Origin of the sequence: Klebsiella sp. JB_Kp004, from assembly GCF_040065795.1 — a bacterium.
GTDB classification, from domain to species: Bacteria; Pseudomonadota; Gammaproteobacteria; order Enterobacterales; family Enterobacteriaceae; genus Klebsiella; species Klebsiella quasipneumoniae.
This window is the reverse complement of record NZ_JBEAKW010000003.1, coordinates 170,367-215,682: the sequence shown is the minus strand read 5'-3', so window position 1 is coordinate 215,682 and position 45,316 is coordinate 170,367. Positions and strand designations below refer to the sequence as shown.

Below are 45,316 nucleotides of genomic sequence, written 5' to 3'. Positions count from 1 at the left end.
GGGGGTACAGGGGGCGGCGGCGACTGGCCGCCCCCTGTGCGCTCCCTGCGCCATGGCAGGCATAACGCAGACGATTAACCGGGAGCGCAATGTACGCTGAAATCACACGCGACAGACGCTTTTTGCCGGAGTGAGAAAATGGCAATCCAATAACCGTATCTGCAATACACGCATCCCTGTTACGCCGCCATTTTGCCGGGTGGCGGCTGCACCTTACCCGGCCTACGGATGTAGCCCGTAAGCCCAGATACGGTAGGCCCGCGCAAGCGCAGCGCCGCCGGGCACGCGTTCATTACCTCCCAGGCAACCCTGTTGCACCGCCATTTTGCCGGGTGGCGGCTGCGCCTTACCCGGCCTGCGGATGCCGCCCGTAAGCTCATAATGGCTAAATAATTAACCTGAAGCGTAGGTTCGATTAACACTTAATACGTTGTTTCTGTCTGAGCCGACTCCTGCAGCGCCTGCAGAATATTGGCCGCGGCAGCGGTCCCCATTTTCACGTAAGAGGCATCGCTTACGCCGCCCACATGCGGAGACAGAATCACATTATCGATCGCCTGCCAGATGTGGGGCGTGGTTAATGGTTCACTGTTAAAGCTGTCGAGCGCCGCCCAGCGCAAGGTCCCCGCTTTTAATGCCGCGGCCAGCGCCGCATCGTCAATCAACCCGCCGCGCGCGGTATTGACCAGGATGGCGCCCGGCTTACACTGCGCCAGCGTGGCGGCATTGATCATTCCCCTGTTTTGTTGCGTCAAGGGGCAATGAAGGGACAGCACATCGGCCTGCCTGAGCAGATCGTTAAGTTCAGCAACACGTTCACATCCCGGCGGGACCGCTTTCGCATAGGGATCGTAAGCCAGAACCTTCATACCAAAGGCACAGGCAATCTTCGCCACCCGGCTGCCAATGGCGCCCAGGCCGATGAGTCCCAGCGTTCTGCCCTCAAGCTCAAGCGATTTATGCGTGGATTTATCCCAGTGCCCTTCACGCAGGCGGCGGTCGAGCGGAATGACCGACTTAGCACAGGCCAAAATTAACGCCCAGGTATGTTCGGACACCGCGGCAGCATTCGCCCCGATCGCTGCGCGAACCAGAATGCCGCGCGCGGTAGCCGCCTCGACGTCAATAACATCAATGCCGCTGCCATGTTTGGCAATCACCTTCAATGCCGGAGCGGCATCCATGACGGCGGCAGTAATGTGGCCATAGCGCACCAGGATCGCGACGGGATTGTGCTGCTGGCACAGAGCGATCAGCTGGGCCTCTGTAGGCTGGCGGCCGGCAAAGACAAGTTCGTAATCTTCCAGCATCCCCAGCGCCGCGTCAGCCAAATCGCTGCCGGTAATCAGTACCACGTTTTTAGCACTCATGGCAGCGTCTCCCCTTCGCTCAGCATCCCCGCCTGACGCAGGGCGCTCTCCAGCCAGTGCGGACGTAGATCGCCATCGCGGATAGCAACCAGACGTTTTGCTTCCATCTCCAGTTTGCCTTTCGCCAGTTCGATGATGGTGCGGACTTCCTCGCGTGGGATAACGACCACGCCATCAATATCTCCGACCACTAAGTCCCCCGCCTGCACCGCGGCGCCGCCGACCGAAATGGCATGATTGACCCGACCAGGAATGAACTTGGTCGGGCCGCACGGGTTCAGGCCGGCAGCAAACACCGGGAAGCGTTGTTTGCTTAAGGTCTCCGCATCGCGAACGGCGCCATCGATAACGATCCCGGCGATACCGCTGGCCTGCGCCTGCGTGGCCATGATCTCCCCCAGCAGCGCGCAGGAGAGATCGCCTTTCCCGTCGATCACTAATACATCGCCAGGTTTAGCGACGGCCATGGCGGCGTGAATAGCCAGGTTATCCCCCGGGCGGACCTCGACGGTAATCGCCGGCCCGGCAACCGCCATATGCGGCGCCAGCGGCTTGATGCGGCCATGTAATGTGCCACGGCGTCCGGCCACGTCAGCCAGTATGGCGGCCTGAAATTCGGCGGCCTGACGGACTTCTTCCGCGGTAACACGCGCAATAGCAAAATTGATGAGTTTCTGTTGCGAAGCAGGCATGGTGACTCTCCATTTGTTTTACTAGATACAACTCGTGTGTACTATATAAAACAACTATACGTGCATTGCTTCGCTTTTCGCCAGTGTTGCGAAGTTGTTTGTGATGTAAACACGAAGTTACTCACAAAATTCAGGTACAATTTTGTTCGGCAAAAAGGAGAACATGATGGGGAATGAAGGCGTAATTGCCGTTGAAAAGGCGCTGGCTTTACTTGATTGCTTCCGTCCCGGTAATGACAGTCTGACGTTAACGGAGCTGGCCCAGCTTTCGGGATATCACAAAACAACCGTTTATCGCCTGATGAATTCGCTTGAGCGAATGAACTACATCATCCGGCACGACGATGGCACCTATACGCTCGGCCACCGTCTGCTCTATCTTGGCAAGCTCTATGAGCAATCATTTGAACTTGCCAGAGTGGTACAGCCGGAATTGCAGGCGCTGTCACAGGCCTCCAGCGAAAGCGCAAGCTGGTATGTGATTGAGGGGGGGCAACGCCTGTGTCTGTTCCGCGCCGAAGCCTCCCAGGGATTGCGCCACAGCAACCTGCCTGGCAGCCAGTTCCCGCTGGATGGTTCCGCTATCAGTAAGGTTTTACGCCGCTGGGGATTGGGTGAATCGTTGCCGGAAGACGAACCGACGCTGCCGTTCTATACCTCCGGCGCGCGCGACCCGCACACCGCGGCCTTCGCCATGCCAGTGTTTGGCGTCCACGATAAACTGATCGCGGCGCTGGCCCTGACCGGGCCGGCATCGCGTCTGACGGAAGATCGTAAAGCGAGCGGCATCAGCCAGCTCATGCAGGAGACAGCCAACCGCCTGTCGCTCAAGCTAGGCGCCAGCAAGACATTCTGCGAAACGTTTTACGGTGTGAAAGAGTAAGCTTTGCTGAGAAGGCGGGAAAAATCCCGCCTTTGCTTATTAATGGGTCATCTGTTTTTCCTGCCTGGCCGTCTGCGAGTAACGGCGCCCCATGGCCAGCACCGCAATGCCGCCTGCCAGACACAAGCCTGCCAGCGGGAGCATCGCCAGCGTATGGCTTCCTGTCCGTTCGCTAATCATGCCGTAGGCATTCACCATCACCGCGCCGCCAATCAGGTTGGCGATCGCCCCGATGGCCGCCAGCCCGGCGGCGGCTGAGGTGCTGCTCATCCAGCCCGACGCCAGCGCCCAGAAAGGCCCCTTCATCGCATAAGCGCCAATCAGAATGGTGCTGAGGATCGCAATGGTGGCCGGCAGCGACAGATTGATAAACGCCGCAAACACGCCGCCCGCGATCATAAAGAGGGTGAGCGCCGTGTGCCAGCGGCGTTCATTACTTCGATCCGAACTGCGCCCCCAGACAATCATCAGCACCGAGGCCAGACCATAGGGGATGGCATTAAGCAGCCCGGTGGTCAGGTTATCCAGATGGAACGACTTCAGCAGCTGGGGAGACCAGACGCTAAGGGTCGTGCCGGCAGAAGAGGCGCCGGCGTAAATCAGCGCCATGAGCCAGATTTGACGGTGCTTCAACAGTTGCCAGGTGGAGGTGTGGCCGATCTGTTTCTGCTGTTGGCGCTCCGCCTGAAGCGTGTTTTCCAGCCATGCTTTCTGACGATCGTTTAACCAGCCAGCCTGGTGTGGACGGTCCCGCAAGATGAAAAACGCGGCTATCCCCAGCAGGACCGCCGGCAGCCCTTCAATAATGAATAACAGATGCCAGCCGCGCAGGCCTAACCACCCATCCATCATCAGTATCAACCCGGAAAGCGGGGAGCCGATAAAGTTAGCCAGCGGAATGGCCACCATAAACGAGGCGATGATCCGCGCCCGGTAGCGCGACGGGATCCACCAGGTCAGATAGAGCACCACGCCCGGGAAAAAGCCCGCTTCGGCAGCCCCCAGCAAAAAGCGTACGATGTAAAGGGAGGTGGAATTTTGCACCAGCGCCATACACATCGATACCACTCCCCAGCTGATCATAATGCGCGGGATCCACAATCGTGCCCCCACCTTCTGCATCGCCAGGTTGCTGGGTACTTCAAAGATAAAGTAGGCCACAAAATACAAGCTGCTGGCGAAGCCGAAAGCCGCCTTACTCAGGCCCAAATCCTGATTCATCTGCAGCGCCGCCATGCCTATGTTGCCGCGGTCAATAATCGATACCAGGTAGCTCACCACCAGGAAAGGCAGGATGCGCCAGATAACCCGTCGCATGGTTTCTTTTTCCAGCGCGTCGTTATCGCTCGCGCGGTGCGGTAATTGATCGGTCATGGTTTCCTCGCAGGGTTTCATTATGTTTATCAGGAAAACGATGTAGAGAAGAAATAAGTTACTTCAGCTTGATGCCTCTGGTTTCCGGCGCTCGCCACACCACCAGCATCGCCGCAAGGAAAGCAACCACGGTCGTCGCCAGTCCCGCGGTGAAACCGCCAGCGTTGGCGACAGCGCCAATCAGTAGCGGCGCAATAAATCCGCCCAGACGGCCTCCGTTATAGGCGAGCCCCATCAGGAAGCCCCGGGATGAGGTGTCCCCGATGATTTCCGCCAGGAAGGGTCCCGAGCCCGCAAAAATACCGTTAACCCCGAAACCGGCCATGAAAATCGCCACCATCAGAATGAAGGGTTGCGTGGTCACAAGGTACAGCGCGACGGCAATGGCGCCGGTTAACAGATAAATCAGGAACATCGGACGGCGTCCCCACTTATCCGCCAGCACCGAAAACACCAGAAAACCCGCGATGGCCCCAGCCTGCAGCGCAAGTACAAACTTCAGGCTGTGCAAAAAATCCAGATGTTTGACTTCCCGCAGATAGGTGGGTGTCCAGGTAAATACGCCCCAGAACAGATACTGAATAAAAAAGATAAAGACAAAGGCCAACAGCAGACCTCGCAGATTCTGTTTACCCAGCTTGACGGCAGGTTGACGACTCGTCGCCTTCGCCTGTTGACGAGCAAGCCAAACCTGCGATTCCGGTGTGAACCAGGCGACCACACTCATAATGAATACCGGTAGCGCGCCGATCATAAACAGATAGCGCCATGCACCCTGCTCCAGGCCGCCGTTGACCGAGCTGACGATTGCCGTCAGGCTGATAGCCAGAATAGCGCCAACAGGTAAGCCCATTTGCATCAACGCGCCGCCGCGCGCGCGCCGTTCAGGTCGCCAGGTTTCAGCAATCAGCGCCGCGCCCGAGGTCCACATTCCGCCCATACCCAGCGCGCCGCAAAAACGTAAAAGCGCGAAATGTTGTTGATCGTGCGTAAAGGCTAACAGGCCGGAAAAGAGTGAATAGATGGCGATACAGATCAGCGCCGTTTTCACACGCCCAATTTTGTCGGCGATAAAACCAAACAGGATCCCGCCAATAATCTGCCCCCCGGCCGTGACGCTGATAAACAGCCCAAGCTCGGCTTTATTAATACCGAACACCACGCCCAGCACTGGTAACAGCAATGAAAGGAGAAAGGAGTCGTAGCTTTCAAATGTCCAGCCAAGGCCGCCCAGCGCCAGCGTCCGCCTCTCAGCGACGCGTTGTGGCAATGCGTCAGGCGTCGCTTTAGTCGCAGTAAATTGATTTAGCTCGCTTTTACTGGTCATTGATATTCTCCACAGAGGTTAACCGATAACAGGTTGCGGCGGTACGCCAGAACAACTGCGCCTGTTCGTCAGGGGACGCCTGTTGCGCCAGGCGTTTGCAGGCGTTCCAGAAAACGCCGTAGCTGAACATGCCTTTATCGACGGGAAAGTTGCTGGCGAACATGCAGCGTTCGGCACCGAAAAGAGAAACGATGGTCTCAAACCACGGCATCCATGCCTGTGCCAGCATTTGCGAATCCGGCGGCGTCTCTGCCGCTGCGAAGTGAAACCCCCTGACCGTCATCCCAAAGCCGCTAATTTTTACGCATACGTTCGGCAGTTCCGCCAGACGTCGCATACCGTTTCGCCACTGCTGAAACATGTCCGGATCCCGTTCTGAACAGGGTCCAACGCCGACCGGCCCGCCGCAGTGATCGATCACAATCTGTAACGTTGGTATTTCCCGCGCCAGATCGGCAATCTCCTCCAGCTGCGTGTGGTAAACCCATACATCGAGCGACAATGCATGCCTCGCGAGACAGGCAGCGCCCCGGCGGAACGGAGCGGTCTGCGCCAGGCCTGCCGGTGGCGTAACCGGGCTGGAGGTTACCCGCGGATCGGGATGCCAGGCCAACGGATTGCGCATCCCACGCAGCCGCCCGCCGGATAACGCTATCGCGCGCTCAATGGCAGGCTGCATCGCGTCCCCCGCCAGTAAACTGAGCCCGCCGATGATGGCTTCGCATCCGAGCGCGTTTGCATAATGTCCGCTGGCGAACATCGCGGCGATACCGCTGGCAAACTCGATTTCACCAAGCGGTTTAAGCGTCTCCGGCCCGTCGCGACGCAACATAGAGCGGCATTGCACATAGACCGATGAGACAACGCGATGCCCTGAGGTCTGGATATCGTCGCTGAACTCATGGGTGAGATAGCGGCCGGTTTGCCGATCCCAAAGATGATGATGCGCATCAATGATGGGCAGCTCGGGTTGTAATGGCGCTTCACGATGTAACGCAAGCCACTCGTTTCTGACCGCAAGGTGCGGCGCGGTAACGATCTCCATGAACACCTCGTTTTGTTTTACCATGTACAACAGTGTTTTATTTTACAAAACTACTATAACGAGGCTGCCGTGTTTTTATCCAGTTAACGATTGGTTTAAATGATGTAAATAAGAGGTGAATCACAGATGTATAAGGTCGTTAAAAGCGGGGGAAGGGAGGGTCTAACAGAAATTAATATGTTTTCAAGAAGTTAAAAATCAGCCTGAGCGACACCGATACAATGCCTCACCACGAGCAGCAGGCTCCTGCGTAAAACAGTGCGGGCAGCATACGCGACGCAGGCCCACGTAGCGCCGCCGGACAGTTGTTGTCGCCCGGCTTAGCGCAGCGCAAGCCGGAAAATGCTGAACCTAACGCGCCAGATTATCGTAGCCGCGCCAGCGATAGTTGAGCACCGACAGCGCCCAACAGGCGACAAACAACCCGACCACCACAAACCCGGCGTCGCCGAGGTTGTCGTTTAACACCCCGACCCAGCGCCATATTCCGCCGCTGAGCGCAAACTTATCCATCAGCAGACCCAGCGCTTCCAGGCCGCCGATAAACAGCGCCACCACCACCGAAGTGCCGGTGATGGTCATGTTGTAGTAAAGCTTGCGCTGCGGCTTGCTGAACGCCCAGCCGTAGGCGCCGACCATCAGCACGTTATCGAGGGTGTCCACCAGCGCCATGCCGCTGGCGAACAGCGCCGGGAAGACCATAATCGACCAGACGGAAATCCCGCTCGACGCGCCGGCGGCGGAGATGCCCAGCACGCCGATTTCGGTGGCGGTATCAAACCCGAGGCCGAACAGGAAACCGACCAGGTACATCTGCCAGCTGCGGCTGACCAGACGAAAGGTTTTGCCAAACAGCCAGCTCATCACCCCGCCGCCGCTGACGATCTCGTCGCTCACCGGCTCACCGCGCTTCCACGCCCGAAAGCTGCGCCAGACGCTGCGCAATATCACCAGGTTGATAAAGGCCATCGCCAGCAGAAACAGCGCCGACACCGCGGTGCCGATGACGCTGCCGGTGTCGTGCAGCCAGCTCATCTGCGCGCTGAAGGCCGTGGCGGTCGCGGCAATCGCCGCCGAGGCCAGCACCACAATCGACGAGTGGCCCAGCGAGAACCAGGCCCCGACGGCGAAAGGCCGCCGCCCCTGCTGCATCATCTTGCGGGTGACGTTATCAATCGCCGCGATATGGTCGGCATCCACCGCGTGGCGCAGGCCGTAGCCCCAGGCCAGCAGGCTGGCGGCCATCAGCGCGCCGCTGTCACCAAAGGCCTGCAGCGCCCAGCACCAGGCCAGTAAGTTCGCCGCGATCAACCCCAGCACCAGTCCCGCAGCGCGCGGCTGCTGGCGTAAAACTGTCATTATCATTGTTGTGTTCCTTGAGCCTGTCCGCGGGCGGCGGCGATCACCGCCTGACCATAGGCGATTGCGCCGTCGCCGGCCGGCAACTGCTGCGCAAACAGCAGAGTAAAATCCGCCAGATAAAAGGTCAATCGCGCCGCCAGCAGGCGGTTATGCAGCACTCCACCGCTGCAGACCATCGTGTCGATGCTGCGGGCGGTGGCGCAGTCGCGGGCCATCGCCGCCAGTCCGCTGGCCAGGGCGTCATGGAATGCCCAGGCTTTTTGCGCCGGGGTCGCCTGCCAGCGCAGCCACTGTCGCCAGAAGGTGGCTAAGTCCAGCGCATTGCCGCGCCACGGCAGCGTGACCGGATGGCAGACGCCGGAGCAGCTGGCGGCCAGCGCCTCCAGCCGACAGGCCGTCTCGCCCTCATAGCTCAGGCTCTCCGGGGCGCAGTCCAGCGCGCAGGCGACGGCATCAAACAGCCGTCCGCAGGACGAGGCGCGCGGCGCGTTAATGCCGCGATCGATGGCCTGCGCCAGCAGCGGCCAGTTGCGCTGGCGCAGCGTACCGGTCTGCGGGTAATCCTGCCAGTCAGGGATAAAGGCCAGGCACTGAGCCAGCAGATTACGCCACGGCTGACGCGCCGCCAGGTCGCCGCCCGGCAGCGCGACGGCCGGCAGCCCGCCGAGATGTTCGCACTGGCGATAGTTAACCCGCAGGCACTCCCCGCCCCATAGCGCGCCGTTCTCCCCCATGCCGATTCCGTCGAGGATCAGGGCGATGACGTCTCCGCCGTCGAGCGGCCAGCGGTGCTCCGCCAGGCACGCCGCGGCGTGAGCATGGTGATGCAGCACTGTCTCTATCGGCAGCGGCAGAGTCGCCGCCCACTGCGTCGAGCGATAGCCGGGATGGGCGTCAACCACCACCCGCTGCGGCATAAAGGCGTAGATGTTCTGCATCAGCTGTAGCGCGCTGCGCCACTGCTGCTCGACGCCCTCCTCGCCAAGATCGCCAAAGTGCTGGCTGAGAACCGCTTCGCCCCCGCGCGCCAGGCAGAAGGTGTTTTTCATGTCCGCGCCCAGCGCCAGCAGCGGCGGAACCTTCTCCAGACCCGGCGGCAGCGACAGCGCATCCGGGACATAGCCCCGGGCGCGGCGCAGCATTTCTCCGCTCGAACGCACCAGCGAATCATCCATCCGCTGCACGATGTCGCGGTTATGGAGCAAAAAGCCGTCGGCGATGTCGGCTAAGTCGTTGAGCGCCTGAGTATTACTTAACGCCGGCGGGCGGCCGCTAAGGTTGCCGGAGGTCATCACGATAGGGCGCGCCAGCGCCTGCAGAAGCAAATGCTGCAGCGGATTAGACGGCAGCATCACCCCAACTTCCGCAAGCCCTGGCGCAATCTCGTCGCACAGGCCGGAGACCTGCGCTTTGCTAATCAGTACGATGGGCGCCGCCGGGGAGCCCATCAGCGCCGCGGCGTCGGCAGGTAACCCCGCCGCAGAGGGCAGCATCACCGCCAGCGGTTTCGCCGGACGGTGTTTCCTCGCCCGCAGCGTGGCAACGGCAGCGGGGTTGCCGGCGTCGCAGGCCAGATGAAAGCCGCCGACGCCTTTTATCGCCACGATGTCGCCCGCCGCCAGCCGGGCGATAGCCGACTGCAGCGCCGCCTCGCCGTCCAGCGTTTCCCCTTGCGCCCGCCATTCCAGTCGCGGCCCGCAGTCGGGGCAGGCCACCGGCTGGGCGTGAAACCGGCGATCGGCAGGATCGCGGTATTCCGCCTCGCAGGGCGGACAGAACGGAAACGGCGCCATCGCGGTAAATGGCCGGTCGTAAGGCATCGCGCGAATAATGGTTAACCGCGGCCCGCAGTGGGTGCAGTTGATAAAGGGGTAGCGGTAGCGGCGCGCCCGGGGATCATTCATCTCCGCGAGGCACGCCGGGCAGGTCGCGGCATCGGGCACGATCTGGGTGCGCATCCGTCCCGCCCCGCTCTCGCGGATGGTGAAATCCTGCGGCGGAGCCGCCCAGCGATAAGGGGCGCAGACGACGCTGTCGATCCGCGCCAGCGGCGGGCAGTGGGCAGCGAGGGCGGCAGTAAAACCATCATCGTCCCCGGCCAACCGCACCAGCACGCCGTCGCCGTCGTTACAGACATCGCCGCAGCGCGCCTGCCCCTGAGCCAGCTGCCAGACAAAGGGGCGGAACCCCACCCCCTGCACTTTACCGCGAATGCGGATTTGCACCCCGTTCATGCCTGAGCTTACCAGGCCAGCGCCGTGCGGCGACGTTTTTCCTGGTTCATCTGCTCCAGCTTGTTGCGGTCTACGCAGACCAGGGCGTGCGTCGGGCAGACCTCCATGCAGGCCGGGCCGCTGTCGCGGTGGAAGCAGAGATCGCACTTGTTGGCTTCGGCTTTTTCCGCCACGACGTTCAGTCCGGCGCCGCTATGGCGGATCACCGGCCGCACCACTACCTCCATCGCCCCGTACGGGCAGGCGACGACGCAGGTTTTGCAGCCGATGCAGCGCTCCTGCATCACATGAACAAAGCCTTTATCGCGGCTGATGGCGCCGTTCGGGCAGACGTTAGCGCACGGGGCGTCCTCACACTGACGGCAGGCGGTGGCCGTGGAGACATTGACCCCTTTGATGACGTGAATACGCGGCTGAAAGGTGTGCGGCGTCAGGGAGGCGCAGTCCTGATGTTCCTGATGGGAGACCACGCAGGCTACTTCGCAAGTGCGACAGCCGATGCATTTGCTCGCATCGGCAATAATGAAACGGTTCATCCATTTCTCCAGCAGTAAGAGGGTTAGGCGCCGGAGTATGCATAATACGTTCCAGTTTTTATCTTATTGATAATAAGTAAAATTTAATGGTTAGCGCGCTGTCATCGTCAGTAGTGACGATGACAGCTGACGACGTCAGGCGCAGGGACCTGACACCAGCGACTCACGCTCGATCAGCGCCCCGGGGAAACTCTGCTGAACATTGAATTCCCCGCCATCGAGCATAAATATCAGGCGATTAATGCTCTCTTTAATCATCTCCGTCACCGGCACCCGGACGCTGGCGAGCGACGGCACCATGTACGGCGCCAGCACAATATCGTCAAACCCCACCACCGAGACCTGCTCCGGCACCTTAACGCCCAGCTGGTGAAGCTGCTTCATCGCCCCGATGGCCATATCGTCATTGCTCGCCACCAGCGCGCTGTAGGTCACCTCGCGCTGACGCAGGCTCTCCACCGCCGCCGCGCCGGTTTCCGGCGTCCAGCGCCCTTCGGCGATGAGCGCCTCGTTGAGGGTAATGCCGTGGCCAGCCAGCGCGTCTTTGTAGCCGGCAAGGCGCTCGACGCCGGTGGGCGAGTCAAGGGAGCCGGTAATAAAGGCGATATCGCGGTGACCCAGGGCAATCAGCCGCTCCACCACCCGCATCGCCGACGCTTTTTGATCGGACCAGACGCAATGGCTGGCGTGGCGGCGCAGCCGGCGGTTCAGCACCATGATCGGCTGCGAGTGGTTCTCAACGATCTCGTCCATCTCGTCGACGGTGAGAAAGCGCGGGTAGATGATGATCGCATCGCAGCGCAGATCCAGCAGATACTGGATCGCTTCCCGCTCCTCTTGCGCGCTGTGCTTGCCGTCGGCGAGGATCAGCTGTCGCCCTTTATCCTCCGTCATCCGCGCCACGTGGTACAGCAGCTCGCTGAAATAGACGCCGTGGTAGAGGGTGTTGGTCACCACCAGGCCAAGGGTTTGCGTGGTTTTGGTCGCCAGGTTGCGCGCCAGCAGATTCGGTCGGTAGCCGCTCTCCGCCACCGCCTTAAACACCCGGTCTTTGGTCTCCTGGCTGACATAGCCGTTGCCCGACAGCACCCGCGACACGGTCGCCTTCGATACCCCCGCGCGCTTTGCGACCTCCAGCATCGTTGCCATGTGATTCTTCCTGTTGCAAAAGTTGCAGGCAGTGTACTGCACGTTTCTGGCTTTTACAGCACCCCCTGCTCACCACCGCGATCCTGCTCGCCGCGACGCTTCGCGATCAAAATCACAAAAATGAGATCATCTTTTTTTATTTCTTGTGCAATAAAATGAAACTCACCATGATTTTGTGGAACCGGTTTCCTATAAAGCATGGTATCGCCCGACGATGCGGCGCGGTAACAGATCAGTACCCTATTGATAAACAGGATAAAATCCGATGTCGAAAAATTATGCAGCCCTGGCGCAACAGATAGTCGCGGCATTAGGCGGAGTCGATAACGTCGTCGCCGTAACCCACTGCATGACGCGTCTGCGCTTCGTGGTCAAAGACAACGAACAGGTCGATAGCCCTACCCTGAAAGGCCTGACCGGGGTGCTCGGCGTCGTGCGCAGCGATAACCAGTGCCAGGTGATCATCGGCAACACGGTCTCTCAGGCCTATCGCGAGGTAGTGAATCTGCTGCCTGGCGACCTGCGCCCGGTCGAGCCGCAGGGCAAAGCGCCGATCACCCTGAAACGCATCGGCGCCGGGATCCTCGACGCGCTGATCGGCACCATGTCGCCGCTGATCCCGGCGATTATCGGCGGATCGATGGTCAAACTACTGGCGATGATCCTTGAGATGAGCGGCGCGTTGCCGAAAGGCTCGCCGACGCTGACCCTCCTGACGCTTATCGGCGACGGCGCGTTTTTCTTCCTGCCGCTGATGGTGGCCGCCTCCGCGGCGGTGAAATTCAAAACCAATATGTCGCTGGCCATCGCTATCGCCGGGGTGCTGGTGCATCCCGGGTTTATCGAATTAATGGCCAAAGCCGCCCAGGGCGAACACGTCGAATTTGCCCTTATTCCGGTGACCGCGGTGAAATACACCTACACGGTGATCCCGGCGCTGGTGATGACCTGGTGCCTGTCGTATATCGAACGCTGGGTGGATCGCATTACCCCGGCGGTAACGAAAAACTTCCTTAAGCCGATGCTGATCGTGCTGATCGCCGCCCCGCTGGCGATCCTGCTGATTGGCCCGCTCGGCATCTGGATCGGCAGCGCCATTTCCGCGCTGGTCTATACGATCCACAGCTATCTCGGCTGGCTGTCGGTGGCGATCATGGGCGGGCTGTGGCCGCTGCTGGTGATGACCGGCATGCACCGGGTCTTTACGCCGACAATCATTCAGACCATCGCCGAAACCGGCAAAGAGGGCATGGTAATGCCGTCGGAGATCGGCGCCAACCTGTCGCTCGGCGGCTCGTCGCTGGCGGTGGCGTGGAAAACGAAAAACCCGGAATTGCGCCAGACGGCGCTGGCCGCCGCGGCATCGGCGATTCTGGCCGGGATTTCCGAACCGGCGCTGTACGGCGTGGCGGTGCGCCTGAAACGCCCGCTGATCGCCAGCTTAATCAGCGGCTTTATCTGCGGCGCGGTGGCGGGAATCGCCGGTCTGGCCAGCCATTCAATGGCGGCGCCAGGGCTGTTTACCAGCGTGCAGTTTTTCGATCCAGCCAATCCAATGACCATCGTCTGGGTGTTTGGCGTGATGGCGCTGTCGGTAGTGCTGTCGTTTGCCCTGACGCTGATCCTCGGCTTTGAAGATATTCCCGTTGAACAGGCCGCCGCCGACGCCCGAGCGCGCCAGGCCCAGGCCCAGGCCCAGGCAACCCACGCCTGAACACACCATTAATAACGAGGTAACGCATGGCGAGTTTCCCACAGGGATTTTTATGGGGCGGCGCACTGGCCGCCAACCAGTCAGAAGGCGCATGGCGCGAAGGGGGGAAAGGGATGGCCACCGTGGATACCCTCCCCCACGGCGCCCACCGTCTGCCGGTAAAATTAGGCCTGGAGAAGCGCTTCACGCTTCGCGAAGACGAATTCTACCCCAGCCACGAGGCGATCGATTTCTACCACCGCTACAAGGAAGATATCGCCCTGATGGCGGAGATGGGGTTCAGCGTCTTTCGCACCTCCATCGCCTGGAGCCGCCTGTTCCCGCGCGGCGACGAGCAGCAGCCGAATCCGCAGGGCATCGCCTTCTATCGTTCGCTGTTCGAGGAGTGCAAAAAGCACGGTATCGAGCCGCTGGTGACGTTGTGCCATTTTGACGTGCCGATGCACCTGGTGATGGAGTACGGCTCCTGGCGCAACCGCAAAATGGTCGATTTCTTCAGCCACTACGCCCGCACCTGCTTTGAAGCTTTTGACGGTCTGGTGAAATACTGGCTCACCTTCAATGAAATCAACATTATGCTGCACAGCCCCTACTCCGGCGCCGGGCTGGTGTTTGAAGAGGGAGAAAATCAGGAGCAGGTGAAGTACCAGGCGGCGCATCACGAGCTGGTGGCCAGCGCGCTGGCGACAAAAATCGCCCACGAGATAAACCCGCAGAATCAGGTCGGCTGCATGCTGGCGGGCGGTAATTTCTACCCATACTCCTGCAAGCCGGAAGATGTATGGATGGCGCTGGAGAAGGACCGCGAAAACCTGTTCTTTATTGACGTCCAGGCGCGCGGCGCCTACCCGGTATGGGCCGCGCGGGTATTCCGGGAAAAGGGGGTCACCATTGTGAAGCAGCCGGGCGATGATGAGATCCTCAAAAACACCGTCGATTTCGTCTCCTTTAGCTACTACGCCTCGCGCTGCGCCTCGGCGGAGATGAACGCCAGCAACACCAATGCCGCCAACATCGTCAAGTCGCTGAAGAACCCGCACATTCCGGCCAGCGAATGGGGCTGGGGCATCGACCCGCTGGGCCTGCGCATCACCATGAACATGATGTACGACCGCTATCAGAAACCGCTGTTCCTGGTGGAAAACGGGCTCGGCGCCCGGGACGAGATTGACGCCAGGGGGGAGATCAATGACGACTATCGCATCAGCTACCTGCGCGAGCACATCAAGGCGATGCGCGACGCCATCGGCGACGGTATTCCGGTGCTGGGCTATACCAGCTGGGGCTGCATCGATCTGGTCTCGGCGTCAACCGGCGAGATGAGCAAGCGCTACGGCTTTGTCTATGTCGATCGCGACGACGCCGGCAACGGCACGCTGGCGCGCAAGCGTAAAAAGTCGTTCTTCTGGTACCAGAAGGTGATAGCCAGCAACGGCGCCGACCTCGACTAAGCGCGTCTCCCGCGCTCGCCCGTCTCTCCGCGCTAACCGGGGGACGGGCGCTGCTTTCTGTTGCATCTATTACATGTTTTTTTCTCGAGCCTGATTCCAGTTTCTGGTTTGCCTCCCGTTCACAACAACTGGTATTTTATCCAGTATATTTTCAGGGGTATCTTCAGCAAGGAGCACATCATGAACGCACAGCACACCACCGCAGCCGGAGGGATCGCCAGGGCCATTCGCCAGTTAACCGTGGGATATGTCAGAAAACGCCATGAGAACCGCAAAACGCGGGAGACGCGGCGCTACACCCGCCATGCGGCGCTGAGCCTGAACGGCGACTGGCTGGAGCAGGCGGGATTCCCGGTCGGCACGCAGGTCAGAGTCTCGGTGTCGCCCGGTAAATTAGTAATAGAGAATCTTGAGCTGGCGCCGCCGGTAACGGGGCTCCCGGCCGGTCAGTCGCCCGCCGTCGGGGAGCCCTGAGCACCGCAGGGTTAATCGTCTGCGGCTTCCAGCCGGGCAAAGCCGCCGTGGCCCTGCCAGCCTGCCAGCTGCTGGTACACCCGGGCAACGGCGGCTTTCACCGGCTGGGTCATCGGATAATAAAAACCGACAATATCCGGCTGAATGCCAAGGAAGATCACTTCGCCGACGTCCTCTTTCAGCTGATCGACCAGATAGTTGAGCGGCATGTTATGGGTGGTCATCATAAACATCTCGGCGATGTCGTCGGGGTCGATGACGCGAATGTCGCCGGGGTTTAGGCCCATATCGGTGGCATCGACGATCAGCAGGCGTTCGGGGCGTAATTCGCGGATCGCCACGATGTCGTTTTCCGGCGCGCTGCCGCCGTCGATGACCACCCACTGGCCGGCCGGGTTCGCCGCACACATCTCCGCCAGCAGCGGGCCGGCGCCGTCGTCGCCCATCATACTGTTGCCGACACAGAGTAAAACGTCAGTCACGTAATCTCCTCACCATCAGGTAGATGGCGCTTTCCTGGTGAATATCATGCAGCATGCTGAGCATTGTTTTGCTCCACGCCTGCTGCTGCGGGGTCTGCGCGGACTGCGCTTTATCAAAGGCGTTGGCCAGCATTGCCACATGGCTGCTGTCGATGACGATTTCGCCATACTTCGGCACGCCCTCCATTTTGCGCCGCGCGACGCTGCCGGCCTCAAGGGTGGCGATCCATGCCAGATACGCGTCCCACGGGCAGCTCAGCGCCGCCTCAAGACAGTCGATAACGCCGAGGTGGTGGCCAATCGCCAGGCTGTAATAGACCACCTGCTGCGCCTGATCCGGCGTGGCGTCGTTCTCATCAATAAATTTACGGCTCAGCTGACTGAACACCACCGTCTCGCTCATCGGATACGCGCCCCCTCGACCACCTGGTTGAGATGGGTGACGATCTCGGTCAGACGCGGATCTTTCTCCGCCTCCAGCCAGCGCAGCACCTGGCTGTCGCCCTGGCCGAGCAGACGCATATAGTCGTCGGCAATCTGCCGACCATAGCGATAGCCCGCCAGACGGCGCGCTTCACGATCGATGCGCACCCGCAGGGGTTGCACCATATCGGCGTGCAGCAGCTCGGTCGGCTGTTCGTCAAGCTCGCCCGGCAGGCGGGCGTGAATTTTCTGCTCCAGCAGGCCGAGGGCCATGGCGAAGCCGTACAGGGTGGCGGCGGGCGTCGGCGGGCAGCCGGGAATATAGACATCCACCGGCACGATTTTATCGGTTCCGCCCCAGACGCAGTACAGGTCGTGGAAGATGCCGCCGCTGTTGCCGCAGGCGCCGTAGGAGATACAAATCTTTGGATCCGGCGCCGACTGCCAGGCGCGCAGCGCCGGGGAGCGCATCGCGCGGGTCACCGCCCCGGTAAACAGCAGGATATCGGCATGGCGCGGCGAAGGCACCACCTTAATCCCGAAGCGTTCCGCGTCGAACAGCGGTGAAAGGGTAGCGAAAATTTCGATTTCACAGCCGTTACAGCCGCCGCAGTCGACGCGATAAACGTAGGCGGAGCGTTTGATTTTCTTCAGCAGCGAGGCCTTCATGCTGGCGATGGATTCATCCACCGTCATCGGCACCGGAATGCCGTTTTCATCGCGTGGGCCAAGTAAAGTGCTCATCAGCTGGCCTCCCTCATGTGGCGGGTCAGTTCAATACGATCGGACGGCACCAGGCATTTCTGGCGCTTGCATTCCGGGCAGGTTTCGAAGCTTTCGCGGTGCAGCTCGGCGCGGGTGTCGCCGTTATGCTTGAGCAGCGCGATGGCGTAGTCGATCTCCTTCTGCACCGCGAACGGCCGCTGGCACTCCCGGCAGTGGCAGATAGCGAAGCGCGACTGCTGGAGGAAATCCTCTTTCTTCCACACCGCCAGCTCATACTCCGGCGACAGCTTAATCGCCGCCGTCGGGCAGACCTCTTCACAGCGGCCGCAGAAGATGCAGCGCCCGAGGTTGAACTGCCACGCCAGCTGGTTAGTGGCCAGATCGGTCTCTACCGTCAGGGCGTTCGACGGGCAGGCGTTCACGCAGGCCGCGCAGCCGATACACTGCTGCGGGTTATGCTCCGGCTTGCCGCGGAAGTTTTTATCTACCGGCATCGGCTCCAGCGGATAGGCGTGCGTCGCGGTGCCGGTCTTAATCACTTTTTTAATAAAGGTAAACATGGCGATTCCTTATTTCAGCGGCGAGTTTTTACGCTCGATGCTATAGCGCTCCAGCTCTTTGTACGGCACCACTTTGCTCTTCTTCTTGCGGACATCGACCACGGTCATGCGGTCGGTACAGGAGTAGCACGGGTCAAGGCTGCCGATGATCAGCGGCGCATCGGAAACGGTATTGCCGCGCAGCATATAGCGCAGAGTCGGCCAGTTGGCGTAGGTCGCCGCCCGGCAGCGCCAGCGGTACAGCTTCTGGTTGTCGCCGGTCATGCTCCAGTGGATATCATCCCCGCGCGGCGCTTCTGAGAAGCCCAGCGCGAAGCGGTGCGGAATATAGGTGAAGCCCTCCACCATCAGCGGACCGCCCGGCAGGTTATCGAGACCGTAATCAATCATGTTCAGCGCGGTATAAACCTCGTTGATCCGCACCTTGAGGCGGGAGATCACGTCGCAGCCCTGTTCGCTGTGGACTTCCATCGGCAGCAGGCCGTAGCCGACGAACGGGTGGTCGGCGCGGGTGTCGCGGGCGTGGCCGCTGGCGCGCACCATCGGGCCGACGTTGCTGAAGTCGCGGGCGATTTCCGGGTCCAGACGGCCAATGCCGACAGTACGCTGCTCCATGTTCGGGGTGCTGAGCAGCATATCCACCAGCTCCTGCACGTCGCGACGCATCTGCTGCGCCAGCTGGCGGGTCTGGATCATGTCCTCTTTCAGCAGGTCGCGGCGGATCCCGCCGATCAGGTTCAGACCGTAGGTTTTCCGCGCGCCGGTGAGGATCTCGGCCATCTTCATCGAGGTTTCGCGCACGCGGAAGAACTGCATAAAGCCGGAGTCGAAGCCGGTGAAGTGGCAGGCCAGACCGAGGTTCAGGAGGTGCGAATGCAGGCGCTCCACCTCCAGCAGAATGGCGCGGATCATCTGCGCCCGCTCCGGCACCACGATGCCCATCGCATTCTCCACCGAGGTGGTATAAGCGGTGCTGTGGGCGAAGCCGCAGATGCCGCACACCCGGTCCGACAGGAAGGTGACTTCGTTATAACCCATGCGGGTTTCCGCCAGCTTTTCCATCCCGCGATGGACATAGAACAGACGGTAATCGGCATCGATAATATTCTCGCCGTCAACGAACAGGCGGAAGTGGCCGGGCTCATCGGAAGTGACGTGCAGCGGGCCGATCGGCACCACGTTGTTTTTCTTGCTGCCCAGCTCGTTGATGAACTCGTAGGTTTCGGCGTCGGTGGTCGGCGCCGGACGCTGGCGATAGTCCATGCTGTCTTTACGCAGCGGATAGAGTTCGTCCGGCCAGTCGTCCGGCAGCACCAGACGGCGTTCGTCCGGCAGGCCAACCGGCACGAGGCCGTACATATCGCGCACTTCGCGCTCGCCCCACACCGCCGCCGGCACGCGCGGCGTCACCGATGGGTATTCCGGTTTGTTGGCATCCACTTCCACACGCACGGTGATCCAGCATTTGGTGCCCTGCTCCATCGACAGCACGTAATAGACCGCGTAGTGGCCGTTCAGCTTACGTTCATCGTTGCCGAACAGCACCGACAGCCAGCCGCCCTGCTTGTAGTACAGGAACTCGACCACTTCCGGCAGATAGTTGACCTTTACCGTGACCGTCAACTGGTCTTTGGTCTGCCAGGCTTCGTCCAGCACCACGCCCGGAAAGGCCTGGTGCAGCGCCGCAAGATAGTGTTGACCGATTTTTTCTTCAGACATGCTCAAACTCTCTTAATCACGCCACCAGCAAGGAGACGAAAGCTAAAAAGGCGAAACCAAACCCGGCCCAGGTGACGCGGGAGGTGGCACAGAAGCGCAGACGCGCCATGCTGTTTTCAAACAGCGCGATGATCAGCACGCCAACCACCAGCTTGACGACGGCCACCACCAGCGCCAGCAGCAGGCCGCCGACGCTGAAGCTGGTCATCTGGCCCCACGGGAAAAAGACCCCGACAAACATCTGCAGCACCACCAGCTGTTTGAGGCTGATGCCCCACTTCAGGATGCCAAAGCCGCTGCCGCTGTACTCGGAAAGCGGCCCCTCCTGCAGCTCCTGCTCCGCTTCCGCCAGATCGAACGGCAGTTTGCCCATCTCGATAAAGGTGGCGAAGGCGCAGGCGCACAGCGCCAGAATCAGTGGAATGCTGCGCGCTGCCGGCCAGTGATAAAGGGTGTCGGTGATACTGCTGATATGGGTGGAGCCCGCCACCTGCGCGGCGACCCACAGGCCCAGCAGCAGGATCGGCTCCACCAGCACGCCGAGCATCGCTTCGCGGCTGCTGCCCAGCGCGGTAAACGGGCTGCCGGTGTCCAGACCGGAAATCGCGAAGAAGAAACGGGCGATGGCGAACAGGTAGATCAGGGTGATGAGATCCCCAAGCACCGGCAGCGGAGAGTCCACCGTCACCACCGGCAAGGCGGTGGCGATGGTCAGCATCACGCCCACCATGACGTACGGCGTCAGGCGGAACACCCAGCCCGAGGCGTCGGGACCGACGCTCTGGCGGCCCAGCAATTTCAGGATATCCCGATACTCCTGCAGCACGCCCGGTCCGCGGCGGTTATGCAGCCGCGCGCGGGCGACGCGGACGATCCCGGATAACAGCGGCGCGACGGCAAACAGCGCCAGCGCCTGTAGCAATGCAATTAACAGACTCATTCTCAGGCTCCTCGGGAAATGACAATCACCACCAGCACCGCCAGCTCAACCAGCGCCATTCCGCGCAGCAGCGCCGGCGCCGAGGCCGATTGCCAGCCCGGCACCAGACGCACCGGATTCAGCCAGTGACGCAGCTTCAGCAGCGGCGCAAAAGCCTCTTTCACCGGCATGGCGAAACCGTGGGCGGTGACCACCATCGACTGTTCGTGATCGTAGCCGCAGACCCAGGCCGCGCCGCGCGAGCGCGCCGCCAGGCGATCGCCTTTAAAGAAGATCATCAGCAGGAACGGCAGCAGCGGGCAGGCGATAAGCAGCAGCGCGATCATCGGCTGCGACACCACGCTCGACACCTGGGCCTGCAGCGGGAAGGCGCCGCTCACCAGCGGCAGCAGCCACGGCGCGGCAATGCCGCCAACGAGGCAGAAGACCGCCGCCATGACCACGCTCAGGGTCATCAGCCAGGGGGCGCAGGTGGCGTTTTCCGCCTCTTTGCTCCGCGGCGCGCCGAGGAAGGTGACACCATAGACTTTGGCCATACACATCACCGCCAGCGCGCCGGTGATCGCCAGGCCAACCGCCAGCAGCGGCCCCAGCAGACGGCCAATAAACAGGTCACTGGTGCTCATTTTGAAGAAGGACTGGTAGATGACCCACTCGCCGGCGAAGCCGTTCAGCGGCGGCAAGGCCGCCATCGCCATCAGCCCCACCAGCATGGCGAGGGAGATCAGCGGCATTTTTTTACCGATGCCGCCGAGCTTTTCGATATCGCGATGGCCGGTGCGGAACCACACCGCCCCGGCGCCGAGGAACAGCGTAGTTTTGAACAGGCTGTGGTTAATCAGGTGATACATGCCGCCGATGAAGCCCAGCACCATCAGCGTGCTGTTGCGGGTGGCCACGCCGGTGACGAAGGCGCCCAGCCCGAGCAGGATGATGCCGATATTCTCCAGGGTGTGATAGGCCAGCAGGCGCTGAATGTTATGCTCCATCAACGCATACAGCCCGCCGATGAAGGCGGTGATCATCCCCAGCACCAGCAGCATCACGCCCCACCACAGCGGCGGCACGCCGCCGGCCAGCGAAACGGTTAACATGCCGTACAGACCGACCTTCATGACCACAGAGGAAAACAGCGCGGCGGCCGGCGCGCTGGCCCCGGCGTGAGCCTGCGGCGCCCAGCCGTGCAGCGGGATCGCCCCCGCCAGCAGGGCGAATCCCGCCAGCCCCGGCAGCCACAGCAGCGGGTTCTGCATCATATCCACCGCCTGGAGATTGATCTGCGCCAGCTCAAGGGTGCCGTAGGTCGACCACACCAGCCAGCAGGTCCATGCCATCAACAGCGTGCCGAGACGACCCAGCGCAAACCACAGCTTACCGGAGGCGGCGCAGCCGGTGAGAAACGCCGCGCAGAGCGCCATGATCTCCGCCATCACCACCAGCGAACCGATGTTGGTCACCACCACCGCGCAGGTGGCGGCGGCCAGCAGCAGGTTGACCAGCAGGCCGTTGGCCTTCACCTGCGGGTGGCGATGCCAGCTAATGTTAAACAGCGACACCGGCAGCGCCGACAGGCCGATGGCCAGCAGCCACAGGGCATTGACGCCGCCCACCCGCATTGTCAGATGGAGAAACTGCAGCATGCCGCCGTGGATCCGATCCGGCATCAGCAGCGCGGCGCCGCCGGCAACCACCAGCATGGCGCTGGCCACCGCGCCGCCGATCCCGGCAATGGCGCCGCTGAGCGGTTTACGCATGGCAAACACAAAGGCCAGCACGGCGCTGGCGGCGTACCATGTCACCGCCTGATTGACTAATCCAATTACACTCATTCCCTCTCCCCCTGTTGCGCCTGGAACAACGACAAGTCGCCAAGGTCGGTATTAAAGGTCAGCTGGCGTTTACGCTTGCTGGCCTGGGCGATATCACGGCTATCCACCAGCATCAGCGCTTTGGTCGGACAGGTCCGCACGCAGGCCGGGCCCTGGTCATCGAAGTGGCAGAGGTCGCATTTCACGGCAATGGCGCGCACGCCCGGCACCCAGTCGAGCAGCGAGCTGACGCGGGCCGGCGCCGGCGGCGCGGGGGGCGCCAGCCGGGTATTGGCATTGGCCGGAATATCCAGCGGACGGCTGCCGGAAAATTCGATCGCGCCAAACGGGCAGGCGATGCCGCACAGTTTGCAGCTTACGCACAGGCTCTCGTTGAGCTGGACGGCGCCATCGACGCGCTGGATGGCGTTTACCGGGCAGACAGCGGCGCAGGGGGCGTCTTCGCAGTGGTGGCACATCTGCGGTGCCGATTCTTTTTCATTACGCATCACCTGCAGCCGCGGCATAGCCTGCAGGCCGTGCTGGCGATGCGTCTCAGAGCAGGCGGCTTCGCAGGTGCGGCAGCCGATACAGACAGTGGAGTCAGCAATTACAAAACGGTTCACCGGGTCATCCTCGGGTGAAAGTCACTTTTGACGAAATCAGGTTGCGCAGGTGTCATTTTCGACACGTGTCGACACCTTGCGATCAGTGGGTCAGGGCCAGATGGCTTAAGTCCACCGGTTGGTCTTGCTCCATGGCGTCGTACAGACGGTCATAGACGGTGGCGATAATCGCCAGATAATGCTCCAGCACCTGGTCGCGGGAGCGGTTGCTGATCCGCCCGTCCACCGTGCCATCCGCGGCGAGCGTGGCCTGAGCAATCAGATACTTATCACCGCCGCCTTTGTTTTCGACGTAGTATTCGATGGTGTGGCTGTTGAAGCCTTCCGCCAGGGCGACGAACACCTGAAAATGGCCGAACAGCACGAAGCACAGCTCTTTGTCCGGCGCGCAGCTCATCGCGTGATGCAGGCGGGCTTTCGACAGGGTGATCCCCTGAACCAGCGAGTTACAGTAGATATGCCACTGCTCCTGCTGCTGCCGGTGACGGTCGGCGATGTAATCCGCCTTTTCACTTATTTCCCAAATAGTCATATCGGTTTCTCCGTAGCATGAGATGCACCGTCTAAGCATTTTCCGTGCCATATTTTATTTATTTGATTTAATTATGTTTTTATATTTATTCCCTGCCGACGCGACATGTCGATGACAGCCCCGGCGCGTCGTCATCGACATTTCCTGCCACTACGAGTCCGTTCTGGCACCGTTATTGCATAAAAGGCGCATCGCGATACGGAGGCGACTATGCACGAAATCACCCTCAGCCAGCGGGCGCTGGAAATTATTGAACAACAGGCGCAGCAGGCCGGCGCGCGGCGGGTGACCGGCGTGTGGCTTAAGGTGGGAGCATTTTCCTGTGTGGAAGCCAGCGCCCTGACCTTCTGCTTTGAGCTGGTCTGCCGCGGCACGCTGGCGGAGGGGTGCGAACTGCATATCGCCGAACAACAGGCTGAATGCTGGTGCGAACGCTGTCAGCAGTACGTCCATCTTGTCTCGCAGCACGTCCGCCGCTGCCCGCACTGCAATAACGACCAGCTACAGATCGTGGCGGATGACGGCTTACAGATTCAGCGTTTAGAATTGGAGTAAATTATGTGTACAACATGCGGCTGTGGAGAAGGCAACCTCTATATTGAAGGAGACGAACGAAACCCGCATTCCGCGTTCCGCAGCGCCCCCTTCGCGCCCGCCCCACGCCAGACGATGACCATCACCGGCGTAAAAACCGACCACTTCGCCCCCACCCGCACGACAGAGGGCGATCTGCATTACGGCCATGGCGAAGCGGGGACTCACGCCCCGGGCCAGAGCCAGCGGCGCATGCTGGAAGTGGAAATCGACGTGCTGGATAAAAACAACCGTCTGGCGGCGCGCAACCGCGCGCGCTTTGCGGCGAAGCAGCAGCTGGTGCTGAATCTGGTTTCCAGCCCCGGCTCCGGCAAAACCACCCTGCTCACCGAAACCCTCACCCGGCTGAAAGGGCGTGCCGACTGCGCAGTGATTGAAGGCGACCAGCAAACGGTCAATGACGCCGCCCGCATTCGCGCCACCGGCACCCCGGCGATTCAGGTCAACACCGGGAAAGGCTGCCATCTCGACGCCCAGATGATCGCCGACGCCGCCCCGCGCCTGCCGCTGGCTGACCACGGCATTCTGTTTATTGAAAACGTCGGCAACCTGGTCTGCCCGGCGAGCTTTGATCTCGGCGAACGCCATAAGGTGGCGGTGCTGTCGGTCACGGAAGGCGAAGACAAGCCGCTGAAGTATCCGCATATGTTCGCCGCCGCCAGCCTGATGCTGCTCAACAAGGTCGACCTGCTGCCGTATCTCAATTTCGACGTCGAGAAGTGCCTGGCCTGCGCCCGCGAGGTCAATCCGCATATTGACATTATCCTCCTCTCCGCCACCAGCGGCGAAGGCATGGATCAGTGGCTCACCTGGCTGGAGACGCAGCGATGTGCATAGGCATTCCGGGACAAATTTGCGCCATCGACGGCGTGCTGGCGAAGGTGGAAGTCTGCGGCATTCAGCGCGACGTCGACCTGACGCTGGTGGGCGCCGTTGACGAGCAGGGCCAGCCGCGTCTCGGCCAGTGGGTGCTGGTGCACGTCGGCTTCGCCATGAGCGTGATTAATGAAGCCGAAGCCCGCGACACTCTCGAAGCGCTGCAAAATATGTTTGACGTAGAGCCGGACGTCGGCGCCCTGCTGTACGGCGAGGAGCGATAATGCGTTACGTTGACGAATACCGCGCCCCTGAGCAGGTCATGCAGTTGGTGGCCCATCTTCAGCAGCGTGCCCATCTGCTGCCGCACACCGCCGCGCGACCGCTGCGCATCATGGAGGTCTGCGGCGGTCATACCCATGCCATTTTTAAGTTCGGTCTCGACCAGCTGTTGCCGGAGAATATCGAATTTATTCATGGGCCCGGCTGCCCGGTGTGCGTCCTGCCGATGGGGCGCATCGACGCCTGCATTGAGATTGCCAGTCGTCCGGGGGTTATCTTCTGTACCTTCGGCGACGCCATGCGCGTACCGGGCAAAAACGGCTCACTGCTGCAGGCGAAAGCCCGCGGCGCCGATGTCCGCATCGTTTATTCGCCGATGGACGCCCTGCGGCTGGCGCAGCAAAACCCGCAGCGTGAAGTGGTCTTTTTCGGTCTCGGTTTCGAAACCACCATGCCCGCCACCGCCCTCACCCTGCGTCAGGCGCGGGAGCGCAACGTCGATAACTTCTTCTTTTTCTGCCAGCACATCACCCTGCTGCCGACCCTGCGCAGTCTGCTGGACCAGCCTGACAACGGTATCGACGCCTTTCTCGCCCCCGGCCACGTCAGTATGGTGATCGGCACCGAAGCCTACGGCTTTATCGCCAGCGACTATCATCGCCCGTTAGTGGTCGCCGGTTTCGAACCTCTTGATCTACTGCAAGGCGCGGTGATGCTGGTTGAGCAGACAATAGCGCAGCGTAGCGAGGTGGAAAATCAGTACCGCCGCGTAGTACCGGATGCCGGCAACCCGCTGGCGCAGGCGGCGATGGCCGACGTGTTTCGCCTTGATGGCGACAGCGAATGGCGCGGTCTGGGGGTCATCAGCGACTCCGGCGTGCACCTCACGCCGGCCTATCAGCGCTTCGATGCCGAGGCCCATTTCCGCCCGGCGCCGCAGCGCGTGTGCGACGACCCGCGCGCCCGCTGCGGCGAGGTGTTGACCGGCCGCTGTAAACCGCACCAGTGCCCGCTCTTCGCCAGCACCTGCAATCCGCAAAGCGCCTTTGGCGCGCTGATGGTCTCCTCGGAAGGGGCCTGCGCCGCCTGGTATCAATATCGCAGTCAGGAATATGAAGCATGAAAAGCGTCCAGTTAGCCCACGGTAGCGGCGGTCAGGCAATGCAGCAGCTGATCGGCGACCTGTTTATGCAGGCTTTCGCCAACCCCTGGCTGGCGGAGCAGGAAGATCAGGCGCGTCTCGATCTGGCGGCGCTTGCCGCCCAGGGGGATCGTCTCGCCTTCTCCACCGACAGCTATGTGATTGACCCGCTGTTCTTTCCCGGCGGCAATATCGGCAAGCTGGCCGTCTGCGGTACCGCCAACGATGTGGCGGTCAGCGGCGCCATCCCCCGCTATCTTTCCTGCGGGTTTATTCTCGAAGAGGGGCTGGAGATGGCTACCCTGGAAGCGGTGGTCGCCAGCATGGCCGATACCGCTCGGGCGGCAGGGATCGCTATCGTTACCGGCGACACCAAAGTGGTGCCGCGCGGCGCGGCGGATAAGCTGTTTATTAACACCGCCGGCATCGGCGCCATCCCGGCAGACGTTCGCTGGGGGACGCAGCAGATCAGCGCCGGCGATGTGCTGCTGGTCAGCGGCACGCTGGGGGATCATGGCGCCACCATCCTTAATCTGCGCGAGCAGATGGGGCTCGACGGCGCGCTGTCCAGCGACTGCGCGGTGCTGACGCCGCTGATCCAAACCCTGCGGCCGCTGCGCGGCGTCAAAGCCCTGCGCGACGCCACCCGCGGCGGCGTCAACGCCGTCGCCCATGAGTTCGCCGCCGCCAGCGGCTGCGGCATTGAACTGCACGAGGCGAAGCTGCCGGTCAACGACACCGTGCGCGGAGTCTGCGAGCTGCTCGGGCTGGACGCCCTGAACTTCGCCAATGAAGGCAAGCTGGTGATCGCCGTCGCCCGCGAAGAAGCGGAAAACGTGCTGGCGCATATACGGTCTCACGCCCTGGGACGCGAGGCGGCGATAATCGGCGAGGTGGTCGCCCGCCCGGGCGTGCGTTCCGTCGGGCTGTACGGCGTAAAGCGGACGCTCGATCTTCCCCACGCCGAGCCGCTGCCGAGAATTTGTTAACCACGGCGTCGGGTCCCGGATAGCGGCTGACGCCTTATCCGGGCTACAACACGGCGCGCACATGTAGCCCGGCTAAGCGCAGCGCGAGCCGGGAAAAGCCAGCATGATTATCCCGCCCAAACCAGCGGGCGCCCACGGATGGGTTAAAGCGGCAATAACCGCTTTATTAACATACTATTATTTGTACCATCATTTTCTTATGCGCCGCGTTGCCGGCGCGTTTTGGATGTAAGCCATGTCGTATACACCGATGAGCGATCTCGGCCAGCAGGGTCTGTTTGATATCACCCGGCTTTTATTACAGCAGCCCGATCTGGCTGCGCTGAGCGAAACCCTGACCCGCCTGGTGCAACAGTCCGCACTGGCCGACGAAGCGGCCATTATCCTGTGGAACGCAGGCAACCACCGCGCGGCCAGATACGCCTGCGATGAGGCAGGCCAGCCGGTGAGCTATGAAGATGAAACCGTGCTCGCCCACGGACCGGTGCGCCGCTTACTCTCCCGGCCGGATGCCCTGCATTGCGATCATGAGACCTTTGCCGACACCTGGCCGCAGCTTATCCGCAGCGGGATCTATCGCCCGTTCGGGTACTACTCGCTGCTGCCGCTGGCGGCCGACGGGCGGATCTTCGGCGGTTGCGAATTTCTGCGCCGTGACAACCGGCCATGGAGCGAGAAAGAGTTCCAGCGGCTGCATACCTTCGCGCAGATCGTCGCCGTCGTCAGCGAGCAGATTCAGAACCGGGTCAGCAACAACGTCGATTACGATCTGTTGTGCCACGAGCGCGACAACTTCCGCATCCTGGTGGCGATCACCAACGCGGTCCTCTCGCGTCTGGATATCGACGAGCTGGTCAGCGAGGTGGCGAAAGAGATCCATCGCTACTTCCGGATCGACGCCATCAGCGTGGTGCTGCGCAGCAACCGCAAAGGGAAGCTCAACATCTATTCCACACACTATCTCGATGCCAGCCATCCGGTTCACGACCAGAGCGAGGTAGATGAAGCGGGCACCCTCACCGAGCGCGTGTTCAAAAGCAAAGAGATGCTGCTGCTTAATCTGCACGAGCATGACACCCTCGCGCCGTACGAGAAGATGCTCTTCGAAATGTGGGGCAACAAGATCCAGACCCTGTGCCTGCTGCCGCTGATGTCCGGCAACACCCTCCTCGGGGTGCTGAAGCTGGCGCAATGCGACGAACAGGTGTTTACCACCACCAATCTCAAGCTGCTGCGGCAGATCGCCGAGCGGGTGTCGATCGCTATCGATAACGCCCTCGCCTACCGTGAAATTCAGCGCCTGAAAGAGCGGCTGGTGGATGAGAACCTCGCCCTCACCGAGCAGCTCAACAATGTCGAGAGCGAATTCGGGGAGATCATCGGCCGCAGCGAGGCGATGAACAATGTGCTCAAGCAGGTCGAGATGGTGGCCCACAGCGACAGCACAGTACTGATCCTCGGTGAAACCGGCACCGGCAAAGAGCTTATCGCCCGCGCCATTCATAACCTCAGCGGACGAAACAGTCGGCGGATGGTGAAGATGAACTGCGCCGCGATGCCCGCCGGTCTGCTGGAGAGCGATCTGTTCGGCCACGAACGCGGAGCCTTCACCGGGGCCAGCGCCCAGCGTATCGGCCGCTTCGAACTGGCGGACAAAAGCTCCCTGTTCCTTGATGAAGTGGGCGATATGCCGCTGGAGCTGCAGCCCAAGCTGCTGCGCGTTCTCCAGGAGCAAGAGTTCGAGCGCCTGGGGAGCAACAAGCTGATCCAGACCGACGTCCGACTGATCGCCGCCACCAACCGCGATCTCAAGCAGATGGTTATCGACAGGGAATTTCGCAGCGACCTCTACTACCGGCTCAACGTGTTCCCGATCCACCTGCCGCCGCTGCGCGAGCGTCCCGACGATATCCCGCTGCTGGTGAAGGCCTTTACCTTCAAAATCGCCCGCCGCATGGGACGCAATATCGACAGCATTCCGGCGGAGACCCTGCGTACCCTGACGCGCATGGAGTGGCCGGGCAACGTGCGCGAGCTGGAAAACGTCATCGAACGGGCGGTGCTGCTGACCCGGGGTAACGTGCTGCAGCTCTCCCTGCCGGAGCGGGATATCGTCGAGCCTCCGCGGTCGCCAGAGGTCCTGCCTGAGGAAGGCGAAGATGAATATCAGCTGATCGTCCGGGTGCTGAAGGAGAGCAACGGCGTGGTGGCCGGGCCGAAGGGCGCCGCCCAGCGGCTGGGGCTCAAGCGCACCACGCTCCTGTCGCGCATGAAGCGGCTGGGTATTAATAAAGACGAACTGGTGTAACCTCGTGCGCTCCCCCTTTGCGCGCCGGTGAGAGGGAGCGCTGGCGCAGCGCGCTATTTATCGCTGGTAAAACCGTTGCTGGTCGCCAGTTCGGCAAACCACAGCGCATTGCGTTTTATCTGTCGCTCGCCGGTCTCCAGATCCAGTCGCCAGAAGCCGTAGCGCCGTTTGAAGGCATTGATCCACGACCAGTTGTCGATAAACGTCCACTGGTGTACGCCAAAGCAGTTCGCGCCGTCGGCAATGGCGCGGTGCAGTTGCACCAGATGCTCCTCCATCAGCTGTATGCGAAAATTATCGTCTATCACCCCGTCCGCCCCGGGCTCTCCCTCTGATTCTCGATCCATCGCGATGCCGATTTCCGCGAGATACCACTTAATATTGCCGTAGTTTTCGCGAATATTGGCGGCAATGTCATAAATAGCCTGCGGCAGGATCTCGTTGTTATCACGATAGGGGTTAAAGCGGCCCTGCGGGTTCACCGCGTTTTCGAAATAGTATTCCGGGGTGAAATAATCGAGGTCATATTCGCTCTCACGCGCTTTTACCCGCCGCGGCACGTAATAATTCACCCCAAGAAAATCGATCTCCGCGCTGAGGATCAACGCCACGTCGTCTTTGCTGGTCGTCGGCAGGCAGTCGTGGGCGGCGAGGATCTCGCACAGCGCTTTGGGGAATTCATGTTTTACCAGCGGGTCAAGGAAGCTGCGGTTAAAAAACAGGTCGGCATACCCGGCGGCCTTTTTATCCGCGTCGCTGTCGGTGAGCGTATAGCTCGGGGTCAGGTTGAGCACCACGCCGATCTCGCCCGCCAGCGCCAGTTCACGATAAGCCGTGACCGCTTTGGCGTGCGCCAGCATAATGTTAAACGCCACCTGCGCCGCCAGCCGGCCATCTTTCTTACACGGATAGTGGAAGTCGTACAGGTAGCCCCCCTCAACCGGCACAATCGGTTCGTTGAAGGTTATCCAGTATTTAACCTTATGGCCAAACAGGCTAAAGGCGGTGCGGGCAAAGCGGGCAAACAGCTCGGCCACGTGCGCCGATTCAAAGCCGCCGTACTGTTTCTGCAGCGCTTCCGGCATATCAAAGTGGTAGAGATTGATCATCGGCTCAATGCCGTTGGCGATCATCTCATCGAGATAGGCGTGATAAAAACGCACCGCGTCCGGGTCCGGCGCGCCGGTTTCCAAATCAGCGATCAGTCGTGACCACTGAATTGAGGTGCGAAACGAGTTGAAGCCGGTCTTTTTCATCAGCGCCACGTCCTGCGGATACTGATGATAAGTATCACACACGGTTTGCGGCCCTACCTGCTGATAAAATCGCTCCGGCTGTTCGGCAAACCAACTGTCCCAGATGGAACGATGGTGCTTATTGGTGACCCCTTCCGTTTGCGGGCCGGACGCCGCCGCCCCCCATAGAAACCCTTGCGGAAACTGATATTGCTGCATAACCTCTCCTTCGAAAAAAGGCTGCGCCCGTCTGGCGCAGCCTGAACGTACTACTCAGCGACCACTTCGATCGATTTAATGAACATATAGCCCCAGTCGCCGGCGAAGCGGCCGAAGTCAATCTGATTAGTCCCCGCGTTAAGCGTCACCGGTATCCGCAGCTGCTGGCCCTGCTCATCCGTCTGCGGGAAGGCCACGGCCTGCGGAGCGCCCCCGTTGACGACAAATGAGTTCTGCTTACCGCCCCATTTGCCGTTGAAGGTTACATTGAGCAGGAACTGACCGCTCCACGGCGCCTGCACCTGCCAGCTGATCTTATCCCCCTCGTTGGCAAATGGGCCGAGGAAGCCGTCCTCGCCAACTGTCAGCGCGTCTTTATCACTCTTCATCACCGTCAGCCGACCCTCAGCCACGCCATAAACTTCGCCGTAATAACGACAAAAATCCGCTGGCGCTTTCCCCGTCGCTTCGCCCACCGTCACGGTCACGGTTTTGCTGCTTTTCAGCAGCCCATCGTCCGCCGTGAAAGTCAGCGCATAGGTACCTGGCGCCGTAAACCAGGCCCGGGTTTGAGCCCGATCGGCATGGCAAAAATGCACCTGTCCCTCACCGGCGTGCTGCCAGCCCACCTTAACCTCTCGCGACGGCAGGCCATCGTCCTGCCAGCTGGCCGTAAGCTCGACGCCCTGGTCCTGCGTGGTGGTTAGGGCCGGTTCCAGCGTGACAACCGGCGGCTGATTCTCCTCGCTATGCTGCACGCTAATCACATTGGAAGGAGCCGAATGACCGCTCTCGTTTTTCGCCGTCACCCGGTAGTAATACGTATGCCCGAGCTGAAGCTGACGATAATCGTCGCGGAACAGAACCATGGTTTCCGGATTCCATTCGTTAACGCCATCGGAGATATCCCGGCCCACCACCGTCCACGGCCCGGTCGGCGAGGCGGCGCGTTCGACATCGTAGCTGCGTCCCACCGCGGTTCCCATCCAGTTGATCGCGAAGGGCGAGGTGGTCTCGCGCAGCAAAGGCGCGTCCGGCTTCGGCAGCGGCGCCATCGTCTGCTGCCCGGCCATCTGCGCTGCGGCCGTGCGCACCAGATCGACCACCGCCTGCTCCTGGTTCGCTTCGCCTTCTTTGGCAAACCCCGGCAGGTGGTAACTGTAGTGCCCGGTCGACTCCTTATGCCAGTAGAAGCCGCCGTCGTGACGATGGCCGCGGAAGCCCCAGATAAGCCCGCCGGCGGCTTGCGCCCCGTTGACGTTGCTGTGAACGATCGACTGCATAATGGCGTTCAGTTGATCCGCCGGCAGCAGGCCAAACTCGCCGACGAGATAGACTTTTTGCCCGCCGACGGCGCGCAGATCCTGCGTCACCTGCCCGGGATGGTTATTATCGGCATTGGTGTAATAGTGATTGCTGACGATATCTACATTGGGGTCGGTCAGCGCAAAGGAATTGATTTTCTTATAGGTGCCATCCACCACCAGCTGATGAGGGGCCCATTTTTTAATCCACGCCGCGGTCTGATGCAGGAAATCGGCGTTGGTATCCTCCAGCTCGTTACCGGTTTCCCAGGCCATGATCGCCTTTTCATCATAGTAGGCGCGACCGGTGACGGTATTTGTCCGGGTGATAACCTGGCGGATCACATCCAGATAGGCTTTGAAGGTCTTGCTATCGGTCCGATAAAAGTCTTCCGCTTTTTCATGATAGAACGCCGCCAGCTGCTCGCGCCCGCCCCACCACCACCAGTGGTCGATAAACGGCAGGATCAGACGCAATCCCTGTTTGTCCGCTTCGGCAATCATGTTGTCATACACCCGCATGGCTTTCTCATTCAGCCGCGGCATGCCGTCCGCCGTTTCCGGCGCCAGAATATGGGTCTCGCGCCCGCAGGCTTTATCAAATTCCTGCTGCACCGACAGCACGTAGACGCGCTGGGCTTTCGCCCCGGTTTGCACCATCGCCTGGATCCAGTTTTGCTGCTCCTGCGCAGTTGGCCATTTAAAGTATTGTCCCCAGCCGCGCGGGTCTGCTCTGCAGGGGCCGCGGGCGTCGTCTTCAATGCGGTGCAGCTCCGGCGCGTGGATCCCGGCGAAACGAAACACCTTGTCGCCGTCCTTGAGGGTGGCGCCGTCGCGAGTGATAAAGTGCGTAAAGTGCGAGCGCTCGGCGGCCAGCGCCCCGCCGGCTCCCAGCGCGGACAGCAGCCCCATCAGCAGCAGGTTTTTCATCGGCTTCATCGTTGTCTCTCCTTAGAACCAGACCTCGGCCTGTACGCCGAAGTTAACGGTGTCGGTAGAGCCACTGCGGGAATACCCGCCGGCGGTGATGGTATTGGTATCCCAGTTGTAGTTGCCGTCCAGCGCATCGGAGACACCTTTATCCCACTTCGCGTAGGTGACGAAGAAGCGCAGCTGCGGGCGTGCCCAGAAACCGGAGTCAAAGGTCAGGGTTGGCGCAACGGTGACTTTGGTCAGGCCGCCTTTGCCTTTGCCGTTGACCCCTTTGTAGTTTTTGTCATCCAGGTATTCGTAGCCCAGCTCGTACTGCATGGCAAAGTTGCGGGTGATCTGATGATAAGGGCGGATACCGGCGACCCACATCGAGCGTCCCCAGCCACGGTCATCTTCCGTCCACCAGCGGTAGTTTTTATCTTTCTGCCAGAAAGCGAAGGTCGAGATCTCCAGGTCGCCCATCGAGGCCACGCTATCCAGCACCACTCGCCAGGACTGAGTGTTTTCCAGATTGGCCCAGCCCCAGCCGTTTTTACCCAGCGAGTCACCCGCCGCCAGCCCTTTCCCGTACTGCAATGCGAGGCGGGAGTAGCCTCCGGTCAGGCCATAGAAACCGTCAAAGTTATAAATACCGGTCACGCCATAACCCTTCTCGGCGGAAGTCGGGTGGTTTTCGTTACGGTTCATATGGTGGCCGATCAGCTCCAGATCGAAGCCTGTCCCGGCGATCTTTTTCAGCCACAGGTTGAGGGAATAGTCATCCGGGTAGCCCTGATCTCCCTTATCCACCGGGTAGGCTTTGGTTTCATCGGTGGGTGAAAAGGCGTAGACCCCGGCGTCGAAGCGGGCGAAGCCGAGATCCATGTTGTCGAAGCCGCCGCCGGTGCCGTTGTACTGAATGTACTCCCAGTCGAACTGATGGCTGGAGGTGTTGGAGCTGCTGTAGCGCTTACCGGCCCAGAAGGTCATCTCCGGCGCAAAATCCAGATTGCTCAGCTCGGCGAACCCTTCGCGAAACTGTACGTCATGGCCATCGTCATCCTGACAGTTCCAGTCGGAGGTGCATTTCGACTGGTGAGTGAGGTTGGCCTGCACTTTCGCCACCACGCCGCTGTCCGCCGTCAGCGTCACGGTGGGGATCAGTTCGATCTTGGTGTCTTCTTCGTTGCCCAGTCGCCACTTACCGTCCGGCATCAGGCCGACGGAGTCCGCGCGGTTGCCATCGGAGTTCGCCAGGATCCCGGAGCGGATATAGCCATGCAGCGCAAAATCATACTTCGGATCGGCGCAGGCCAGGCTGCTGGCCCCTGCCAGCGAGAGGAGAGCCAGAGGTATTGAATGTTTCAGCTTTATCATTATTTTTTTCCCACGTTATGTTTGTTAACACGAACCGATAACGGAGGGGAAATTTACGGATCAAAAATGGAAATGTACATCCGTTAATGGAAAGCGCTTTCCATAATTGCCTATCTGGTTCACAAAATTCGCTCTGCGACGAATATATTCGTGAGACTGATCACATAAAATAACAAGAATGCCGCCGGGAGCCGGCAGCAGAGCGGAAGGAGGAGCAGGTGAATGAGTGCCGCCGGGGGATAAGCCGCCGACGGCGAGGGGGTCAGCGTTCGGTTTCCGCGAGCTGGCGTTCGTACACTTTGAAGAAGGGGCGATAGAGCATCCAGGCGTTAAACATCGCGAACAGGCTCATACACAAATTTTTCCAGCTACCGTTCGCCGACCATGCTGCCCCCAGCGGGGAAGGCATCGACCATGGCAGCATCGCCACCGCGCGGTCGAGGATACCCAGCTGAGTTAAATACCATGCGATACAGGCATTTATCAGCGGAACAAAGAGAAACGGCAGTAAAAAAACCGGGTTCATGATTACCGGAAAACCAAACAGTATTGGCTCGTTGATATTAAACAGCGACGGCAGCAGGCCAATTTTTGCCACGCTTTTCAGCTGCCGCGAGCGGCTGCGCATCGCCATCAGCACCAGCGGCAAAGTGGAGCCAATACCGCCGATCAGCAGGTAAAAATCCCAGAACCCCTGCAGATAAATATGCGGCAGCGTTGGCGAACCCGCCGCCAGCGCCTGCTGATTTTCAAACAGATAGGTCATCCAGAAGGGGTTCATGATCCCGGTGATGATCAGCGCGCCATGGATACCGATAAACCAGAGTAAGTTACAGATAAATAAAGAGATCAGTACCGCCATCAGCGTGTCGGACGCCAGCACCAGCGGCCGCACCGCTTCGCTGATCAACTCCGGTACGATGCGTCCGGTGGTCTGCAGCAGTATGGCATTCATCACGCTTATCGACAGCATCACCACCAGCAGCGGGATCAGCAGTTGAAAGCCATTGCGGGTCATCAGCGGCACTTCATCAGGCAAGCGAATACACCAGCCTTTTTTGTAGAAAAAGCGAATTATCTCAATGGAATAGGTGCTGGATATCAGGGCGGTAAATATCCCCATACCGCCGAGATAAACATTGCTCACCGCAGTCTCGCGAAAGCCGATAAACAGCAGAAAAGCCAGACACCCGGTTAAACCGCAGAGCCGTTCCGGCAGACGGTACTGCTTGGCGAGACTGGCGCTGGCGCCGAAGGCGACAATCAGCGCCACCAGGCCAATGGTTAGCTGAAAGGTCGGCAGCAGGATAGGCCGCAGCAGCAAATAGACCTGGCCGAAACGCGAGGCGCCGTCTATGGAAACGGGCGGAAACAAAATGGGCACCAACAGGCTGCCAACAATCACAAAGGGCATCGCCAGCGCAAAGCTATCGCGCATCGCCGTAATGTGGTTGTTGCGCGTCAGAACATTCGCCAGCGGCGCCAGCCGCTGCTCGATGATATCCACGGCCACATTCATTAACTGAATGTTCATACTCCTACCTTTGCGAATGGTTGTCTCGCCGGGATGATCGCCCACAACACCGGAAAGTGAAAGCCTGCCATAGGTGATCATGGTCACAATTAATAAATCCACAAACGGAAAGCGCTTTCCGTAATGCATCCATTTTGACTATAGTCCGCTCATCCAACCTCATCAGGAGCGGTACTTATGAAAAAAATAATGTTGTGTTGTTCGGCAGGCATGTCCACCAGCCTGCTGATGAAAAAAATGATTGCCGAAGCCGAACAGCGGGATCTGCCGGTAGAGATCAATGCCTATGGCGTAGCGGAGTTCGCCGAACAGGTTGGCCATTATCAGGTGGTGCTGCTGGGGCCGCAGGTGAAATACATGCAGCAGGATCTGCAAAAACAGGCGGATAAATACGGTATCCGCGTCGAACCCATCAATATGATGGACTACGGCATGCAAAAAGGCGCCGCGGTCCTCGATTTCGCCCTTTCCCTCATTGAAAACAAGAACTAAGGAAAGAACATGAGCTCTCTGTACGCTAAACTGATCGATGTGATCGAACGGCAGATCACGCCTATGGCGGGGGCGATCGGCCAGCAAAAATACGTCACCTCGATCCGCGACGGTTTTATTACCGCCCTGCCCTTTATGATCGTAGGCTCGTTTTTGCTGGTATTTATCTTTCCGCCGTTTTCTCCGGATACGACGTGGGGCTTTGCCCGCGCCTGGCTGCAATTTTCGCTCGATCATCGCGATGCGCTGATGCTGCCGTTCAACTTCAGCATGGGGGTGATGACCCTGTTCATTGCCGTCGGGATCGCCGCCAGCCTCGCCAAACACCATCACCTGGACTCGCTGACCGCCGGGATGCTGTCGCTGATGTCTTTTCTGCTGGTGGCCGCGCCGCTGAAAGATGGCCAGATCTCTACTGCCTACTTCTCCGGTCAGGGGATTTTCACCGCCATTCTGGTGGCCATCTATTCCACCGAGCTGTACGCCTTCCTCAAGCGGCATAACATCACCATTCGTCTGCCGCCGGAAGTGCCTGCCGGGGTGGCGCGCTCGTTCGAGATCCTGATCCCGGTGCTGGCGATCATTCTGACGCTGCATCCGCTGAACCTGTTTATCGAGGCTCAGCTGGGGATGATCATTCCGGAAGCGATCATGTCGCTGGTCAAACCGCTGGTCGCGGCTTCCGATACGCTGCCGGCCATTATGTTGTCAGTGCTGGTCTGTCAGGTGCTGTGGTTCGCCGGGATCCACGGCGCGCTGATCGTCACCGGGATCATGAACCCGTTCTGGATGGCCAACCTGTCGGTCAATCAGGCGGCGATGGCGGCAGGTACCGCTATCCCGCACATCTATGTCCAGGGCTTCTGGGATCACTATCTGCTGATCGGCGGCGTCGGCTCCACCCTGCCGCTGGCGCTGATGCTGCTGCGCAGCAAGGCCGTGCATCTACGGACGATTGGCCGGATGGGGGTCGTGCCGGGGGTATTCAATATTAACGAACCGATCCTCTTCGGCGCGCCGATCATCATGAACCCACTGTTTTTCCTGCCGTTCGTGCTGGTGCCGATGGTCAACGCGACCCTGGCGTACTTTGCGCTGAAGCTGGACCTGGTCAGCCGCGTAGTGTCGATGACGCCGTGGACGACGCCGGCCCCTATCGGCGCCTCGTGGGCGGCGAACTGGAGCTTTAGCCCGGTGATTCTGTGCCTCATTTGTATGGCCACTGCCATGGTGATGTACCTGCCATTTCTCAAAGCTTACGAAAAACAGCTGCTGGCCCAGGAGCGTGAAAACGCCGTCGGCCAGGCTGATAACGCGGCGCAAACCGCTTAACGCTAACGATTCAGAGGATAATCATGGAATTAGAAGAACAGGTGATGGGGATCATCATCAACGCCGGCCAGTCCCGTAGCCTGTGCTACGAAGCGCTGCACGCCGCTAAAGCGGGTGATTTCGCCACCGCCGACGCCAAAATGCAAGAGGCGGCGCACTATTCTCGCGAAGCTCACCTTGTGCAGACCCAGCTTATCGAAGCTGACGAAGGCGAGGGAAAAACCAAAATGACGCTGGTGATGGTCCATGCTCAGGATCACCTGATGACCTCCATTCTGGCGAAAGAGCTGATTGCCGAACTGATTGCGATTTACCGCGCGCAACCGCTTCACGCCTAGCGCCTTGCCCGGCCAGACGCGCTGGCCGGGTCTGATTCCCCGAGGTCACTATGTTACATCTTGGAATAGATATTGGCGGCACCAAAATGGAAGCCGTACTGCTGGACCCGGCAGGCGAATGCGTCCAGCGCCTGCGTCGGCCGACCCACAAAGATAGCTATGACGCCTTTATGCGTCAGCTGCTGACCCTGATTGCCGATATTCGCGCGGTCAGCTCCCAGCCATTCACTCTGGGGATCGGCCTGCCTGGGGCAATCGATCCGCAAAGCGGACGCATTAAAAACTGCAACTGCCTGGTGCTCAACGGCCACGATCTGCGCCGGGATATCATGCAGCAGCTTGGCCAGCCGGTGTGGATGGCAAACGATGCCGACTGCTTCACCCTTTCGGAGGCGGTAGATGGCGCCGGCGCCGGGGCCGCCACCGTCTTCGGGGTGATTATCGGTACCGGCTGCGGTGGCGGGATCGCCGTTCATCAACAGCTGCTTAGCGGTCCCAACGCTATCGCCGGGGAGTGGGGGCATAATCCGCTGCCGGGCTATACTTCTGAGCGGGATGGCCCGCCGCAGCCCTGCTACTGCGGCAAAACGAACTGCATCGAAAGCTTTCTCTCCGGCACCGGCTTCGCCCGCCGCTATGGGGAACAAGCCCGTGCGGAAGCCATTGTCGCCGCGGCGCAAAACGGCGCTCCGTGCGCGCTGGCCCACTGGCGACACTTTATCGATGCCTTTGCCCGTAGCCTGGCGTCGGTGATCAATATTCTCGACCCGCAGGTGATTGTGCTGGGCGGCGGTCTGTCCAACGTCAGCCAGATCTATCGCGATCTGCCTGCCGCCATCGTTCCGTGGATCTTCTCCGACAGCTGCCGCACGCAGATCAAACCGGCCCGCTTCGGCGACGCCAGCGGCGTGCGCGGCGCGGCCTGGCTGCCCCGTCTGCCCGGCGCCGTGGACGGGCCACGGTAGACACTTTTTTCAGCAGGTATGTTAAGCTAGGCGAAAATGTCCAGACAGAAAAAGCCATGCCAACGATTGATGATGTTTCAAGATTAGCGAATGTCTCAAGAGCGACGGTTTCCCGCGTGCTGACCGGCACCCGGGGCGTGCGCGAAGAGAGCCGGGAAGCTGTGCTGCGGGCCGTTGAAGAACTCAACTATCGCCCGAGCTTTGCCGCGCAAAACCTCGCCAGTCAGACATCCAGCCACGTTGGTCTGGTGATTTCCGCGCAGGACGAGAGCAACGGCGCGCGTCTGCTGCCGCTCCTCTCGCAGGCGCTGAAAGGGCTGAATAAAAGCCTGCTGGTCCAGTATGTCAGCGATCCGGCAGAGCAGGCGGCGGCGATCGACGATCTGCAGCGCCAGTGCGTGGCGGTGGTGGTGCTGGGCGCCGTTGCTGCCGACGCGCCGCGCAACGTTATCGCCTTTGACCGTTTCGGCGTCGCCGGGAGCAACAGCCAGGGCTATGACTTCGCCTTCGCCACTGAAAGCGCCTGCCGCTATGTGATTGGCAAGGGACACCGCAGCATCGCCCTGCTGGTGGACAGCGATAGCGACGATGCCAGCCGCCAGATGATGGAAGGCTACCGCAACGTTCTGCAGAACTACTCCATTCCTTTTAACCGCCAGCTGGTGCTGACGGCCAACGATGATGTCGAACAGGCGCTGCTGACCTTAATTAACAGCTTCAGTAAATACTCAGTCATTATCGTTAAACGTGACCGCTACGCGGCTGAGGCAATGCGCCTGCTGCGCGAATTCACCATCGCCGTCCCGCAGGAGGTCTCCCTGCTGAGCCTTGAGGATTCCCCGCTCGCCTCGCTGCTCTACCCACCGCTGACCTGCATCTCCTGGCCACTGGAGGCGCTGCTGGATAACTGTATTCAGCGTATCCGCAGCCTGATTGACGACCGGCCAACCTTCACCGCCGAGGGCCGCTCGCTGGCTGGCCGCCTGATCCCGCGCCAGTCGGTCGCCGATATCTCTTGATCTTCGCCCGGTTCGCGCCGGGCCAGCCTTATCTCTCCCCTTTCTTATCGCTTTCGTTTCCCGGCTCATTATTAACCACGTATGCAAATAAGAATTATTTTCATTTATAAATAGCTTGTGCTATATAACATAGCAATGGCTATAAACGCTGGGAAATTAACCACATCATTGCGAGGGATCCTATGCTGCACCTGACACCGCTGAAATCATGGCTGCTGGCCAGCGCGCTGGCCCTGCTGGCCGCGGCGCCGGCCTCGGCGCAGGAGAAATTCAGGGTTATCACCACCTTCACGGTTATCGCCGATATGGCGCAGAACGTGGCCGGCGATGCCGCCGTCGTCAGCTCCATCACCAAACCGGGCGCGGAGATCCATGACTACCAGCCTACTCCCGGCGATATCAAACGCGCGCAGGGGGCGCAGCTGATCCTCAGCAACGGTCTCAATCTCGAACGGTGGTTTGCCCGCTTTTATCAGCACCTGCAGGGCGTCCCGGAGGTGGTGGTCAGCGAGGGGATCCAGCCGATGGGCATCAGCGCAGGCCCCTATAGCGGAAAGCCCAATCCCCATGCCTGGATGTCGGCAGATAACGCCCTGATCTATGTCGATAATATTCGCGATGCGCTGGTGAAATACGATCCGCCTCACGCCGACACCTATCGCCGCAACGCCGAGGCCTATAAAGAGAAGATCCGCCAGACGATGGCGCCGCTGCAGGCCAGACTGGCGCAGCTGCCCGAGGATAAGCGCTGGCTGGTCACCAGCGAGGGAGCCTTCTCCTATCTGGCCCGCGACTATGGCCTGCGCGAACTGTATCTGTGGCCGATTAACGCCGACCAGCAGGGCACTCCGCAACAGGTGCGCAAGGTTATCGACACCATGAAGAAAGAACAGATCCCGACCATCTTCAGCGAAAGCACCATCTCCGATAAACCGGCGCGTCAGGTGGCGCGCGAAGCCGGCGCCCACTACGGCGGCGTGCTGTATGTCGATTCGCTGAGCGCCGCCGACGGCCCGGTGCCGACCTGGCTCGACCTGCTGCGCGTCACCACCGAAACCATCGTCAACGGTATCCAGGACGGGATGAGGAAACAGCCATGAATACTGCGCAAGCGGGTCTGTATGTCGACCAGCTCACCGTCACCTGGCGCAACGGCCACACCGCCCTGCGCGACGCCTCGTTCAGCGTACCGCGCGGCTCTATTGCCGCGCTGGTGGGGGTTAACGGCTCGGGTAAATCCACACTGTTTAAAGCGCTGATGGGCTTTGTGCGCGTCGGTCACGGCGAGATCGCCATCCTCGGCCAGCCGGTCAACCGCGCGCTGCGCCAGAACCTGGTCGCCTATGTCCCGCAGTCGGAAGAGGTGGACTGGTCCTTCCCGGTGCTGGTGGAGGATGTGGTGATGATGGGCCGCTACGGCCATATGGGCTGGCTGCGGCGGGCAAAGCCGCGCGATCGCGAGATTGTCGATGCCGCGCTGGCCCGCGTGGGCATGAGCGAGTACCGCCATCGGCAAATTGGCGAGCTCTCCGGCGGGCAGAAAAAGCGCGTCTTCCTTGCCCGCGCCATCGCTCAGCAGGGCCAGGTGATCCTGCTGGATGAGCCTTTTACCGGCGTCGATGTGCAGACCGAAGCGCGGATCATCAGCCTGCTGCGCGAGCTCCGCGATGAGGGCTGTACCATGCTGGTCTCCACCCATAATCTCGGGTCCGTAAGTGAATTTTGCGATTACACGGTGATGGTAAAAGGCACCGTGCTGGCCAGCGGCCCGACAGAAACCACCTTCACCGCCGAGAATCTGGAGCGGGCTTTCAGCGGCGTACTGCGCCACGTCGCGCTCACCGGTGCGGAAGCGCAGATTATCACCGATGACGAGCGGCCGTTTATCAGCCGGCGCGCGGCGGGAGGCCCACGATGAGTTGGCTGCTGGAGCCGTTTGGCTATCACTATATGCTCAATGCGATGTGGGTGGCGGCGCTGGTGGGCGGCGTCTGCGCCTTTCTCTCCTGCTACCTGATGCTGAAGGGCTGGTCGCTGATTGGCGACGCCCTTTCCCACTCGATTGTGCCCGGCGTCGCCGGGGCCTATATGCTCGGCCTGCCGTTTGCCCTCGGCGCGTTTCTCTCCGGCGGCCTGGCGGCGGGCAGTATGCTGTTTTTGCAGCAGCGGTCGCGGCTGAAAGAGGATGCGATTATCGGCCTGATCTTCTCCTCCTTCTTCGGGATCGGGCTGTTTATGGTGTCGCTGAACCCGACGTCGGTGAATATCCAGACCATTATTCTCGGCAATATTCTGGCCATCGCCCCGGAGGATATTATCCAGCTGGCGGCGATCGGCTTTATCTCGATGGCGATCCTGCTGTTGAAGTGGAAAGATCTGATGGTGACCTTCTTCGATGAGCACCACGCCCGCTCGATTGGTCTGAACACCCGCGGCCTGAAGCTGCTGTTCTTTACCCTGCTGGCGGCCTGCACCGTAGCGGCGCTGCAGACCGTCGGCGCCTTTCTGGTTATCTGCCTGGTGGTCACCCCCGGCGCCACCGCCTGGCTGTTAACCGACCGCTTCCCGCGCCTGCTGGCCATCGCCGTCGCCATCGGCAGCCTGACCAGCTTCTTCGGCGCCTGGCTCAGTTACTACCTCGACGGCGCCACCGGCGGCATTATCGTGGTGGCGCAAACGCTGCTGTTCCTCATCACCTTTATCTTCGCGCCGAAGCATGGCCTGCTGGCCAACCGCCGCCGCGCCGGGGAGGCCGCATGCTGAATCTGATCCTGGCCCCGTTCCAGTTTCCTTTTATGGTCAACGCGATAACAGTATCGATGGTCGTTGCCGTGCCCTGCGCGCTGCTGTCGGTCTTTCTGGTGCTCAAAGGCTGGGCGCTGATGGGCGACGCCATGAGCCACGCGGTCTTTCCCGGCGTGGTGCTGGCCTACATTATCGGCATCCCCTTCGCCATCGGCGCGTTTATCGCCGGGCTGCTCTGCGCCGTGACGACCGGTTTTCTCGACGATAACAGCCGCCTCAAACGCGATACCATCATGGGGATTGTCTTCTCCGGCATGTTTGGCGCCGGGCTGGTGCTGTACGTAGCGATCCAGTCCGACGTCCATCTCGACCATATTCTGTTCGGCGACATGCTCGGCATCTCCCTCAGCGATATTGGACAAACGGTGGCTATCGCGCTGGTGATTGCGCTGATTATCGGACTGAAATGGCGGGATTTTTTGTTGCACGCCTTCGATCCGACGCAGGCCAAAGCCAGCGGCCTGCGCGGCGGACTGCTGCACTACGGCATGCTGTGCATGATCGCCCTGACCATCGTCGCGACGCTGCAGTCGGTAGGGATTATTCTGTCGATTTCGCTGCTGATTGCCCCCGGGGCGATCGCGCTCCTGCTGGTACGGCGCTTTATCCACGCCCTGCTGCTGGCGGTGGCGGTAGCGGTCTGCTGCTCGGCGGGAGGGGTGTGGCTGGCGTTTTATCTCGATAGCGCGCCGGCGCCGACTATCGTGGTGCTGTTCAGCGCGCTGTTTGTGGTCGCCTTTGTGACAAGCACGATCCGGGATAGTCAGAAACAGAAGGCTTCATCACCCATCCCCGGTGGCGGCTAACGCCTTACCGGGGCTGCGCTTGTCCCCCGGCTGCGCGCAGCCCAGGCCGGGGAAAGGCCGCTATTTTTTCGGTCGATATTTTTCCGGCAGCGGCGGCACCGGCCGCCTGTCATCCAGCAGATGGCGAAGGGTCAGGATCGGGTGGCGCCAGAGCATTCGTGGCCCGGCCCAGCGCATAATCTGCTTCATCTCTTCGCGCTTCGCCGGCTGATAGCAGTGTACCGGACACTGCTTGCAGGCCGGTTTATTGTCGCCAAACACGCACTTATCAAGCCGCTTGTCGGCGTAGGCGTTCAGCGCCTGATAGTGTTCGCCGTCGTCGCGGGCATCCGGACAGCGGCGCTGATAAAGCCCAATCATCCGACCGATCGTCTGCTTTTCACGTTCGATGCGTTTGCCCACCGTCAACTTCCCTCTCCACAAAAAGATGCATCAATAATACACCTTTTAAACGGGCCACGCAGCCGCTTTCCTAACGATTAGGTCGGGTTAGCGGGTTTATCAACATGCCCCAATGCTTTTTCCGGGAAGCAGACATCGCGCACCCGGCGTTTCAGCTCTGCCGCATCCGGAAAGCCGCCATCCTGCTTGCGCTCCCAGATCTGCTGGCCGTCGATATCGATAGTGAAGATCCCGCCGGTGCCCGGCACCAGCGTCACCGAGGCGATATCGGTGCTGAAGGTGTGTAACAGCTCCTGCGCCATCCAGCTGGCGCGCAGCATCCAGTTGCACTGGGAACAATAGGTGATGGTGATAGCCGCTTTTGAATTCATCGTCATCTCGCTCAGGCTGAAAGGGCACAGTGTAAACAAAGTGCAGTTTAAATGAGGAATACATGAATATTTTGTTGCAAACGATAATACCTATCATTACCATTCGCAATCAACAAATGGAGTAAGACCCTATCCGCAACGGAAAAGACGGAGCAACCTGCAACTCTGGAAGTAACGCGTGAGCCGATACTAATAACGATCAAGGCGTGGCGACTATGTACAAATCGACTCCGTCAGCAGCAGGGTGTAATAAACGCCTGCTGGTGACCTCTTTGCTTGCAGCAATTTATCAAACTTCTGCCATCGCAGCAGGCACTTCCGCCATCGGCGGCGAGGCGGTGGATGACACCTCGGAACAAATGACCGTCACCGCTCCCGCGCCGGCGCAAAAAGCCGGTAACGAGCACAGCATCAGCGCCCGGGAGCTGGAGGACAAAGGCGCTAACGACTTCGGCTCGATCATGCGCTATGAACCGCTCATCAGCGCCACCGGGGCCAGCGGCGGATCCGGCAACGGCAAAAGCGGCTTCGACCGCGGGGGCTACACCGGCTACAACATTCGCGGCATGGAGAGCAACCGCGTCGGTATCGACGTGGACGGTATCGCCCAGCCCAACGCCACCGGCCGCGGCTACGTCGGCCGCTCGG

45 protein-coding genes (1 of these 45 running past the window's edge) are annotated in these 45,316 nt (G+C 60.4%); 20 read left to right on the top strand and 25 right to left on the bottom strand.

Going from position 1 to position 45,316, the window contains the following annotated elements; all coding sequences use genetic code 11:
* Window positions 1–422: 422 nt before the first annotated feature.
* Both ABLX76_RS04195 and ABLX76_RS04190 read right to left on the bottom strand, forming a co-directional pair.
* Complete coding sequence (locus ABLX76_RS04195) at window positions 423–1,370, bottom strand: hydroxyacid dehydrogenase (protein WP_348874048.1); 948 nt, start codon at window positions 1,368–1,370, stop codon at window positions 423–425.
* On the bottom strand, window positions 1,367–2,062 hold the full coding sequence (locus ABLX76_RS04190) for a diguanylate cyclase (protein ID WP_048298100.1): 696 nt from the start codon (window positions 2,060–2,062) through the stop codon (window positions 1,367–1,369). The genes ABLX76_RS04195 and ABLX76_RS04190 overlap by 4 nt, the downstream gene beginning before the upstream one ends.
* A gap of 166 nt (window positions 2,063–2,228) precedes the next feature.
* Between ABLX76_RS04190 and ABLX76_RS04185 the strand changes: the two genes are divergently transcribed.
* Window positions 2,229–2,945: an IclR family transcriptional regulator gene (locus ABLX76_RS04185; RefSeq protein WP_023290781.1), complete on the top strand. Its 717-nt coding sequence runs from the start codon at window positions 2,229–2,231 to the stop codon at window positions 2,943–2,945.
* Window positions 2,946–2,984: 39 nt separating this feature from the next.
* Here the strand turns inward: ABLX76_RS04185 and ABLX76_RS04180 are convergent, their stop codons facing one another.
* The 8 genes from ABLX76_RS04180 to ABLX76_RS04145 all read right to left on the bottom strand — a co-directional run bounded on the left by ABLX76_RS04180 (window position 2,985) and on the right by ABLX76_RS04145 (window position 12,172).
* The gene (locus tag ABLX76_RS04180; protein ID WP_064155047.1) at window positions 2,985–4,319 is read right to left on the bottom strand and encodes an MFS transporter; all 1,335 of its coding nucleotides are present in this window, start codon (window positions 4,317–4,319) and stop codon (window positions 2,985–2,987) included.
* 58 nt (window positions 4,320–4,377) lie between these two features.
* A complete protein-coding gene (locus tag ABLX76_RS04175) occupies window positions 4,378–5,646 on the bottom strand; it encodes an MFS transporter (protein ID WP_032453870.1) in 1,269 nt (422 codons plus the stop codon).
* Window positions 5,636–6,691 carry an amidohydrolase family protein gene (locus ABLX76_RS04170; protein WP_065881936.1) on the bottom strand — a complete coding sequence of 352 codons (1,056 nt, stop codon included), beginning with the start codon at window positions 6,689–6,691 and terminating at the stop codon, window positions 5,636–5,638. Before ABLX76_RS04170 ends, ABLX76_RS04175 begins: the two co-directional genes overlap by 11 nt.
* Before the next feature lie 351 nt (window positions 6,692–7,042).
* Window positions 7,043–8,056, bottom strand: a complete 1,014-nt coding sequence (locus tag ABLX76_RS04165; RefSeq protein ID WP_048298103.1) for a HoxN/HupN/NixA family nickel/cobalt transporter — start codon at window positions 8,054–8,056, stop codon at window positions 7,043–7,045.
* Window positions 8,053–10,287: a carbamoyltransferase HypF gene (hypF, locus tag ABLX76_RS04160; RefSeq protein ID WP_348874046.1), complete on the bottom strand. Its 2,235-nt coding sequence runs from the start codon at window positions 10,285–10,287 to the stop codon at window positions 8,053–8,055. The genes ABLX76_RS04165 and hypF overlap by 4 nt, the downstream gene beginning before the upstream one ends.
* 8 nt (window positions 10,288–10,295) lie before the next feature.
* Complete coding sequence (gene hydN, locus ABLX76_RS04155) at window positions 10,296–10,823, bottom strand: electron transport protein HydN (RefSeq protein ID WP_004205658.1); 528 nt, start codon at window positions 10,821–10,823, stop codon at window positions 10,296–10,298.
* A gap of 135 nt (window positions 10,824–10,958) precedes the next feature.
* Window positions 10,959–11,972, bottom strand: coding sequence for a LacI family DNA-binding transcriptional regulator (locus ABLX76_RS04150; protein WP_241516419.1), 1,014 nt, complete (start codon window positions 11,970–11,972; stop codon window positions 10,959–10,961).
* Between the two features lie 53 nt (window positions 11,973–12,025).
* A complete protein-coding gene (locus ABLX76_RS04145; RefSeq protein WP_277475397.1) occupies window positions 12,026–12,172 on the bottom strand; it encodes a hypothetical protein in 147 nt (48 codons plus the stop codon).
* A gap of 65 nt (window positions 12,173–12,237) precedes the next feature.
* On the opposite strand from ABLX76_RS04145, the gene ascF reads away from it, so the two are divergent.
* From ascF to ABLX76_RS04130, 3 genes are all read left to right on the top strand, one after another.
* Window positions 12,238–13,686 (top strand): PTS cellobiose/arbutin/salicin transporter subunit IIBC, encoded by a 1,449-nt coding sequence (ascF, locus tag ABLX76_RS04140; RefSeq protein WP_023290788.1) that lies wholly within the window; start codon window positions 12,238–12,240, stop codon window positions 13,684–13,686.
* A 26-nt stretch (window positions 13,687–13,712) separates the two neighbouring features.
* Window positions 13,713–15,137 carry a 6-phospho-beta-glucosidase gene (locus ABLX76_RS04135; protein WP_065881942.1) on the top strand — a complete coding sequence of 475 codons (1,425 nt, stop codon included), beginning with the start codon at window positions 13,713–13,715 and terminating at the stop codon, window positions 15,135–15,137.
* A 180-nt stretch (window positions 15,138–15,317) separates the two neighbouring features.
* A complete protein-coding gene (locus tag ABLX76_RS04130; protein WP_044524503.1) occupies window positions 15,318–15,611 on the top strand; it encodes a SymE family type I addiction module toxin in 294 nt (97 codons plus the stop codon).
* Between the two features lie 11 nt (window positions 15,612–15,622).
* Here the strand turns inward: ABLX76_RS04130 and hycI are convergent, their stop codons facing one another.
* The 9 genes from hycI to hycA form a co-directional block, all read right to left on the bottom strand.
* On the bottom strand, window positions 15,623–16,093 hold the full coding sequence (hycI, locus tag ABLX76_RS04125) for a hydrogenase maturation peptidase HycI (protein ID WP_023290791.1): 471 nt from the start codon (window positions 16,091–16,093) through the stop codon (window positions 15,623–15,625).
* Entirely contained in the window at window positions 16,086–16,496 is a 411-nt protein-coding gene (locus ABLX76_RS04120) for a formate hydrogenlyase maturation HycH family protein (RefSeq protein ID WP_023290792.1), read from the bottom strand. Before ABLX76_RS04120 ends, hycI begins: the two co-directional genes overlap by 8 nt.
* Complete coding sequence (locus tag ABLX76_RS04115; RefSeq protein WP_002914891.1) at window positions 16,493–17,260, bottom strand: NADH-quinone oxidoreductase subunit B family protein; 768 nt, start codon at window positions 17,258–17,260, stop codon at window positions 16,493–16,495. The genes ABLX76_RS04120 and ABLX76_RS04115 overlap by 4 nt, the downstream gene beginning before the upstream one ends.
* Window positions 17,260–17,802 carry a formate hydrogenlyase complex iron-sulfur subunit gene (locus ABLX76_RS04110; RefSeq protein WP_023290793.1) on the bottom strand — a complete coding sequence of 181 codons (543 nt, stop codon included), beginning with the start codon at window positions 17,800–17,802 and terminating at the stop codon, window positions 17,260–17,262. The genes ABLX76_RS04115 and ABLX76_RS04110 overlap by 1 nt, the downstream gene beginning before the upstream one ends.
* A 9-nt stretch (window positions 17,803–17,811) precedes the next feature.
* On the bottom strand, window positions 17,812–19,521 hold the full coding sequence (gene hycE, locus ABLX76_RS04105) for a formate hydrogenlyase subunit HycE (RefSeq protein WP_101977769.1): 1,710 nt from the start codon (window positions 19,519–19,521) through the stop codon (window positions 17,812–17,814).
* A gap of 16 nt (window positions 19,522–19,537) precedes the next feature.
* Complete coding sequence (locus ABLX76_RS04100) at window positions 19,538–20,461, bottom strand: respiratory chain complex I subunit 1 family protein (protein WP_023290794.1); 924 nt, start codon at window positions 20,459–20,461, stop codon at window positions 19,538–19,540.
* A 2-nt stretch (window positions 20,462–20,463) separates the two neighbouring features.
* Window positions 20,464–22,290 carry a formate hydrogenlyase subunit 3 gene (hycC, locus tag ABLX76_RS04095; protein ID WP_060591932.1) on the bottom strand — a complete coding sequence of 609 codons (1,827 nt, stop codon included), beginning with the start codon at window positions 22,288–22,290 and terminating at the stop codon, window positions 20,464–20,466.
* The gene (locus ABLX76_RS04090; RefSeq protein WP_023290796.1) at window positions 22,287–22,895 is read right to left on the bottom strand and encodes a 4Fe-4S dicluster domain-containing protein; all 609 of its coding nucleotides are present in this window, start codon (window positions 22,893–22,895) and stop codon (window positions 22,287–22,289) included. The genes hycC and ABLX76_RS04090 overlap by 4 nt, the downstream gene beginning before the upstream one ends.
* 82 nt (window positions 22,896–22,977) lie before the next feature.
* The gene (hycA, locus tag ABLX76_RS04085; protein ID WP_004205645.1) at window positions 22,978–23,427 is read right to left on the bottom strand and encodes a formate hydrogenlyase regulator HycA; all 450 of its coding nucleotides are present in this window, start codon (window positions 23,425–23,427) and stop codon (window positions 22,978–22,980) included.
* Between the two features lie 210 nt (window positions 23,428–23,637).
* Between hycA and hypA the strand changes: the two genes are divergently transcribed.
* From hypA to flhA, 6 genes are all read left to right on the top strand, one after another.
* Complete coding sequence (gene hypA / locus ABLX76_RS04080; protein ID WP_004205644.1) at window positions 23,638–23,982, top strand: hydrogenase maturation nickel metallochaperone HypA; 345 nt, start codon at window positions 23,638–23,640, stop codon at window positions 23,980–23,982.
* 3 nt (window positions 23,983–23,985) lie between these two features.
* The gene (gene hypB, locus ABLX76_RS04075; RefSeq protein ID WP_023290798.1) at window positions 23,986–24,858 is read left to right on the top strand and encodes a hydrogenase nickel incorporation protein HypB; all 873 of its coding nucleotides are present in this window, start codon (window positions 23,986–23,988) and stop codon (window positions 24,856–24,858) included.
* Window positions 24,849–25,121: a HypC/HybG/HupF family hydrogenase formation chaperone gene (locus ABLX76_RS04070; protein ID WP_002914934.1), complete on the top strand. Its 273-nt coding sequence runs from the start codon at window positions 24,849–24,851 to the stop codon at window positions 25,119–25,121. Before hypB ends, ABLX76_RS04070 begins: the two co-directional genes overlap by 10 nt.
* Window positions 25,121–26,242, top strand: a complete 1,122-nt coding sequence (gene hypD / locus ABLX76_RS04065; protein ID WP_023290799.1) for a hydrogenase formation protein HypD — start codon at window positions 25,121–25,123, stop codon at window positions 26,240–26,242. The genes ABLX76_RS04070 and hypD overlap by 1 nt, the downstream gene beginning before the upstream one ends.
* Window positions 26,239–27,249 (top strand): hydrogenase expression/formation protein HypE, encoded by a 1,011-nt coding sequence (hypE, locus tag ABLX76_RS04060; protein WP_048335100.1) that lies wholly within the window; start codon window positions 26,239–26,241, stop codon window positions 27,247–27,249. Before hypD ends, hypE begins: the two co-directional genes overlap by 4 nt.
* A gap of 235 nt (window positions 27,250–27,484) precedes the next feature.
* The gene (gene flhA / locus ABLX76_RS04055; RefSeq protein WP_023290801.1) at window positions 27,485–29,557 is read left to right on the top strand and encodes a formate hydrogenlyase transcriptional activator FlhA; all 2,073 of its coding nucleotides are present in this window, start codon (window positions 27,485–27,487) and stop codon (window positions 29,555–29,557) included.
* 53 nt (window positions 29,558–29,610) lie between these two features.
* On the opposite strand, the gene ABLX76_RS04050 is transcribed toward flhA, so the two are convergent.
* The 4 genes from ABLX76_RS04050 to ABLX76_RS04035 all read right to left on the bottom strand — a co-directional run bounded on the left by ABLX76_RS04050 (window position 29,611) and on the right by ABLX76_RS04035 (window position 36,138).
* A complete protein-coding gene (locus ABLX76_RS04050) occupies window positions 29,611–31,011 on the bottom strand; it encodes a glycoside hydrolase family 1 protein (RefSeq protein ID WP_348874040.1) in 1,401 nt (466 codons plus the stop codon).
* A 50-nt stretch (window positions 31,012–31,061) separates the two neighbouring features.
* Window positions 31,062–33,254 (bottom strand): CBM35 domain-containing protein, encoded by a 2,193-nt coding sequence (locus tag ABLX76_RS04045; RefSeq protein ID WP_348874038.1) that lies wholly within the window; start codon window positions 33,252–33,254, stop codon window positions 31,062–31,064.
* Between the two features lie 12 nt (window positions 33,255–33,266).
* The gene (locus tag ABLX76_RS04040; RefSeq protein ID WP_065881959.1) at window positions 33,267–34,604 is read right to left on the bottom strand and encodes a carbohydrate porin; all 1,338 of its coding nucleotides are present in this window, start codon (window positions 34,602–34,604) and stop codon (window positions 33,267–33,269) included.
* 262 nt (window positions 34,605–34,866) lie between these two features.
* Window positions 34,867–36,138, bottom strand: a complete 1,272-nt coding sequence (locus ABLX76_RS04035; RefSeq protein WP_004151052.1) for a PTS transporter subunit EIIC — start codon at window positions 36,136–36,138, stop codon at window positions 34,867–34,869.
* Between the two features lie 177 nt (window positions 36,139–36,315).
* On the opposite strand from ABLX76_RS04035, the gene ABLX76_RS04030 reads away from it, so the two are divergent.
* From ABLX76_RS04030 to ABLX76_RS03990, 9 genes are all read left to right on the top strand, one after another.
* Window positions 36,316–36,630, top strand: coding sequence for a PTS sugar transporter subunit IIB (locus ABLX76_RS04030; protein ID WP_048335108.1), 315 nt, complete (start codon window positions 36,316–36,318; stop codon window positions 36,628–36,630).
* A gap of 9 nt (window positions 36,631–36,639) precedes the next feature.
* Window positions 36,640–37,962: a PTS sugar transporter subunit IIC gene (locus tag ABLX76_RS04025; protein ID WP_348874035.1), complete on the top strand. Its 1,323-nt coding sequence runs from the start codon at window positions 36,640–36,642 to the stop codon at window positions 37,960–37,962.
* 23 nt (window positions 37,963–37,985) lie between these two features.
* Window positions 37,986–38,300 carry a PTS lactose/cellobiose transporter subunit IIA gene (locus ABLX76_RS04020; RefSeq protein WP_002914983.1) on the top strand — a complete coding sequence of 105 codons (315 nt, stop codon included), beginning with the start codon at window positions 37,986–37,988 and terminating at the stop codon, window positions 38,298–38,300.
* A 50-nt stretch (window positions 38,301–38,350) separates the two neighbouring features.
* On the top strand, window positions 38,351–39,265 hold the full coding sequence (locus ABLX76_RS04015; protein WP_348874033.1) for an ROK family protein: 915 nt from the start codon (window positions 38,351–38,353) through the stop codon (window positions 39,263–39,265).
* Window positions 39,266–39,321: 56 nt separating this feature from the next.
* Window positions 39,322–40,284: a LacI family DNA-binding transcriptional regulator gene (locus ABLX76_RS04010; RefSeq protein WP_348874031.1), complete on the top strand. Its 963-nt coding sequence runs from the start codon at window positions 39,322–39,324 to the stop codon at window positions 40,282–40,284.
* 182 nt (window positions 40,285–40,466) lie between these two features.
* The gene (locus tag ABLX76_RS04005) at window positions 40,467–41,384 is read left to right on the top strand and encodes a metal ABC transporter substrate-binding protein (RefSeq protein ID WP_086075098.1); all 918 of its coding nucleotides are present in this window, start codon (window positions 40,467–40,469) and stop codon (window positions 41,382–41,384) included.
* Entirely contained in the window at window positions 41,381–42,202 is an 822-nt protein-coding gene (locus ABLX76_RS04000; protein ID WP_044524512.1) for a manganese/iron ABC transporter ATP-binding protein, read from the top strand. The genes ABLX76_RS04005 and ABLX76_RS04000 overlap by 4 nt, the downstream gene beginning before the upstream one ends.
* On the top strand, window positions 42,199–43,047 hold the full coding sequence (gene sitC / locus ABLX76_RS03995; protein ID WP_023290804.1) for an iron/manganese ABC transporter permease subunit SitC: 849 nt from the start codon (window positions 42,199–42,201) through the stop codon (window positions 43,045–43,047). The genes ABLX76_RS04000 and sitC overlap by 4 nt, the downstream gene beginning before the upstream one ends.
* Window positions 43,041–43,895, top strand: a complete 855-nt coding sequence (locus ABLX76_RS03990) for a metal ABC transporter permease (protein ID WP_348874028.1) — start codon at window positions 43,041–43,043, stop codon at window positions 43,893–43,895. Before sitC ends, ABLX76_RS03990 begins: the two co-directional genes overlap by 7 nt.
* Before the next feature lie 60 nt (window positions 43,896–43,955).
* Here the strand turns inward: ABLX76_RS03990 and ABLX76_RS03985 are convergent, their stop codons facing one another.
* Both ABLX76_RS03985 and ABLX76_RS03980 read right to left on the bottom strand, forming a co-directional pair.
* Window positions 43,956–44,297 carry a nitrous oxide-stimulated promoter family protein gene (locus tag ABLX76_RS03985; protein WP_023290806.1) on the bottom strand — a complete coding sequence of 114 codons (342 nt, stop codon included), beginning with the start codon at window positions 44,295–44,297 and terminating at the stop codon, window positions 43,956–43,958.
* A gap of 77 nt (window positions 44,298–44,374) precedes the next feature.
* A complete protein-coding gene (locus ABLX76_RS03980) occupies window positions 44,375–44,668 on the bottom strand; it encodes a SelT/SelW/SelH family protein (RefSeq protein ID WP_004205627.1) in 294 nt (97 codons plus the stop codon).
* A 215-nt stretch (window positions 44,669–44,883) separates the two neighbouring features.
* Here ABLX76_RS03980 and ABLX76_RS03975 point away from each other — a divergent pair, with 215 nt between their 5' ends.
* Window positions 44,884–45,316: the 5' portion of a TonB-dependent receptor gene (locus tag ABLX76_RS03975; protein ID WP_348874026.1), read on the top strand. The gene runs 1,931 nt beyond the window's last position; the window shows 433 of its 2,364 coding nt (coding positions 1–433); it begins with the start codon at window positions 44,884–44,886; its stop codon lies off the right edge, out of view.

Excerpts from the sequence above, each read along its gene's own strand:
- ABLX76_RS04020 (WP_002914983.1), top strand. The coding sequence starts at position 37,986 with ATGGAATTAGAAGAACAGGTGATGGGGATCATCATCAACGCCGGCCAG.
- hypA (WP_004205644.1), top strand. The coding sequence starts at position 23,638 with ATGCACGAAATCACCCTCAGCCAGCGGGCGCTGGAAATTATTGAACAA.
- ABLX76_RS04185 (WP_023290781.1), top strand. The coding sequence starts at position 2,229 with ATGGGGAATGAAGGCGTAATTGCCGTTGAAAAGGCGCTGGCTTTACTT.
- ABLX76_RS04100 (WP_023290794.1), bottom strand. The coding sequence starts at position 20,461 with ATGAGTCTGTTAATTGCATTGCTACAGGCGCTGGCGCTGTTTGCCGTC.
- ABLX76_RS03990 (WP_348874028.1), top strand. The coding sequence starts at position 43,041 with ATGCTGAATCTGATCCTGGCCCCGTTCCAGTTTCCTTTTATGGTCAAC.
- hycE (WP_101977769.1), bottom strand. The coding sequence starts at position 19,521 with ATGTCTGAAGAAAAAATCGGTCAACACTATCTTGCGGCGCTGCACCAG.
- ABLX76_RS04175 (WP_032453870.1), bottom strand. The coding sequence starts at position 5,646 with ATGACCAGTAAAAGCGAGCTAAATCAATTTACTGCGACTAAAGCGACG.
- ABLX76_RS04130 (WP_044524503.1), top strand. The coding sequence starts at position 15,318 with ATGAACGCACAGCACACCACCGCAGCCGGAGGGATCGCCAGGGCCATT.
- ABLX76_RS04025 (WP_348874035.1), top strand. The coding sequence starts at position 36,640 with ATGAGCTCTCTGTACGCTAAACTGATCGATGTGATCGAACGGCAGATC.
- ABLX76_RS04015 (WP_348874033.1), top strand. The coding sequence starts at position 38,351 with ATGTTACATCTTGGAATAGATATTGGCGGCACCAAAATGGAAGCCGTA.
- hypE (WP_048335100.1), top strand. The coding sequence starts at position 26,239 with ATGAAAAGCGTCCAGTTAGCCCACGGTAGCGGCGGTCAGGCAATGCAG.
- hycA (WP_004205645.1), bottom strand. The coding sequence starts at position 23,427 with ATGACTATTTGGGAAATAAGTGAAAAGGCGGATTACATCGCCGACCGT.
- sitC (WP_023290804.1), top strand. The coding sequence starts at position 42,199 with ATGAGTTGGCTGCTGGAGCCGTTTGGCTATCACTATATGCTCAATGCG.
- ABLX76_RS04050 (WP_348874040.1), bottom strand. The coding sequence starts at position 31,011 with ATGCAGCAATATCAGTTTCCGCAAGGGTTTCTATGGGGGGCGGCGGCG.
- ABLX76_RS04005 (WP_086075098.1), top strand. The coding sequence starts at position 40,467 with ATGCTGCACCTGACACCGCTGAAATCATGGCTGCTGGCCAGCGCGCTG.
- ABLX76_RS04070 (WP_002914934.1), top strand. The coding sequence starts at position 24,849 with ATGTGCATAGGCATTCCGGGACAAATTTGCGCCATCGACGGCGTGCTG.
- ABLX76_RS04010 (WP_348874031.1), top strand. The coding sequence starts at position 39,322 with ATGCCAACGATTGATGATGTTTCAAGATTAGCGAATGTCTCAAGAGCG.
- hypD (WP_023290799.1), top strand. The coding sequence starts at position 25,121 with ATGCGTTACGTTGACGAATACCGCGCCCCTGAGCAGGTCATGCAGTTG.
- hypB (WP_023290798.1), top strand. The coding sequence starts at position 23,986 with ATGTGTACAACATGCGGCTGTGGAGAAGGCAACCTCTATATTGAAGGA.
- ABLX76_RS04110 (WP_023290793.1), bottom strand. The coding sequence starts at position 17,802 with ATGTTTACCTTTATTAAAAAAGTGATTAAGACCGGCACCGCGACGCAC.
- ABLX76_RS04045 (WP_348874038.1), bottom strand. The coding sequence starts at position 33,254 with ATGAAGCCGATGAAAAACCTGCTGCTGATGGGGCTGCTGTCCGCGCTG.
- ABLX76_RS04135 (WP_065881942.1), top strand. The coding sequence starts at position 13,713 with ATGGCGAGTTTCCCACAGGGATTTTTATGGGGCGGCGCACTGGCCGCC.
- ABLX76_RS04030 (WP_048335108.1), top strand. The coding sequence starts at position 36,316 with ATGAAAAAAATAATGTTGTGTTGTTCGGCAGGCATGTCCACCAGCCTG.
- ABLX76_RS04190 (WP_048298100.1), bottom strand. The coding sequence starts at position 2,062 with ATGCCTGCTTCGCAACAGAAACTCATCAATTTTGCTATTGCGCGTGTT.
- ABLX76_RS04145 (WP_277475397.1), bottom strand. The coding sequence starts at position 12,172 with ATGCTTTATAGGAAACCGGTTCCACAAAATCATGGTGAGTTTCATTTT.
- ABLX76_RS04195 (WP_348874048.1), bottom strand. The coding sequence starts at position 1,370 with ATGAGTGCTAAAAACGTGGTACTGATTACCGGCAGCGATTTGGCTGAC.
- ABLX76_RS03980 (WP_004205627.1), bottom strand. The coding sequence starts at position 44,668 with ATGAATTCAAAAGCGGCTATCACCATCACCTATTGTTCCCAGTGCAAC.
- ABLX76_RS04180 (WP_064155047.1), bottom strand. The coding sequence starts at position 4,319 with ATGACCGATCAATTACCGCACCGCGCGAGCGATAACGACGCGCTGGAA.
- ABLX76_RS04120 (WP_023290792.1), bottom strand. The coding sequence starts at position 16,496 with ATGAGCGAGACGGTGGTGTTCAGTCAGCTGAGCCGTAAATTTATTGAT.
- ABLX76_RS04040 (WP_065881959.1), bottom strand. The coding sequence starts at position 34,604 with ATGATAAAGCTGAAACATTCAATACCTCTGGCTCTCCTCTCGCTGGCA.
- flhA (WP_023290801.1), top strand. The coding sequence starts at position 27,485 with ATGTCGTATACACCGATGAGCGATCTCGGCCAGCAGGGTCTGTTTGAT.
- ABLX76_RS04115 (WP_002914891.1), bottom strand. The coding sequence starts at position 17,260 with ATGAGCACTTTACTTGGCCCACGCGATGAAAACGGCATTCCGGTGCCG.
- ABLX76_RS04035 (WP_004151052.1), bottom strand. The coding sequence starts at position 36,138 with ATGAACATTCAGTTAATGAATGTGGCCGTGGATATCATCGAGCAGCGG.
- ABLX76_RS04000 (WP_044524512.1), top strand. The coding sequence starts at position 41,381 with ATGAATACTGCGCAAGCGGGTCTGTATGTCGACCAGCTCACCGTCACC.
- ABLX76_RS04150 (WP_241516419.1), bottom strand. The coding sequence starts at position 11,972 with ATGGCAACGATGCTGGAGGTCGCAAAGCGCGCGGGGGTATCGAAGGCG.
- hycC (WP_060591932.1), bottom strand. The coding sequence starts at position 22,290 with ATGAGTGTAATTGGATTAGTCAATCAGGCGGTGACATGGTACGCCGCC.
- hypF (WP_348874046.1), bottom strand. The coding sequence starts at position 10,287 with ATGAACGGGGTGCAAATCCGCATTCGCGGTAAAGTGCAGGGGGTGGGG.
- ABLX76_RS04165 (WP_048298103.1), bottom strand. The coding sequence starts at position 8,056 with ATGATAATGACAGTTTTACGCCAGCAGCCGCGCGCTGCGGGACTGGTG.
- hydN (WP_004205658.1), bottom strand. The coding sequence starts at position 10,823 with ATGAACCGTTTCATTATTGCCGATGCGAGCAAATGCATCGGCTGTCGC.
- ABLX76_RS04170 (WP_065881936.1), bottom strand. The coding sequence starts at position 6,691 with ATGGAGATCGTTACCGCGCCGCACCTTGCGGTCAGAAACGAGTGGCTT.
- ascF (WP_023290788.1), top strand. The coding sequence starts at position 12,238 with ATGTCGAAAAATTATGCAGCCCTGGCGCAACAGATAGTCGCGGCATTA.